Origin of the sequence: Acinetobacter sp. CWB-G5 (genome assembly GCF_019209785.1) — a bacterium.
In the GTDB taxonomy this organism is placed as follows: Bacteria; Pseudomonadota; Gammaproteobacteria; order Pseudomonadales; family Moraxellaceae; genus Acinetobacter; species Acinetobacter johnsonii.
Map to the genome: position 1 here is coordinate 115344 of NZ_JAHUTF010000003.1, position 57671 is coordinate 173014.

The window sequence follows — 57671 nt, forward strand, 5'->3', positions numbered from 1 at the left end:
AACATATTTCGTTGCCCGACTTTATCCGATAAATGACCACATAATGGCGTCATCACCATAATTAAGCCTGCACCGCAAATCGTTGCAAATAAAATATCCTGACGCGGAATCCCTAATTTGGTGGTGGTATACGCCAAGGCAAATGTAGAGGCAATATAAAACCAAGCATTTTCCGCTGCGCGGGCAAAAATAATCGTCAGCAACTCACGTGGGTGATTTTTAAAGACTTGCATAGCAGGAACTTTAATTTCCTGCGCCTGCTCTTTCACTTTTTCGAAGTCAGGTGATTCAGGCACTTTTACGCGAATATACCAACCTACTCCTAATAGCAAAATGCTGGCAAGGAATGGTAAACGCCATCCCCAACTAAACAAGCTAGCTTCAGGCAGTAAAGAAACAGCGCCTAAAGCAAGAGAAGCCAATAATAAGCCTCCCCCTGCACTGGCCTGAGGTAAACTTCCCCAGAACCCCTTACCACCTTCGGGTGCATGCTCAACTGCCATCAAAACAGCACCGCCCCACTCGCCCCCCATCGCCATACCTTGAATAAATCGAAGAATGACCAAACAGAAGGTTGCCCAATAACCAATACTTTCATAAGTCGGTAACAGTCCAATCAAAACCGTCGGGATCCCCATCATAATCAAGGTGGTTAACAACATGGTTTTACGACCAATCTTGTCGCCAAAGTGTCCAAAAACAATCCCACCTAGCGGTCGTCCGATAAATCCCACCGCATAGGTGGCGAAAGCTGCCAATACCCCAGTTAAAGGGTCTAAATTTGGGAAAAACAATTTATTAAAAATCAGCGCCGCAGCGGCACCATAAATAAAAAAATCGTACCATTCTATGGTCGTTCCCACCATGCTGGAGATTCCAGCCAAACGGTGAGAAGACTTTTTATGTGGAAGACCCGATCCTTGTATCTGCTCCATACCCACCTCTTGCAATTCTTAGTATTGTCTGCTTTCTGTCACGTTTAAAATCTGTCCTGATTTTTAAACCACGTGACTATAACGATATTGGTTATGATTTCATGAGTTTTAAAGCTATGACCACTCATAACTTTAAGAAAAATATTATAAAAGTGAACTAAAATTCACTAATTTATTAATGTGGATTAATCTTGAAACAGAGTCAATCTACTTAATTACTTAAGTAGTTTTTATAAAATGTTTTTTATTTAAATTACATAAACTTAAAAACAAACCCCTGCTTTCTAAGCGCTGAGGATGCACTTAGTTACCCCAATATCTTGATCAAAAATACATCATTAAAAACAAAAGAAAAGATAAAAAGGTAATTTTTTACAATTGCTAATTCAGCACAATTTACTATATTGCTTCATATACTAAGTATGGATACTTATTATGATTCACTATAATAAATTGGCTTTTGATTTTAGCCCTGCACCTATCGTGGTGCTCAGTAATCGGCATATGGTCGAAATGAATCACGCCTTTTCTCAGATGTTTGGTTATGAGCGTGAAGAGCTTCTTCATCACTCCATTATTAAAATTTTCCCCAGTATTGAAGACTATGAGAAAGTCGGAAATGATGCTTTGCAAAGCCTATTGCAGAAAAATAGCCTGCATTATTCGGATCAACGCTTTATGCAGCATAAAAGTGGAGAGATTTTCTGGACACATACCCATGGACGTACACTCACCCCTGAAGATCCTTTTCAATTGATGGTGTGGCATTTTGAACGTAAAGAACAGCATCCGCTGACCAGTAAACAGAAGTTAACCAAACGCGAGTCTGAGATTACGCAACTCCTTGTAAATGGATTAACCTGCAAAGAAATTGCACGAAAACTTGCCTTGTCACATCGTACAGTCGAGGTTCATAAAGCCAATTTAATGAAGAAGCTAGGTGCTCATTCTAAAAGTGAGCTCAGCTCTAAAATTATTATTCAGAATCGACTGACGCATTTTTAAGACGTCATCTTTGTTTGAATGGTTCAACATACTAATGATAAAAAGGCGTAAACCGACTACGCCACTTTTATCACCAGCAAAACAAGCATCTATTTCAATCAAGAACACTTCGCTGTTTGGAAGTTCTTGGTATTTTTACCGCGCGCACATTGGTAAGAGGTTTTCGTCGCAGTTTTTTCCCAGTCGCCATCGACCAACTTAAAGTTATACACGGTACGCACCGACTTTACCGAATCATCTAACAACCCTGTTTCAGTCACTTTAACTTCTGCCGCAGTCGGTGACTCAACCGTATTAAAGTACTGACGGATTTCAACCGTAGCCAACTCATTACGCAAATCTGGACGCTCTTTAAGTACCTGAGCCAACGGCGTATCTGACGAACCGACTTTATTTACTAATTCTTTGGTCGTCGCACAACCAGACAATAATCCCACACATACGGCTGAAGCTAAAATAAGACGCAACATAAATCCCACCCAAAATTCATTATTTATCAGTCCATCATGCCTTTTTTAGGCCTATTACACTATTTAGTAAATGTAATTCAGTTCCTTCAGTCATAAAAAAGCGCATCACCATGGATGCGCTTTTAAAACTCAATTCGAACTTAAAGGTCGAATAATTTACCTGGGTTCATAATTCCGTTTGGATCGAAAACTTGCTTCAATGCCTTCATATATTCAATTTCTTCTGCTGAACGCGTGTAGTCAAGGTATGGTTTTTTGGTCATACCAACACCGTGCTCCGCAGAAATTGAACCGTCGTATTTTTTCACAGTTTCGAAGACATATTTATTCACCACCTGACATTTGGCAAAGAACTCATCCTTGCTTAAATCAGCCGGTTTTAAAATATTTAAGTGTAAATTACCGTCACCAATATGGCCGAACCAGCAGATCTCAAAATCTGGATAGTTACTTGCCACAATCGCATCAATTTCTTTAATAAATGCAGGTACATGCGTAATCAAAACTGAAATGTCGTTTTTGTATGGTGTAAATGGAGCAATCGACTCAGAAATGTCTTCACGTAAACGCCATAAACTTTCCACTTGATCGAGGCTTTGGCTCAACACGCCATCCAGTACCCAGCCTTGTTCCATGCAGTGCTCAAAAATTTCCATCGCCTTGTCCATAATTGGCTCAAATGGCGCTTCAAATTCTAACAATACATAGAATGGACATTCGGTTTCAAATGGACGTTGTACATGACCATGTGCCAACACTTTTTGCATTGCAAGTTCACCAAAGAACTCAAATGCAGTCAGGTCAATTTTTGCTTGAAACGCATGTAGTACAGGCATCACCGCATCAAAGTCAGGCACGCCCAACACCATTACTTGAAGGTCTTGCGGTTGGCGTTCCAATTTGATTTCAGCTTCAGTCACTAAGCCCAGTGTCCCTTCACCACCAATGAATAAATGTTGCAGTGCATAACCCGTCGCGTTTTTGATCATGCCTTTGTTTAGACGCAGCACATCACCCTTACCTGTGACTACAGTTAAACCGAGTACCCAGTTACGCGTCATGCCATATTTAATGACTTTAATACCGCCTGCATTGGTGCCAATGTTTCCACCAATTTGACTCGAACCCGCAGAAGCAAAATCGACTGGGTAATACATGCCTTGCTCTTCAGCATAGTTTTGCAGCTGTTCAGTCACCACGCCTGCTTGGACTCGAACCATACGGTCTGCTGGGAAGAATTCCAAGATTTGGTTCATCTTGTCCATGCTCACCACAATTTCACCGTTGGCAGCGACTGCACCGGCAGATAAGCCAGTACGACCACCTGATGGTGTAATGGCAACATTGAACTCATTTGCAAGTTTCACAACCGCTTGCACTTGTTCCGTGCTCGATGGGAAAACGATGACTGACGGGTTTGGATCAAAATGTTTGGTATGATCGCGTCCCCAATTTTCAAGGCTATCCACATCGGTTTTAATGCGGTTTTCACCTACAATTGCTGTCAATTGGGTCAATAACTCTGGGGTTAAAGCGACTGGAGCATTCATCGTTTTCAGACCTTGCAAGAAGTAAACAAGTTGTTTGTGGCGCTAGGGTTCTCTGCATGAAAAGCGCTTCATTTCAGTCTTTCCATGCCCTAAGGCTCAGGCAGTTCGTGAGGATTTAAGCAGCAGTGTGCAACTGGCTTATTTTCACGGAGTCATATTATAAGGCATTTTTTCTGTTTCCCGCAGAAAAAGCTGTTTTATTCAGGATACCTTTGAAATGATTAGTTTAATTAGACCAAAAAGACTTTTTTACGCACCATAGAGGCTAAAAATACCCAGCAGAGTCCGCATAAAGGAAATGTATATCGGGCGCGGTACGTGCTATTATATCGCCACTAAATTTGGCCTTTGTAGCGGAGCCGTAATGAGCCAACATCTTTCACTTCCTAAAGATAAAATTCGTTTCTTGTTGTTAGAAGGCGTTCACCAAAACGCAATCGACACACTAAATGCTGCCGGATACACCAACATCGATTATCGTAAAACTGCGCTTGAAGGTGAAGCGTTGAAAGAAGCGATTAAAGATGCACATTTCATTGGTATTCGTTCCCGTACACAACTCACTGAAGAAGTGTTTGAAGCAGCGAATAAATTAATCGCTGTTGGTTGTTTCTGTATTGGTACCAACCAAGTGAACTTAAATGCTGCGATGGTTCGTGGTATTCCAGTATTTAACGCACCATACTCAAATACACGTTCAGTGGCTGAACTTGTACTTGCTGAAGCTATCCTTCTTCTTCGCCGTGTACCTGAAAAATCGACAGATACACATGCAGGTGGTTGGAACAAGTCAGCTGTTGGTTCGTTCGAAACTCGTGGCAAAACTTTAGGGATTGTCGGTTACGGTTCAATCGGTTCACAACTTTCTGTCCTTGCTGAAAGCTTAGGTATGAAAGTGATCTACTTCGACACAGTAACGAAACTACCATTAGGTAATGCACGTCAAGTCGGTAGCTTAAACGAACTTTTAGCCAATGCTGATGTTGTTTCTTTGCATGTACCTGATGTTCCGTCTACACGTAACTTCATGACCAAAGAAAAATTTGCACAAATGAAAGAAGGTGCAATCTTCATCAATGCGGCACGTGGTACATGTGTCGTGATTGAAGACTTAGCAGATGCCTTGAAATCAGGTCATGTTGCTGGTGCTGCGGTTGACGTGTTCCCGAAAGAACCAAAAGCCAATGGTGAAGAGTTCATTTCTCCACTACGTAACATTCCAAACGTGATCTTAACCCCTCACGTGGGTGGTTCGACTATGGAAGCGCAAGCGAACATTGGTTTAGAAGTGGCTGAGAAATTCGTTTCTTATTCAGATAAAGGCATGACTTTATCTGCGGTGAACTTCCCAGAAATCGCGTTACCGTTGACCGAAGGAAAACACCGTTTACTTCACATCCACAAAAACGTGCCAGGCGTGTTGTCAAAAATCAACAACTTGTTTGCTGAACACGGCATCAACATTTCTGGTCAGTCTTTAATGACCAAAGGTGATGTTGGTTACTTGGTGATGGATGTAGACGCAACAGCATCTCAAGAAGCTTTAGATACTCTACAAGACGTTGAAGGCACAATCCGCGTTCGCGTATTGTTCTAATTCGACTCTATTTAAAAACCACAGCTGCCAAGCTGTGGTTTTTTTATTTTTGAATACTTGTTAAAATTTTATGTGCGACCCAAACACATTCTCCGCTACGTTTTGCAAGTATTCACTTCCCTATCTAGTATTCTAATAATGCCAAATCTAAAAAGTACTCCCCACCTCCAAGCGACCTTTTTATTGCTGATTGCAATGCTCAGCTTGCAAAGTAGTGGTTCACTGGCCAAAGTGCTGTTCGATCAATTTCCCATTTTAACCGTTTCCGCCATGCGCTTGCTGTTGGGATCAATCATTTTGGCCGTATTGTTTAAAATTTGGCAGGTTGATTTTAAGCAAGTTAAATATAAAGCCATTCTCAGCTATGGTTTTGCTTTGGCAGGCATGAACCTATTGTTTTATTTATCCATTGCTCGCCTGCCGCTCGGCATTGCAGTGTCGTTTGAGTTTATTGGCCCGCTCAGTGTTGCTCTGTTTTATGCCAAACAACGCTTTGACTTTGTTTGGGTCGGGCTGGCTATTTTAGGCTTGGTTTTACTGTTTCCTTTCGACCAAGCAGCTCAACCTTTAGATCCTCTTGGGATCGCATTTGCACTAGGTGCAGGTGCATGTTGGGCCTTGTATATCGTGGCGGGACAGCGCCCATCGGGTGTTTCGGGAAATCATACCGTGTGCTTAGGTATGTTTGTCGGCATGCTGATATTAATGCCGCTCGCCCTATTTAGTGGTTTACCCACAAATGTGTTTGAACCCTCAAACCTGATCTATTTCGTGGCGTTGGCAGTTTTGGCCAGCGCTTTGCCTTTTAGCTTGGAAATGATTGCGCTACGTAATTTAACCGCTTTAAGTTTTGGAACGCTCATGAGTCTTGAACCTGCTATCGCAGCACTGTCTGGTTTTGTATTTCTAGGCGAACAACTATTGTGGTCACAGTGGCTTGCGCTCAGTGTGATTATCATGGCGTCTATTGGTTGTACTTATACAGCCCAGAAAAACCGCCAAGCCGCAGTTTAAACGATGTGATTCAATGTTTGAATTTAGCTTTTAAATCCAAAGGCTGTATCGATTACTTTTAAATTCATGTCGTTGCATTTAAAAAATCAGCTTATTCAGCATCCAACTTGGGTGCTGAATCGTTATACTAATCCACCTTCTAAAAAAAACAGGTCGCTATGACCTAATGTGTGCATGATGCCTAATTCTCAACTGATGGCAGTGATGTTCATGGTCTTGTCCATGCTGTCCTATCAAATCAGTGCTTCTTTTGCCAAGCAGTTGATTGCCGTGCTAGATCCTCTCACCGTGGTGACCCTTAGACTGTGCTTTGCCGCAATTTTAATTGTGCTGATGTTCCGCTCATGGAGCATCATTAAACGCCTACCGCATTTAAAGTGGAAAGATTTACTCAGTTATACAGCAGCCTTATGCCTCATGAATATTTTATTCTACGCTTCGCTGGGTAAACTGCCGCAAGGTATTGCCGTAGGTTTAGAGTTTTTAGGCCCTTTAACTTTAGCGCTACTCTCGATCAAACAACGTCGTGATTATATTTGGGTCGGATTAGCGATTTTAGGCATTGCACTGATGGTGCCGTGGCATCAAGCCAATGCAACCAACTTCTCCTTCTTAGGAGCCGCATTTGCGGTTTCAGCGGGTGCTTGCTGGGCGCTCTATATTTATTTTGGGCAAAAAGTCGTCCGTCAAAATATCGGCATGCATGCTCTCAGTATTGCTATTGTGATCTCAGCCTTGGTGCTTCTGCCCATTAGTGCCACGCATAACCCAACAGCGCTGATGCAAACGGAATACTGGCCCAAAGCCTTATTGATTGCACTACTCGCCACAACCATTCCTTATGCTCTAGACCTCATGGCTTTGAAACGTTTAAGTAAGCTCAGCTATGGGACGCTTTCAAGTTTGTCGCCGGCTTTAGCAGCCTTGGCAGGTTGGTTACTACTGAAAGAACAAATTAGCATGTGGCAAACGTTAGCGCTAGTTTGCATTATGATTGCCTCCGTTGGTGTTACCTTTAGAGCCAAACCGCAAAGTGATGACGCTCTTTAAATCACAAAAGATGGCACTCGCCATCTTTTGTTTAAAATGGACTTAAACCAAACTGTCTTTTTCAATTTTTTTGTACTTTTTGTATTCCTGCTGATACTGCTTGGCGAGTGCAGTCTTTTGAGCATCGCGTAAAATTTTTCCTGCTTGCTGAAAGAAACCATGTTCCTCTTCTTGTAAGTGATGATGTACCGTTTCCGATAATTTTTTTGCAATTGCCAACCAGCCCGGATTTGAGAATTCAGTCTCGGTCAATTGTTCCAATAACTCATCCATTTTATGGTGTTCTGCCAAAGCATGGCGGGTAATGTTGAGGCCCGAATCAGTCATCATTAACGGGATATAAAAATAACGGTCTTCTGCCACAGCATGAGCAAATAATTCATTTTTAAGGCGTTCAAATAGCTCACGGCGCTCAGGCGTATCCCCTGAAGTTTGGAGTAGTCGTTCAGCCAAATTTCGTTGTATAACGTGACTTTCTCTTAAGGCTTCAAATATATTCATTCTATGCTCCAGTTCCGTTCAACTTAAAACATCATTTTTTATTGAATTGGCACAGCGTTGAGTGCACTGTATTGATCTTAAATGCAATAAACGAGAAATGAGGTCACAGACTGCGCGTTTTTTGTAATGAAGTTTTAAAGGTATCGCACCATTACATCCAAAACATTTGATAGCTCAATCTTACAATCAGAATCGTCACCAAAATAAGAAATAAAATGCGGATAAAACCACTGCCATATTTCAGCGCCATTTTTACCCCACAAATAGACCCGATCATATTTGCAACGGCCATCGTGCCTCCCACAGCAAAAAGCACATGCCCCGAGGGAATGAAAAAGCTTAGCGCTGCAAGATTGGTCATCACATTGCCAATTTTAGCCAATGCCGCCGCATGCAAAAAATCAACGCGTAAATAGCGAATAAAATAGAAAATAAAGAAACTGCCCGTACCTGGGCCAAACAAACCATCATAAAAGCCAATGGCTAAACTTCCGATTCCCGCCAACAGCAAAATTTTAGGCGTCACACGCTGCGCCATATGCACTTGCCCAAATTGCTTCTTCATGAAGGTATATACCGCCATCACAATTAACATGACCAAGACAAAGGGTTGGAGGACTTCTTTTGGAATCATGGCGACACTGGCCGCGCCCCCAAATGAACTGATGGTGGCACACACTGCGACCACAGCCAAAAGTTTCCATTCAAAGCGCACTTTACGGGCAAAGGAAACGGCTGAAGTGGCTGTACCCACCACTGCCGCTAATTTGTTGGTGCCAAATAAAGTGGCAGGTGCCATCGACGGAAATGCATTCATCAAAGCGGGAATTTGGATCAGCCCACCACCACCGACGGCAGCGTCAATTGCGCCTGCACAAAAGGCAAAAAAGATCAGACTGATAATAATGTCGATGTCCACGCCTTGTCCTTTTTACCGAGTGATATATTTCGATTATAGATTTAAAACCCGCTTTGGAACCAATCTTTTCTTATCAGTAATTTCAGCTAAGCCTAAGCATTTTTCCCCATCGAAAACCAAGACCTGTGCTTCGGCTGTATGCTCAATATTACTTTCCATACCGCGACTAAAGTATTCACTGCGTCCTTCTGGAACTTGTACTTTAGGAAAATGATCTACAGGTGCATATACAGGTAACAACAGTGCTTCGCGCTCTTGTTCAGACAAACTTTCCAAATACTCAATGGTATAACTTGGAATCAGATCAAAATGACCTGTTTTAATGCGGTGTAAATAAGTTAAATGACCATAAGTACCCAATGCCTTCGCAATATCTTCGCCTAAAACACGAATATATGTGCCTTTCGAGCAGGTAATATCAAGGGTGACACTGTCTGCTGTGAATGAAAGCAGCTCAATCGCAGAGATGGCAACTGGACGTGCTTCACGCTCAATCTCAATCCCTTTACGGGCTAACTCATATAAAGGACGACCATCTTTCTTCAAAGCGGAATACATTGGTGGCACTTGCTGAATATCACCCATAAACTGAACCAAAACGGCTTCAATCAACTCTTTGGTTAACTCAGGTACAGCCTGCTCTAACAACCGTTCGCCTTCCACATCACCTGTGGTAGTACTGTGCCCCAGCTGAATGGTGGTTTGATAGCGCTTCACCGAATCCAACAAAAAGTGCGAAAACTTGGTCGCTTCGCCCAAACAAATCGGCAGCAGTCCTGATGCCAATGGATCAAGCGCTCCTGTATGCCCCGCCTTTTGCGCACGGTATAACCAACGCACTTTTTGCAATGCCGCATTTGAACTGATCCCCAATGGCTTATTCAATAAAAATACACCATTCACGGCACGGCGCTGAATTTTTGAAGCAGATGATTTCATAACATAGACACGTCTTAAAGCTGCCGCAATACTATCAACCGCTTGTCTAGTTTTACAACTTTTCTGTTGTTTATTTGCCCTTTTGTTTCAGAATAAATCGAGTTCAGTCATATGAACCAAATAAAAAATACAATAGGGATGTTAGGCATAGGATATGCAAAAAAAGAAATTATGGCTCATTTTCGCCGTGATCATCGTTGTCATTCTTGGTTTTCTCATTTGGCTCGCACCCAATGCAACTGTTGGCTCAAACCAAGGGCCGATTAGCTCTAGTGCTCAAAATACGACAGGCTTACCACCCTCAGCGTCAGACTTGCCACATGCTTCAGGGCTGCCTTTTGTCAGTAACAGCCAACAGGACACCGAAATCAACTGCCAACTGGTGCTCGACCAAGGTAATCGCTTAGTTGTTAATGAACAAACACGTAACTGTTTTGAATATTTTATCACCCAATATGGTGAAAAAAATATTGACCAGATCAAGCAAGATTTTAAAGCCTATATCCAGCAAGGTTATCAAGAACCTGCGCTTAAGCAAATTTTAGATCTTTGGACTCGTTATTTAGATTATCGTGTGCAATTGGGTAGTCTGAAGGAGCCAAGCCTAGATAAAGAAGACCCCGAGTACTATCGTAAAATTTTTACTTTGATGAAAAACCTACGTAGCCAGTTCTTTTCCGACTATGAAATCGAAGGCCTCTTTGGCGCTGAAAATACCTACCATGAATATACCTTAGACCGTATGAGCATCATGGCAGATCAATCCTTAACTGAAGTACAGAAAGCGCAGAAACTGAAAGAACTGTTTGCTCAACTGCCCGAAGATTGGAAAGAAAACCTAGAACAACTCTCCAAACTCGAAGATCTGCGTAAACTGACCTCAGATATTAAAGCGCGCGGCGGCTCTGCTGAAGAAATTCGCCAAATGCGCCAGAATCTTGTCGGTGCCGAAGCGACCGTACGCTTAGAAAAACTTGACCAAGATCGAAGCAATTGGAAATCTCGGGTCAATACTTACTTAGAACAACGCGACAACATTCTTAAAAGCAATATGAATCAAGATGCGCAGCAGCAAGCCATTCAAAAACTACGTGATCAACAGTTTAATAATTCACAAGAACAACTTCGACTAGGAGCCTTTGAAACCACGCATGACACAGGAGGAAAACTTCCGTTCGCAGATTAAAGCTATACCGTGTTTGACTTTTTCAGGATGAAAAAAATGTTTATAACGAAAAGAATGATACAAACAATGTCACTCGTAGGTCTGGTTACCAGCCTTGGACTCAGCGCAACCACAGCCACAGCTAGATTACAGACGGTGACTGCAAGCGTAAAAAGTAATTATGCTCAAACTAAATATCCATTGCTATTTACCCATGGCATGTTTGGGTTCAGCCGAGTGGGCGTTGCCGAACTTGGACTGGACTACTGGTATCAAATTTTACCCGACTTGGCTCGAAATGGTGCAACCACCTTTGCAGCACAAATTTCCCCACTTGAATCAACTGAAGTACGTGGTGAACAGTTACTACAACAAGTTGAAGAAGTCATCGCCCTGACTGGCAAGCCCAAAGTTAATTTGATTGGGCATAGCCATGGTGGACCAACCATTCGCTATGTAGAAGCAGTTAAACCGCAATATGTGGCCTCACTGACAGGCGTGGGAGCAACGTTTAGAGGTTCAAAAGTAGCTGATCAGCTTCTTGCCAATAAAGGCGGAACACAACTCCTCAGCCTAGCGGCAGATTATATTATTGGTCCTATGCTTGCCTATGGACACAGCAACCCTGCATTAAAAAGCAATTTAACGGCATCGCTCACCTCAATTAGTGAGCAAGGTTCCCTTGTTTTTAATCAGAAATATCCAACATCAGCACTGGCTTCAGACTGTAACAAGAGCGGTGCAACATCCAGCAATGGCGTATATTACTATTCGTGGACAGGCACATCTCAAGTCACGAACATTCTCGATGTTGCAGATAGTGCGATCTCACTGTTAGGGCCTTTAGCCTATGGCCATTTAGACAATGATGGTTTGGTGGCACGCTGTAGTACACACTTCGGTAAAGTCATCCGTGATAACTATGACTGGAACCATTTAGATGAGGTCAACCAAGTTATGGGGCTACGTGGACTATTTAGCGCAGACCCTGTTGATGTCTATCGCCAACATGCCAATCGCTTAAAACTTCAAGGACTCTAGTTCTATTTTTCCCTTCGAATCTTTACCGTTTCGGAGGGATGCCTCCTAGAATTATCCAGTTACAAACTGTATTTAATTTAATCGGATTTCTCTACGCTCTTCCTCCCTCACCTTTATACTCATTTTTGACAACTTAAATTGTCGTCATAAAAAATAAAAAATGAGGATGATCAATGAAATATGGATTATTGATAGCTGGACTGCTGTCGACCTGCGCACTTGCTGCTACACAAACGCAAGCAGCCGCTTCACAAATTAAATCAAACTACGTTGCCTCTAATTATGCAAAGACCAAATACCCTTTGGTTTTTGCACATGGTATGGGGGGCTGGATTCGAGCAGGAACCGATGAACTTGGTGTGGATTACTGGTATCAAATCTTGCCAGATTTAGCCCGTAACGGTGCAAACGCATGGGCAACACGCGTTTCGCCATTCAACACATCTGAAGTTCGTGGTGAACAACTGCTGCAACAAGTTGATGAAATCTTAGCGATTACAGGAGCACCCAAAGTCAATTTGCTTGGTCATAGTCACGGCGGACATAGTATTGCCTATGTCTCAAATGTTATGCCCAATAAAACCGCGTCTGCAACAGCCATTTCTAGTCCTTTAAAAGGCTCTCCTGTGGCGGATTTGATTATTTCCGCGCAAGGTACGCCGCTAGAACAACCGCTGGTAGGCTTAATCAACTTTGGGTCCAAGGCTATTGTTTGGGCACAACAGCAAAATCCAAACTCACTTCCACATGATGCACTTGGTGCTGGTAAAAGTTTGAGTCAAGCTGGGTCTAAAGCTTTTGCACAGAAATATCCATTGGGTATGCCAAAAACAAGCTGTGGTGAAGGTTTAGCGAAAGAGAATGGGGTTTATTTTTACTCTTTCTCTGGCAACTCAACATTAACCAATATTCTTGATCCAGACTCATTATTGGGTGCGACAGGCTTACTCATGCAAGCGCCCAATGATAATGATGGCTTAGTCTCACGTTGTAGTGCCAAGTATGGCAAGACCGTGCGCGATAACTATAATTGGAACCATTTAGATGTGATTAACCAGTTCTTTGGTCTACGTTCTATTTTTGCTCCAGACCCTGTGGATGTTTATCGTCAACACGCCAACCGTTTGAAGCTTCAAGGACTCTAAAATTTAGGCATAAAAAATGCGCCATTGGGCGCATTTTTTTACTCGTATAAAACTTAAAATTAAGCTTTAACTTTACGAGCTGGCAACTTTTCACGAATACGTGCAGCTTTACCAGACAATTCACGTAGGTAGTAAAGTTTAGCACGACGAACGTCACCACGACGTTTCACTTCGATTTTAGCAACGATTGGAGAGTGAGTTTGGAAAACACGCTCAACACCAACACCGCTAGAAATTTTACGTACTGTGAACGCAGAGTTCAAACCACGGTTTTTCTTCGCGATTACAACACCTTCAAATGCCTGAAGACGCTCACGGTCACCCTCTTTTACTTTAACCTGAACGATAACTGTATCGCCTGGTGCAAAAGCTGGGATGTCTTGTTTAAGCTGTGCATTTTCAACAGCTTGTACTAAAGGATGCTTACCGCTCATGGGGTATCTCCAATATGTGCGGGTCAGAAGAGGTCTGATATCCGCTGGGTATAGAGGCTAAATCGCATAGACCCGATTATCTTTCTCTTTATGCTTGACCACTTCAATGCACAAAGAGCCTGTTAAAAGAATACTCTCAATTAAGTATTCAAATCTGTTAGCCATTTCTTTTGCTGCTTCGTCAACTCCACATTTTCCACCAACTCAGGTCGGCGTTGTTGTGTTCGTTGATAACGCTGCAAAAACCGCCATTTCTCAATATTGGCATGATGTCCCGACTTTAAGACTTCAGGGACATCCAAACCTTCAAAATGGTCTGGCTTGGTATATTGTGGGCAGTCCAAAAGACCATCCACAAATGAGTCTTGCACATGAGACTGTTCATCAGACATTGCACCCGGAAGTCTCCGAATAATACTGTCTAATAAAACCATCGCAGGAAGCTCACCACCCGATAAAACGTAATCCCCTATGGACCATTCCTGATCAACATATTTTTGGATCAAACGTTCATCGACCCCTTCATAACGACCACACAATACAATCAATCCATCATAGTCGACAAACTGTTGTACTGCAGGCTCATTTAAGGTTTTTCCTTGCGGTGACATATACACCACAGGAACATGAACTACACCTGCTTGCATGGCAAGCTCTTTGGCATGTTGAATTGCTTTTGCCAGAGGCTCAGCCATCATCACCATACCAGGACCACCGCCAAATGGACGTTCATCCACTCGTTTGTAGTTGCCCTCAGCATAATCACGAGGATTAATACAAGTTACTTGTACTAAATCACTTTTTGCTGCACGCCCGCTAATACCGTAGGCTGTAATCGCTTCAAACATTTCAGGAAAAAGCGTAATGACTGCAAAAAACATCGCAGACCCCCGTATTTCCAAAAATAATTAGTAATCTACGCCCCAATTAACGTAGATACGACCAGCTTCGAGATCAACGCGTTGCACCACATCTTTATGCCATGGAATCATACGCTCTTCAGCATCAACGCTGTCTGGTGTTGCGTGAACCACCATCACATCATTGGCACCTGTCTCAAACATTTCATGGATTTTTCCAAGATTTACTTCTTGTTCTTCATCATCCAAACCTAACACTGTTAAGCCTTTCAAATCTGACCAGTAAAACTCATCCATTCCTGCTTTAGGAAGTTGCGCTTTTGAAATCCAAACATTTGCGCCAACTAGGTTATCTGCTGCAGTGCGATCAATGACGCCTTTGAGCGAAACAACTAAGCCTTTGCCATGCGGTTTCCAACGTTTTACATCTATTGTTTGCCAACCTGCTTTGGTTTCAATGTACCAAGGCAGATAGTCAAAGATGTTGCTCATCGGTTCTGTATTGGAATAGATCCAGAGCCACCCATTTAATCCATATGCTGAACGTAACTGTCCAATCTGAATACGATCTTCGGGAACATTCTGTGTTGGTGTCATGGGCTACCTACTACTTAATTAGCAAAAATTATGCAGTAGCTGCAGCTTTCTTAGCTTGAGCAGCTAAAGAAGCAACACGTTCAGATGGTTGAGCACCTTGAGCAACCCAGTGTGCAAAACGATCAGCATCTAAACGAAGTTTTTCTGCTTTACCTTGAGCTGTTGGGTTGAAGAAACCAATACGTTCGATGAAACGACCGTCACGTGCATTACGGCTATCAGTTACAATAACTTGATAGAACGGACGTTTTTTAGCACCACCGCGTGCAAGACGAATAACTACCATGATACAACCTTATAGTTTTTACGGATTATCCCTGCCCCGACCACCGGAACATTTCAAACCCCTTTCATAGAGGGCAATATTTTACGTTATCTTTGCTGCGAAAGAAAGATTAAAATTTGTTTATCCACAGTTTTGAATTTGGATTTTATCTATCATCCCACTTTGAAGTCGCAGACAAACTATTACAATTCGTCACACCCTTAGCCCAAGCTCGTTGCCCTTGATCATTTAAGCATAGCCACCCATTCCCTTGTTGTTGTTTTCCTGAAATAGGTTTAGCAATAAGAGTCCATGATGTTGCTGTTGGTGCAGATGCAAACTCTACCGCATACAGCGCTGTTCCACTTTTAGGAATTACAGCCCCACCATATAAAAGCGCTATCGTTGCCTCTTTAAACGTACCATTTGCCACTTTATATGCTTCCATTCTTTGAGCAATGAAGAGCATTTCGCTTTGAGCATCAACACGTTGTGTACGAATTTTATATTCAGAGTATGATGGATAAGCGATAGCAGCTAAAACACCAATAATCGCAACCACAATCATGAGCTCAATCAGCGTAAAACCATTACCAATCTTCACTATCTGCTCCACAAGGTTTAGCTGTTTTCATATTCGCAGCTGTTAAGGTATCACTTACAGCTAACTTACCTTTAGTTTTACAGCGCAGGCCTTTGCTAGTCAGAAGAAAACTATAATTCTGTTCTTGCACGCTATTACAACCAGTACAGCCAGAGCCCATATTCACTTTTGAATTCGCTTCAGCCAATATCACCCACTGTTGCCCTAAAGCACTAGAGCTTGATAACAGTTTGGTCGGATCAGAACCATCTCGAATGTAAACACGATATTGAATACCACTCCCATTTGTATCAATGGGAACATTCAACATAGCCATTTTACTACTATAGCCAATCACTTTGTCACTAACATCTGTATACATATAGCTAGGATCAAACTGTAAATAACTAAAGTTTTTTCCTTTATGTCGTTCTAGTTGCTCTGCTAAAAGCTGGATTTCTTGTTGTGCTTTTGCTGCGATCGCTTTTCGTATGTATGCTTGGTAACTCGGGATAGCAATTGCAGCAAAAATTGCCACAATTACTACCACGATCATCAGCTCAATCAACGTAAAACCTCGCCGAAGTTTTATCATTAGGCACTCCTCCTTACTGTGAATACTTTTCATACCAACGGTTTGGAATAAAGTGCAATGGACCGCCTGCGGTTAAAAATTTTGGCTTTCCATTTGGTACACAGGTTTGTCCAGCAGGACAGGTATCATTCGGGTCTGGAACCACAAGACTACGTGCATTTGGATCACCATCAGCACTACTCACATTCAACGTCACAATCCCCGATCCCAAGTTATAAATATACTTGGCTCCACCTTGACAAACACCACTTGGTAAACAAAAGCGTTGGGAGAAACTATGGCCTTTCACCCCAGCACCACAACTCGAAGTCGTTCCATTATCAGATGCATCAAATTGTGTCACATATAAGCTACCATCCATCGCAATTGGTGTAGTTAACCCTTTGATTACACTTGCCCCCTTTTTGGTTGAACCATCAATTTTAGTGTCAAATTGATAGTACCACCCACCCCAACCAGTATCTTTATTAATCGCTGTAGCTGTTGTGGCACCATTGATATAACGCAACTTAGTTTTATCCATTGCTGTATCATTGACTGGAACACTACCTAAACTGCGTGCTGCGATAGCACTTGTTGGGTACCTTCCTTCTTTTGTACTCGGATAGACGTCATAGTCAAAAATTGCAAACACACCATCAAACTGAAGATCAGTCGGGTCTTTTTTCTGTGGAGAATCTGATGTAGCGAGTAAAGGTGAACTTTGGTTTCCAGAAACAAAAGTTACAACCACCGTATTTCCACCAAACATAGTCGTACTACCTGCGCTGCGATGTGCAGTAAAAACAGGTAAGGTATAAAAACGAGGGCTCGTGCCAATTTTGTCTTTATTTGTACTTACACTTGATTGGTGTAAATCTAAAATTTTCGTGGTTTGCGAGATGAAACTATCTTTATCACCATCGTTTTTGAAATCCACACGGAAAGCTTGACCAGCTAAATCACCAAAATAAAGATGATCAATAAACCCATCATTGTTACGGTCTATAGTTCGGATTTGGCTTACAACACTATATTTTAAACTCGCATTACTTGTTGAGTTAGTATTCCACAACAAGTCACCAGTATCTGCATCGAACATATAGACACCAGCACCGATACCATTCTTTTGATCATAGTTATATATTTCATATCCACCATAACCTGTGCGAATACCATTGGCTTTTAAACCATCGCCATCATCACCGCCAGCGTCATAACCACCACCAACAATCATGACTAACTTACGCTGACCTTTCCAGTTTACATAACCAATACTCGGTTTTGACCAGCTCTGCCCCATTTTTTCAAGGGCAGCATATTTCGTACCATTCGGTTTATCTTGTGAATAAACTGTGCCTGTTGACGGATCAATATGAAATTTCACTTTTGGTTTATCTATATCCGTCAGGTCAAGCGCGTAATAACTACGCCCTCCCATACGCATTCCGCCATAAACCCATTGTTTGCCTGTCAAAGTTTCAGTTTCATTATTTACACTGCCTAAAATTCCTCGGTCAGCACTTCCCACAGTCAAGGAACCATCAGACTTACTCACATAAGCCGTATGTGCAGCCCATTCTCCATCTATTCCATAATAAAGAGCATCTTTACCCGCAGCTAAATTACCACCGCCTTGTTTAAAGGTTTCAGCTTGGTTTTCAATGATTTCTTTCGGTACAAAAGCAAATTTTTCCACCCCTGTATCCGCATCAACGACTTGTAACAACCCTTGCGTCGAACCAAACAACACATAATCATCACGATTACTGGTATTAATGACCACTTTACCCTCAACCTTAGTCGCTTCGGCTTTCCCAGATTGAGTCAGTAGTAGTGGAGTTGAATGATAAACACTACCCATTTGGCGTAGACTTGCAGTTTGGTTAGATAAGTCCAAATCTTCTGTATCGGTATCATTCGAAATTACATAACCTAACAGCCCCATTAAAGCACGAGCGTAGGTTGTATCCGATTTAGTTTCCTTATCAACAGTATAAGTATGCTTAATTTGCACCAAGTTAAGGTCTTTTTTAACCTGTGTATCTTTATAAGCATAATCTGTCAGTAACTTACGTCCTGTTTCAGTCTTACCATCCGTAGTTATTGTTCCTAATGATAAATGACTTAACGCACCGCCTTTTTTAAAAATGGCAGCCCCTTCAGGATAGCTAATGTTTGGATTATTCCAAATATCATTTAAATCTTGCAACTTACTCTGTTTGACCACCACAGTACTATCATCTGCTACAGTCTTACTCGAATATACCCCATTATTAAGTACATAGTATTTTTTAAGATTACCAAACCAAATTTGCTGTTTATCTTCAGGTTTTACTTTTGGTTCAAATTGCGGGAAATAAGCATAAGGTTGAACAACTGCTGGGTTCAGAGCATCCTGCGGGATAGTTGATGAACCCGTACTCATACTTGGAATATCTTTATTAAGCTGAGTAATGAAAGCATTAATACTGTCTACAACATCTTGAGAGTTGGAACCTGCAACCCAACCACCCTCCCCGAGTGTCCCCCAGTCTTTAGCATCTTCAACATCATTACTGCCTGTTGCACCTGCGCCAAAATCATTACCAAAGCCAACCACCGCTGTCTGAATTTTTAACCCAGTTGGGTTCTTCGTTGAATCTAGGAGGGCCTGAGTATATCGCCCGATACATGTCCACGCATTTTGTGAGTTGGCATATGGGCTACGACGACCTAACGGACTATTTGCACAACTAAATAAACTTGCTTTATTCCCTAAGGTATTAGACATGAGGTTATACGCTGTGCCACTTTGACCATCTGCACCTGGTGCAGTCCCCCCTGGTTCAGGCCGTCCATCAGTTAGAAAGTAAATACCCTGACCACTACATTCTTTTTTAGTGGGATTGTTGATTTGATCGGTAATGGAAGCAGGTGCAATATATGTATTACCTTTTTTTGATTCTGATACAGAACTAAAAAAACCTGTGTAATTTTCTATATTAGGATCTCGACCAATGTAGTAGTATCCACTTAAAGAGAAATCACTTCCTGAATAGCTTCCTTGACTCAAATTAGTCAAATTAAGATAATTTGTATACCAAGAATGTCCTGATGGCGTCCACTTTAAACAGTTAGTTCCTGACCATTGTTCGCATATTTTATAATACCCCCTATAACCACTGGCATTTGAAACAAAATAGACTTGTCGGTCGTTACGAGATGTTGGTTGACCCATGAGATAAGCAGCAGCCTCAGCATAGGCATAAGGTGTAGGCGTCCCCCCATCAGCCCTTAAACTGTTAACCTTCGAGATCATTTCATCACGATGAGTAGCCTCTCGTGTCACACTAGTTGTTTGATAATACAATCGACAACTACTACCAAAACTACAAGAATAATAACCATCCCTGCTACCAAGAATATTCTGTGAAGTTTCTGCTCCCCACTGTTTACAACTTAGATCATCATACCAAGTGTTACATGCAGCATATTTTCGACCATCAGATGATTCTATTCGATACCAAAGCTGTTTATCTAATTTTTGAGTTATTGTTGCACCTGTTTTTTCCCCCAAAGGTTTAGCGGGTAATAAAACGCGTCCTGTATTTCCACTAAAATCCGCCAACCCCATTACAATTTTATCCTCTACACGAGGAATAGTTGCTGTACCTTGTAAAACATCAGTAAGACCTCTTTGCAGACGTTCCATGCGTGACGTACTACCACCATCCTTTCCTGTCATACTACCTGACGTATCCAACATCATCATCAGTGTAGTACTACCCACACTATCCTCAGGAACTTTATAAATTTCTATATCACTGGCGTAGGTATTAGGTATGCTGGCACAAATCAAACTGGTGACTGCTGCTGAAATAGTTGCTACTTTAAATTTAGACATCACAGAGTTTAGCTGACGTGAAGTCATGTCATTTTTCATTTTTACATTTTTCATCTTTGACCCTCCTCTATAATGCCTATTTCACAGGCCTTAAGGTATATTCCATTTCTTGGTTACTAAAAGGGACATTCTGCCCTGTTAAACATTGCGATACAGTCATTGTATTGCTTGCCATAGGGTCATAAAAGCTTGTGAAATTTTTAAGACAACCCTCTATATCACTTGCTGGGCTTTCACTTAGGTTTGGAATAATTGAAATTACATTTACAATGACTTTTTCAACTTGTGGTCTTTTGGATTTTTCTGGATCATCCCCTTCCAGCAAATGTTCCCAATCCTGTCCAATTGCCGCAGGTCGTATCCCTACACGGGTCATAACAGCTGAGCGACCACTAATAAAGTCTGACTTCCTGCTTAATTTACAAAAACCCGTTGTACCTAATGAAGTATTATTAATACTGGCGCCATTCCAATACACCACACTCGCATTACGACTCCCTTCAAGGGTGTTTGCATCTCCACCACGTATGCAAAACACCAGTTCTTTACCTTTGTTTTCTGGTCGCATAACATAGGCAAGCATCCCGTCACCAATTTGCATTTTTGCCAACATTAAGTCATCTGAAGTTTGATTTTCCAAACTAAAAAATATTGCATCTGACGATTGTTGCAATAACGCTTGAGCTTGAGCATTGGTCGCAATATTTAGTGAAGTCAAACTTCCCCGAATAGCCCATGTCCCTACCAACGTCAGTAGAATAAGCATCACCAACACAACAATTAACGTTGCACCACGCTGACTCGCAAATGTTCTCATTGTGGGTTCTCCTGAAGACCAAAACCATTACGCAAAGCAACTGTTTGAGTCACCACTAGGCGGTTATAAAGATCATTTTTACTATCTGACTTAAGCTTTTTATTAACATCCAATACTTGATAGGTTTTTTTACTTACATCAACCAAATCATTTTTGCCCACGGTATCTGGCGAGCGAGCCAATAATCCGATCTGAATTGAAACAATCTGCGGTTTATCTGTAAGGTTTTTATAGTTTTCAATACTGATGTAACCAAAGCGATCTAACACACCATCGGTACCTGCAACAACAGGAGACTGTGTGGCATCAAGCGTATCTGAGGCCACGCCTAGCAAAATACGCATATGATCCACTCGTGGGATAATGATTTCACCATTTCCTTGTAAACCATCAAGCTGGGAAGGGCTATCACCTAAATAACTCGTCGCTTTACATGCTAAAGCCAAAGGCTGATTAGGATCATTTCTATTGGTATCAGCGCGCAGAAAATAGCGTTCAATCACATAGGCATCAGGTGAAAGCGCATTACCTTCACAATCAAACGCACTCACAATTGTGCCTGTCACATCTGCATTATGATACTGAATAACCAATTGATCGCTGCTTTCACCGTCTAGATTCGATGGCCCTACCCCTCCTTGCGTCATTAAAGTATTCGTTGACTGTCCTTTAATCGTAAAAGAGGATGCGGTACTTAGATTTTTATGGCTAAGTACAATCCCACCATGCAAAATATCTGGCGTAATACTCGGTTTACTCGCCCCCAGATTTGCCAATCGAATATCCCTCAACATATACTCCATTCCAAAGCTGGCGCTATTTTGCAAGTTAGCGGCCCCTTGTTGGGTCACCATTCCTCGTTGAGCCGTCAAGTACAAATGTGTCGCGGCAGCAACAATCAACAACCCCAAACTCAGTGCAACCATCAGCTCAATTAAAGTAAAACCAGAAACCCGACTTATTCTTATGCTTTGGTGGTGTGAATTGAATTGGACTTTGTTATTTGAAGCATTGTGTATATTCATTTTAGAATGCCTCCATAACAAGACATTGAGCACCAGCTTTATACACCCCAGCACTCATACAATCAGACACCTTATCTTTCGTGATAGAGGTTTTACCCCAAGCAATATAAACACAGGTACGCGTACTGCCATCGCATTGCCTCATAATCACCGTCTGCCCCAAACTCTCCGCTTTATCCAAGATCTGCTTTGCATCATAATTCGCCATTTTAGTCCGATCACAAGCAGGCTTATAGCTATTCGCACTCCCAACACAGTCAGTCTCAGTGGCCTTGTCGTTAATCGCAGCTGTATAACTTGCCAATGCTAATCGATTGATACGCATACGATCCGTTAAATCTCGTGCAACAGTCATTGCCATTGTGCGGTCTGTCGCCTCAGTAGTTGCTTGTAATGCGCGAAGCTGCAATGCAGAAAAACCTAACACCCCTATAGCCAAAATAAACAGCGCAACCAGAACCTCAACCAAGCCGACACCTTTTTGATGCTGCATCATGAGCATGCTCCTGTTTTATCTTCTATTTTTTCTACTATGCCTGTTTTTGAAATATTGATAGATTTAGATGCTTTCAATCTAGAGCTACACACTGTAAATATCAAAGGCACAGGTCTTTTTATTGTTTTAGGGTTAGTGACAGGCTCTTCTGGTTGGGTGTTATCATAAGCAGGATTCGGAATGTCTTCCTGCGTACGACCAGTCATTGTCACCAAACCAGTTGGGAGAAATACGATATCATCTTTAATACTAGTAATCGCAATATCGCCATACTTTGGTAGCCAATAATATGTCACTGCATTGCTGTAAATATTAGTTAGATCAGGGTTAGCCTCAAACTTAACTGTAACATTTTGCCTCAACGTCGCTGCCTGACCGCGTGCTTGACTAAAAATAAAAGCCAAATCTCTAGCGCTAGTATTGAGCTGTTGTCTAGCAATCATATTCTGCATAGAAGGAGCAGCCATCATCGCGATAATTGCCATAACAGCAATCGTCACCATCAGCTCAATTAAGGTGAACCCTTTATGTTTATTTTGCATACTCCCTCCCCAAGGCAACAAACTTTACCCTATTTAAAATCATATTCTAATTCTTTACACAATCAGCACAATACAGGATAAAAGGCATAAAAAAACAGATGATTGCCAATTTACAATCATCTGTCAATTTTTCAATAAAATTAGAATGTTAACCAATCCACCTTTTAGGCTTGAGTTACCGCAATACGTAACTCTTTTGGCAAACTAAAGGTAATATTTTCTTCCGTTCCAGCAAGCTCTTGTGGTGGTGTTGCACCCCAGTCTTGTAATCGTTGAATTACTTGCTTAATTAAAATTTCAGGTGCAGATGCACCCGCCGTGACGCCAACCTTGGCGATATTTTCAAACCACGCTTGTTGAAGCTCATCTGCATTATCGACCAAATAAGCCGCTTTACCCATTCGCTCAGCCAATTCTCGTAAACGATTCGAATTCGATGAGTTTGGTGAACCGACCACCAACACCACATCACATTGGGTTGCTAAATCACGCACCGCATCTTGACGGTTTTGAGTCGCATAACAAATATCATCCTTACGCGGCCCTTGAATCTCAGGGAATTTCGCCCGTAACGCATCAATCACTTTTGCAGTATCGTCGATCGATAAAGTGGTTTGAGTCACAAAAGCCACGCGCTCAGGATGATGTACTTGAAGCTCAGCCACGTCTTGCTCATCCTCAACCAAATAAATCGCACCACCATTTTTCAGGTCATATTGCCCCATGGTACCTTCAACTTCAGGGTGGCCTTCATGACCAATTAAGATGGCCTCAACCCCCTCACGGGCATATTTAGTAACTTCAATATGAACCTTGGTCACCAATGGACAGGTTGCATCAAAAACTTTTAAACCGCGATGTTCGGCTTCGATCTGTACCGCTTTAGAGACTCCATGCGCACTAAAAATTACAATATTGTCATCGGGTACTTCATCCAATTCATCGACAAAAATTGCACCTCGTTGACGTAAATCGTCTACGACAAATTTATTGTGCACCACTTCATGTCGTACATAAATGGGCGGATTAAAGCACTCAAGCGCACGATTTACGATGGCAATCGCACGGTCAACACCTGCACAAAAACCACGTGGATTGGCCAATACAATTTCCATATGTTCCTCAATACCACTTTTCAATCAGCGGAAACTAATAAAATAAATGCAAACAAAGTGACGCCTTGCTATTTCGTTTAAACCTTGTCTGCTCTAAAATAGAGAAGATATTTTATCATATCAGGAAAAATATCATGTCGGGTCTCTTGTTTGTCGTTTCTGCAGCTTCAGGAACAGGCAAAACATCCCTCGTAAAAGCCCTCCTCGATCGTGTAACGAATCTTCACGTTTCTGTTTCTCATACTACACGTGGGCAACGTCCCGGCGAACTTGATGGTGTACATTACCATTTTACCGAAAAAGACTCATTTTTAGCCTTAGTTGAACAAGGTGGTTTTATTGAATACGCCGAAGTATTTGGTAATTACTACGGTACAGCTCAAGCTACTGTGAAAGAACAACTGGCGAAAGGTCATGATGTCCTACTAGAAATTGACTGGCAAGGCGCACAGCAAGTGCGTAAGCTTTTTCCTGACTCTAAACAAATTTTCATTTTACCACCAAGCCAGTTTGATCTGCGTCAACGTCTGTCTAACCGTGGCACAGACTCGGTTGAAGTGATTGAGCGTCGTTTAGGCTGTGCAGTTGAAGACATGCAACAATATGTTAACTTCGACTATGTAATTATTAATGATGATTTTAATAAGGCATTGCACGATCTTGAGTCTGTGATTATTGCCAATCGTTTAGTCATTACACAGCAAGCGAGTCGTCATCAGAAAATGATTTCTGAGCTGATCACCCCTGTTGAAAAGTGATTAAAACTTGAGTCTACAGACAAAGCACCTTATACTGCACAGTCTGTTTAATTTTAGCCTTTGTAACGAGAACTCTTATGGCACGCGTAACCGTTGAAGATTGTTTAGACCATGTAGACAACCGCTTTGAGCTTGTACTAGTGGCAAGCAAACGCGCGCGTCAATTGGCACGTCAAGGCATTGAACCTACTGTTGAGTGGGACAATGACAAACCGACTGTTGTTGCATTACGTGAAATCGCAATCGGTCATGTTTCTAAAGATATTTTGAAACAACGTGAGCAAGACTACCAAACTTCGAGTCTTGATCTTGCACTTTCTGCAAACAATTTGAATTTAGATGGTTTTTCTTTCCAATAAGAAAAATTTATCGCTTAAAAGCCTAGTTTTTAACTAGGCTTTTTTATTGGATAACTTTTATATTTATCCAATACACGTTATAACTAGAAGATAAGATTCATCGTGGTTTAGGTGTATCTTTTTTGCTTTTCTCTCAATGAATAAATTGACAACTCATGCAATATGTTTTTCATTAGAGGATCAGTAAAATTTTCTTGTAATTGCTACGTCTTAAAGGTGTTTTATGCCAGGCCCAATGGTCAGCCAAGCTAAACAACAGCTCAAAACTATTATCGATGCTTACTTAACTGAAAGCGACGTCGAGCGAGTGCTTGCGGCCTGTGATTATGCGGATATTGCCCATGACGGTATTACTCGCAAAAGTGGCGAACCTTATATTTTGCACCCGATTGCGGTAAGCTGTATTTTAGCGCATATGCGTTTAGATGCCGAAACTTTGATGGCGGCACTTTTACATGATGTGATTGAAGACACGGACTTTAGCAAAGAAGATATTGCAGAAAAATTTGGAAAAACCGTTTCCGAACTGGTCGATGGCGTCACCAAACTTAGCCAATCCAGCGATAAAGAATATAACAAAGCCGCTTCTTTCCGAAAAATTCTGCAAGCCACACTACAAGACCCACGTGTCATTATTATTAAACTGGCTGACCGCTATCACAACATGACTACCTTGGATGCACTACGTCCCGACAAACGTGCGCGTATTGCCCAAGAAACCTTTGATATTTTTGTCCCAATGGCACGTATTGTTGGCATGAATGAAATGGGCGATAACCTCGAACATCTGTGTTATCAAAACCTTGATCTCGACATGTATAACAATGTCCAAGAAGCCCTCCTACAAACCAAACCCAAACGCTGTGAATATCAAAGCAAATGGGAAAATAATCTGACCGAGCTATTAAAAACCCATCAAATCTCAGGTCGAATTAAAAAGAAAAATAATAATATCGAACTGTTACGGCACTTTGTAAAAAATGACATTGATCTACATGAACTCACGCATAGTCATGCCTTTGAAATTATTCTAAATAGCATTGCTGACTGTGACCGCTTAGCCGATGTGTTGCGAGAGAGTTTTCAAGTTTTACACTTTGCAGACCATATTCGCAAACCCCTCCCAGGTGGTAACCAATCGCTACTATTGCGTTTAAAAGGTGAAAACACAACCTTATCAGTCACCATTCAAACCGAGCTGATGCGTAAAGCTGCGCGTTTTGGTGTGGTACTGGGCGACAGTGCTCCGCAAGCTTGCCGCTCTGCGATTCAAGCCTCGATGCAGAACTTGAATGTCTTGATTGATGGTGCCTGTGCCAAAACCACTTTTAGTGAATTACTCGATTATTTACACCAAGAGAAAATTTGGGTATATACCCCACAAGGTCATCTACACGAGTTGCCACAAGGTGCAACGGTAGTCGATTTTGCCTACTCTGCTAGCTTATTTTTAGGGAACCATGCGGTAGGTGCGAAAATCAATGGGGAAACTAAACCACTTTCTACGCCATTGCACAGTGGTCAGGTGATTGAAATTATTACCGATGTCTTGGCCACCCCAAATCCAGATTGGCTCAGCTTCATCAATACGCAAAAAGCCCGCCGTGCCCTACAAAATATACTGCGTGAGCAAGACATCGAAGAACAACGCCTCGTTGGACAACAAGCTTTAAATCGCGCTTTAAAACTATTCAATGTATCCATTAAAGATTTAACCGAATCAGACTGGTTAGAGCTTTTACAATGGCGACATATCGAAAGTAAAGACCAACTCTTTGAGCAAATTGCCGTGGGTGATTTACTGCCACAATTGGTTGCGAATCATTTGTTTGCGCATGACCAAAGTGCACAAGAATCTGACCGACTCATTCAAGGTACTGAAGGTGTCGATGTCAAATACGCACATTGCTGTAACCCTGTATTGGGTGATCCAATTCAAGGACATTTATCACGCCGCGGTCTTATTGTGCATCGTGCGCGTTGTCATAATCTCCTGCATGAACAACATCTACACCCTGAAAACATCATGCCGTTGCAGTGGACCAATGAGAATGAAGAAGAAATTAGTTTCACTGCATATTTATTGATTAACATGGCCATGGATGACGAACAAATTTCCGACCTAATTTATCAATGTCGTAAAGAAAAAATTGGGGTCGAAATGGTACGTAATCAAGATGACAAGACTTATGTCAATGTTGTGGTACACAACCGCAAGCAAATTGCAAAAATAATTCGCGATCTACGCATGCATTTTGGCTTTCCGCGTATCAGTCGACTGGCTCAACCAGTGAGCATTGCGGAAACATCGATTGCGAGTTAATTGTTTAAATCCGCACATTTTAATGCCAATCTAGGCTATGATTGATGGTGAATATAATAGGAGAACACGATGTCCCGCCAAGTAATTCATACTGAAAATGCCCCTGCTGCGATCGGCACTTATTCGCAAGCAATCTTAGTTGGCAATACACTTTACCTTTCTGGTCAGATCGGTTTAGACCCATACAGTATGGAGTTGGTTGAAGGCATCGAAGCACAAATTCGCCGTGTTTTTGATAATTTAAAAGCTGTCTGCGAAGCTGCTGGTGGAACGCTGGCAGATATCGCGAAGTTGAATATTTTCTTAACCGATCTTTCAAACTTCCAGTTGGTCAACCAAATTATGGGTGAATATTTTGCACAACCTTACCCAGCACGCGCAGCGCTCGGTGTGGCAAGCCTACCCAAAAATGCGCTGGTGGAGATGGATGGCATTGTGATTATTAATCAATAAGTTATATTTTTTAAGAAAAAGCCACCGATTGAGTGGCTTTTTTTTATCCAAAACTCCAATAAAGACAAATGAAATTTCAAATGATTTCTATTGACAAACGATAACAATTATCAATAATATCACTTATCTTATTTCTTTCATGTGGCTTGCTGAAATGTACGTGTGCTTATGCCGTGGTATTACAGATCAAGATATTAAAGACGCTGTTGAAAATGGTGCGGGTAGTTATCGTGAAGTTCGAGAGATGCTGGATCTCGGCACATGCTGTGGTCGCTGTGCACCAGAAGCACGCTCAATCATCAGTGCTGAAGTCTCTGCGATTGCCTCACGCTTAGCCATTGCTGCCTAGATATTTGATTCGTTTTTTAGAATAACCATAATTATAAACTTACTCTTTATGAGTAGCTCCTCCCCCGCTTATGACTCTAAGCGGGTTTTCTTTTCTTAAATGTCTCAAAATAAAATTTGCATCCCGCATGCTTTTGATTGCGATTTTCATTTGCTGTTCTATAAATTACTCGCCAAAAACCACTTTGTTGTTTAAGATATTTCTCATAAGTTATTGATATTATTTTTAAGCCGCAGTTTGAATGGAGCTTTCTCATGAAAGGCAATCGTGATGTAATTAATCAGTTAAATCAGGTGCTTTATCATCATTTAACTGCCATCAACCAAAATTTCCTACATTCTCGTATGTTTAATGACTGGGGCATTGAGCAACTCGGTTCTTCCGAGTATAAAGAATCGATTCGTCAAATGAAGCATGCTGACAAAATCATTGAGCGCATTCTTTTTTTAGAAGGTCTACCAAACTTACAACACTTGGGTAAACTCTACATCGGCCAACATACAATTGAAGTTCTTAACTGTGATATCCGTAAAGTTAAAGAGAACATTGAATCCATTCAAGCTGCTGTTAAGCTTGCCGAAGAACAACTGGACTATGTTACTCGAGATCTGGTGCAAGAGATTTTGGAAAAAGAAGAAGAGTGGTTAGATTGGACAACTACACAACTCGATTTGGTTGAAACCGTCGGTGTAGAAAATTATATTCAGAGTCAAATTTAGGACTTTTCTATCATTTAAAAAAACCTGCATATGCAGGTTTTTTATTATAGTTTTAGGTTTACTTCCAAGGTCGAAGATCGACGATTTTTACTACTTCACCTTTGTCTTTATTGATTAAAACTGTCATATCAACAGCATTGGCTTTTAGAGGAACAAAACCAGTTGCTGCTGGGTATTTATCTAAAGTCACTTGTACAATTTTTTGATCATTATATTGTGAAAGCTCTTTTAAATTTCTTGCTCGCTCTTTAATCTTCGGTTTTGCTTCAGCTAAATCAATATAACGTTCAGGTTTCTGTGCAATCGAGATACCCCCTAATGCTTCGGCAAATAAATCATCACTCCGCACATTTGCATCTTTAGCAAACTCTACACCCACCCATTGTGGCTTAAACCAAGATGGATACTGAAATTGGGGAAGTGCTTGTTCTATATGATCTGTAATCATTTCATTTTTTCGTACCAATTCAAATCTATCGACGTTATAAGCAACCCAAACAGGTCGACCTTGCTCAGCACTGTAAACACCATAACCAAGAGCTAAAATTTGTAGTGCAATAATTATGCTTAAATCTGCTTTTAATGTTTTTTTACCTTCTTTATAGACAATTAAGCCTAATAATGGAGCGATAATCACATTTATAACAATCATCATCAAAAAAATGGGGATAACACCGACTGCTGTAGTAAGTGGTAAGGGATACCAAATAAACACGATTAATCCCACAACTATGAAAGCGGTAAAAAAAGATACTAATATATGTAACAGAAAAAATTTCAGGCATTTAAACATGTAAATCTACTTCTAATTTTATATAGTTTAAATTATACATTAAAGTTCAAAACATTAATCAAACCTCAACACGTACAATTAATGTGCATTCACCTCACAAAATAAACACTTTAAACGGGTATATTTAGATGTATTTATCTAGTAAAAATCAATTTAGAATAATCTAAAAATTTATATTTTTAATCATCTATATAAAAATATAAATTTAAAACAGAATTCTAAAATAAAATTTATTTTTTTACTCTCTCCTTAAAAAGCAAATTCTTACGCACATCTTCATTCTCCCCCTTCCATATAACACTATCAATAAAATAATGATGAATATTTATAAAGAAAATAAGAGAAATCAAGAATATGTGCTGAGTAATTATAGATTTTTGAGAAAAAGTTTGATCTAAATATGTTGGTAGAATCTCGAAAGTTAATGCACCTAAAATAAAAGCAGCCCCCCACCACTTGATCCATCCTTTTAATCCACTTTGTTCATTTTTTATTTCATTATGAGTGTAAACCCCAGAAAATAAAAAATATTGTAAGGAATGAAAAAATGGTATCATGTAAAAATAGATATCATTCAAGAAGATTGGAGATAACCAAATATAGCCTATAAGAATTGGAGTTAGAGCAATTAAATTGGGTAGTTGTTTTTTTTGGAAATAATGATTGATCATCACATACAGAAAAACAAGTATTCCAGATATTGAAAATATATTTATGAACAAAGTATGTTCATTTAGAATCCATGAAAAATTATATTCTAAACCCCAATAATTATTAAACTTACCATTAGCAAAAATATTTAAAAAAGACCCAATCCATAAAGGATATAAGGAATATTTGATTAAATTTTGCTCTATTTTGTTGTAGTAAATTTTATTCCCAGCAGAGTAGACAATAAAGCAACCATAAGATTGTTTAATATAATGCCAACCCACTAAAAAAAACATGGATAATAAAAGGAGCGTAAATATTTTTTTACTATCATAAAAAATACCAATTAATATTAATAAAAATAGTAAAATAGGTATAATCAATCCAACAATTGAGTATTTATTGAAACCGATTTTCTTTGAAAATGATTTATAAAAAATTTCATAACTAATCATAAAGTGGGGAGAATTAACAAAAAAAGCAAGGAAAAACATCCAAAAGACAACATCAAACTGAATAGTAAATCCAATAATTAAAATAAAGATATATGTCAGTAATGCCCCCCCACCAAGCAACATAAAATCGATAAAAGGTGATATTAAATAATTATTTAATTTAAGGTTCATTTAAACTATACCAAAAAAGGAATAAAACGATACTTTACTTTTTTCATGTAGTGGACATAATCTTCATTTTGCTTTAATGTCTTTTCTTCATAGTACATTCTACCAAACTGAAGGGAATATAATAGAGCATATAATAGAGCATTATAAACCGAAAAATTACTAAGAAGAAAACCAATATGCATTAAAAAGTACCCAAAATAAATAGGATGCCTTACCACTCTATATGGTCCCGTTGTAACAACCCCCCTACATGCAGGAAGTAGTCCAAAATTTCGCCCTAAATAAATTTTAGAAAAAATCTGCCAAAGAATAGCAAGAAACATTATAATTTCAGCCAAAATTGGATTGATAAGAGGTATACCACTATTCAAATCCACAAAGAAAAAGTAAAAAGTGGCTGATAAAGTCAATACAATTGATATTAAAGAGAAATCCCTGTTATTTGTTGATTTCGAAAACAAAACTAATGTCATTGTTATAATTTCACCAAACAATAATAATAATAATACTTTTCCATTATTATATTCTATTGATAAAAAAATATTATATGTGAAGAAGCTTAATGCAATTAATGTAAAAAATTTTAAAATAAAATCATTTTTTAGTATTTTCATATATATAGCCATAAAAATAGCCCTATATTCATATAGGGCTATTTTTAATTGAATATTATGGGCTAGGAGGCGTTGCAGCAGCAACACGGCAATTAGCAGGTAAGAACTTGTGATCAACAGTAGTACCTGTACCACCACACTGCCAATTCACTTGTGCACCTGCATTAGCAGCAGCACTTAAATCCAAAGCAGTTGTACCATCAGCTGCAACAGGATTTAATGTTAATGTATTTGAACCAGAAGGTAAAACAGCAGGTTTATATGCAATTGAAATAATACCAGATGCTACAGATGTTACAGATGTTACATTTGCATTACCAGCTAAAGCCGTTGAATCTAATGGATTAGTGCCAATCGCTTTACATGTAGCCGCATCACTACAAGCCATTGATGAAGGCCCTTTACTTTGAAAGCTTTCGTTAATTGCAGTTTTTAAAGCAGAAGATAAAGACAAACCATCAGAAATTTTTGCACGGATAGTATAGTTTTGATACGCAGGAATCGCAATTGCAGCCAAAATACCGATGATAGCTACAACGATCATTAATTCGATAAGGGTGAAACCCTTTTGAACTGATTTCATAACATTCTCCACAAATGTTTTGTTAATTTTTTATAAGCTTTTAAAGCTACTTTGTAATTAGCATGTATTATGCCAACTTTTATTATATTTATTTTCAAATAAAAAACAGCACTTTATTTCACTATTTAAAAAATTATTTCTACTCATTGTATTTTTATGTAAAAAACTGACAAATATTGTCAGTTTACCTCTTTCTAGTTCAACATAATTGGCGAATTGCTCAATTCATCAGCTTTGTCTTGTATTTTATTGGCATAGAATTGATCCAAAATACTCCCAATTTGTGTAACACCATCGACTAAAGCCTGCCGATACTGCTGCTGTGCCATTTTTTTAATAATACTCTGACAGACCTCATCCCAAACCTGCTGTGTTGTAGCTAGCTGTATTCCACGGTCAATCACAATTTCAACTTTACGTTCACATAAGTTTAAGTACAGCAAAATCCCGCTATTCAGCTCGGTATCCCAGACACCCAGTTCAGCAAAAAGCTGTTTCGCACGTCCGCGAGTATCTAAGTAATAGGCTTCTCGTGCAGACATGTGTCCTTCGATCACTACCTGAATTTCCCCAATGTGCCCATGTTCAGCAGCAGCTACCGCTTTCGCAATCGCATGCTGATCTTGCTGATTAAAAAAGCGTTTACTCGCTGGCATATGCAATAAATGCTTTAACCAACGCTTAATACTCGGTTGTACAACTTCATCTAGCTTTGGTTTAGTAACGATTTCCGTCGTTTCAGTTGTTGTTACCATGACCCTGATGCTCCTCCACCGCCGAAGCCGCCGCCCCCGCCACTATATCCACCTCCACCAAAACCGCCGCCGCCACGACCTCCGCGCCCACCTCCACCGCCAGAAGAGAGAAAGAGCTGAAATATCGTTTGGGCTAAGGTCGTGATGAGTAAAAAGAAAATCCCACCACCAATTAGCAAACTGGTGACTAAACCAGCTCCATTGACCAAGCCAGCCACGGTTCCTGCAACTGCAGCCGTCGAAGCACTTAAACGTTTACCCACCACAAATGAGCCAATTGCACCAGCAATTAAAATAAATAAAGCAGTACTCAACGTTTTACTTTTGGCTTCCTGCTCTCGAATAGCTTGGTCTTGGCGTTCTTGTAGTTGTTGCGCCGCTTGGGCTGCAACTTCAGGATCAAGATTTAAAATCCGTTCAATTTCAGAAAGCCCCGCATTGATCCCTTGGGCATACTGAGCTTGCTTAAAATACGGTGTGATTTGTTGGTTAATAATACGGTTCGCAATAATGTCAGGGATGACGCCTTCCAAACCATAACCCGTAAGAATCTGCATACGCCGGTCATTAACGGAAATTGCGATCAGCAAACCGTTGTCCTGCTTTGCTGAACCGAGCTGCCATTGGTCTGCAATACGCATGGCAAAACCAAAAATATCCTCTTGACCTGTAGTCGGGACAATCACTACGCCTATTTGGGCTTTTCCTGTGTCATGTAAGGCACGAATTTTTTGGCCAATGGCTTGCTTATCTTCAGCACTTAAAATATGTGCTTGATCGACCACTGGTTCATTTAAGGTCGGTAACGCCCGTATCAATTCACCTTCTGCCATATCATTGGCAATGGGTGGTTGTGGCACGGCATCAGTATTGGTAGAGCTTACCTTATTAGAACTCGCTGCTTGCTGACCTTGAATCATCTTTCCAGCAACGATTGTTTCCGCAGCACCATCTGTTGCTGTAGCAACTTCCGCCCATGTTAATGAACTTAGACACAACAGTCCTGATAAAATGAATGCAAGCACCCATTTATATAAAAAGCGTACGAACTGCTGCTGTCCTATCATTCATTCACCCTATGGTTACGATTACTTTAAGTCACAGCTAGTTAAATGACACTGTTGGTGCCTTTTGCGCACTCTGCTCCGCACTAAAGTTCGGTTTAGTATCCATCCCAATCACCTTGGCAGTCATGACTTGTGGGAACTGACGTGCATAGGAGTTAAAGTCTTGTACTGTACTAATATAGCGATTACGCGCCACCGCAATACGGTTTTCGGTGCCTTCGAGTTGAACCTGCAAATCACGGAATTGCTCATTGGCTTTTAAGTCTGGATAGTTTTCTGAGACCGCAATTAAACGCGACAATGCACCTGTCATTTGCGCCTGAGCTTCTTGATATTTTTGGAATAATGCAGGGTCTTCTAATACTTCTTTATCGACTTTTAAACCTGCCACATTGGCACGAGCCTGTGTGACCTCAGTTAGGACTTGCTCTTCATGCTTAGCATAGCCCTTCACTACATTAACCAAGTTCGGCACCAAATCTGCACGGCGTTGATATTGGTTTTGTACTTCCGACCACGCAGCTGTAACCGCCTCATCTTTGACCTGTAAGGTATTATAACCACAGCCCGATAACGTTAACGTGCTCGCAAGGGCAACAACGACAGCAGTTTTTTTCATAAAATTCATTCAGCTATCCTCTTTCTTTTGTATTTATAGCAATAACCTGATTGTAAACACATTTGATTATCCTTTTGTTGCTTTTAGTTAAAGTAGCTAAAAATGAAAAAACCGAGTGAACTTCACTCGGTTTTTATTACTCATTTCTTATACTTAACATTAAACAACCGCGTGCCACTCCTGCTGAAAACCTTCTAATTGATAGTCTTCTGCTAAACGAGTTTTCCAATATTTCAACAGTTGGCTGTAATCAATGTCAGAGGGATGAAAATTGGTTTTATAATAGGACAGATATTCAGGCAGCAATTGCACAAACATCTTCGCCAGTAAATACAATCCAAAAAGATTCCCGCCCAATTTCGGTATACTCTTTTTACGGTCTTGTAAAAATAAACGGCTGGCCGAGTAAAAAGTTAAACTGGCAAAGCCTGTTGTTACACTACGCATGATTAAACGACGGATCTTGTCATCGCCATAAACATTTTGATAAACATCGAACGCAACCGCGCGATGCTCAATTTCTTCAATGGCATGCCACACCCAGAGTTTAACTGCATCATCATCCAAGGTACTCAATACCTCAGGATGTCTTAAGATATAGCCGCCTAGAAGTGCCGTAAAATGCTCAAAAGCACAAGTCATGGCCAGTTGAATTTTAGGATGTAAGTTTTTCACATAATCATCTTTACGCGCCAACCATGCCTGAAAACGGTCGAGATTATAATCATCACGGCGCCATGCAGCATTAAATGCCGTGTGTGCTTGAGAATGCATCGCCTCTTGACCAATAAATGCCGCAATCTGCACTTGCAGATTTTCATCCTTCACTTGGTCACGTACATTACGCACGCTATGCACAAAGAACTGCTCACCTATGGGAAAAGTCGAAGACAATGCCGTCAGCAAATGTGACATGACCGGTGAATTGGCAAAATAATGCCTGCGAATGGCTTTGGGGTTGAATTGCAAACGTCGAATCGTAATACCCTGAGCTTTTGGACGATGTTGATATAGTTTTTCTGTCGTCACTTGAGTCATGTCCATTTCCTAACATTTAACCGAGCGATCTTCAGTATCTGAATTTAGAGGCGATTCACATATGGCAAAAATGCTTAGTGCGTTTGCAAATTCATCCATTTTTACAGAACTTACCACCAGATCTCTTTCGATCTACCCCGAACCACCTCTTTCATATCATCTCAGGCAAATAGTGATCAAAAAAAAACCCGCCGAAGCGGGTTTTTGTGTTGAACGATTTAGATTAAATGTCTAAATAATCCAAAATACCTTCAGCTGCTTGACGGCCTTCCCAAATCGCTGTGACAACAAGGTCTGAACCACGAACCATATCACCACCCGCAAAGATTTTCGGGTTTGAGGTTTGGAATTTATAGGTTTGCTGTTCAGCCGCAACTACACGACCTGAACCATCAAGGTTAATATTCACATTTGTAAACCAATCCGCAGGGCTGGTACGGAAACCAAATGCCAATAAAACTGCATCTGCAGGTAAAATTTCTTCTGAACCCGGAATTGGTTCTGGACTGCGACGACCACGGCTATCAGGCTCGCCAAGTTGGGTCGTAACCACTTTCACGCCTGTGACTTTACCATTTTCACCTACAATTTCAATTGGTTGGCGGTTAAACAAGAAGTTCACACCTTCTTCTTTGGCATTTTGCACTTCACGACGTGAACCTGGCATGTTTTCTTCGTCACGACGGTATGCACAGCTTACAACTTCTGCACCCTGACGAATAGAGGTACGGTTACAGTCCATTGCTGTGTCACCACCGCCAAGAACAATCACTTTTTTACCTTCAACACTGATGTACTCACTTGGGTCTTTTTCCCAACCTTGAGTACGGTTGACATTGGCAATCAAGAAATCCAATGCATCATAGACACCATTTAGATCTTCACCTGCGAAGCCACCTTTCATGTAGGTATAAGTACCCATACCCATGAACACCGCATCGTATTCAGTAAGCAATTGATCGATGGTGACATCTGTACCAATTTCAGTATTTAAACGGAATTCCACGCCCATGCCAGTGAAGATTTCACGGCGACGCTTCATCACATCTTTTTCCATTTTAAATTCTGGAATACCAAAAGTCAGTAGACCACCAATTTCAGGGCGTTTGTCGAATACTACAGGTTTAACCCCGCTACGCACCAAAATATCAGCACAGCCTAGACCCGCAGGGCCTGCACCAATGATCGCGACTTTTTTATCTGTCCACTTTACTGAAGACATATCTGGACGCCAGCCCAGTGCAAACGCAGTGTCATTGATATATTTTTCAGCGTTACCAATCGTCACTGCACCAAAACCATCGTTTAAGGTACAAGCCCCTTCACATAAACGGTCTTGCGGACAAACACGACCACACACTTCTGGCAACGTGTTGGTTTGGTGACACAGCTCTGCTGCTTGGAAAATACGGCCTTCAGCGATCAATTTTAACCAGTTTGGAATGTAGTTATGTACTGGACATTTCCATTCACAGTATGGGTTACCACACCCTAAACAACGGTGGGTCTGATTTGCTGCCACTTCCGCTGTAAAAGGTTTATAAATTTCCACAAACTCTGCTTTGCGGACCTGAATCTCTTTTTTCTCTGGATCTTGGCGTGCTACATCCAGAAATTGAAAGTCATTGTTTAGGCGCTCTGCCATGTCTCTCTCCGTGGGTAGGTGCAGCCCGTTTATCTATCGTCTGCACCTGCCTATGTATCAGCAGTAGTGGAATTATTGTGGATCAGCTTGAGTGGTTTTCAACAAAGTCTGTAAGTTGGCAGCTTTCGGTTTCACCAACCAGAATTTACGACTGTAGAAATCAAACTCGTTACGGATCTTGTACGCCCAAGCACTACCAGTCTCAGCAATGTGTTCATCTAAGATACGGCTTAAGAACTCTTTATGTTCTTCCATCGATTCAGTCGAAATACGATTCAGCTCAATCAGCTCGTGGTTGTAATGATCAACGAAGTCATTATCAAGGTCAAGAACGTAAGCAAAACCGCCTGTCATACCCGCACCGAAGTTGTGCCCCACTTTACCGAGTACAGTCACGATACCACCTGTCATATATTCACAACAGTGATCGCCTGCACCTTCAATTACAGCGAAAGCACCCGAGTTACGTACTGCAAAACGCTCACCTGCTGTACCTGCCGCGAACAATTTACCGCCCGTTGCACCGTATAAACAAGTGTTACCAATGATTGCCGTTTCTTGAGTTTGGAAAGGCGAACCTTTTGGCGGGAAGATCGACACACGACCACCTGCCATGCCTTTACCCACGTAGTCGTTCGCATCACCCTCTAAACGAATATGCAAACCACCTGCGTTCCAAACACCGAGGGATTGACCCGCAGTACCCACCAAGTTCATCTTCACTGGGTGCGCTTCCATGCTGAGGTTGCCATAACGACGCGCAATTTCACCTGAAATACGTGCACCAATTGAACGGTCACAGTTACCGATGCTGAAGTGATATTCACCTGTGGTTCCAGCTTCAATTGCTGGTAGCATTTCAGCAACCATTTTCTCAGCAAGCAAGCCTTTATCAAACGGTGCGTTACCTTCAACTTCACAGTACTGTGCCTTACCTTGCGCAGAAGGATGAGACTCCAGTAATGCGCTCAAATCAAGGTGCGCATGTTTCTCCGTTTCACCTGGAAGCATTTCAAGCAAATCTGTACGACCAATCAAGTCTTTGAGGCTTGAAACACCCAACGCTGCCAGCCACTCACGTGTTTCTTCAGCAATGAAGGTGAAGAAGTTGATGAGCATTTGTGGTTCGCCAATATAATGTTCTTGACGTAGATGATCTTGTTGCGTTGCAACACCTGTCGCACAGTTATTCAGGTGACAAATACGTAAGTATTTACAACCCAAAGCAATCATTGGTGTAGAACCAAAGCCAAAACTTTCAGCACCTAAAATAGCTGCTTTCACCACATCCAGACCTGTTTTCAAACCACCATCAGTTTGAACACGGACTTTACCACGTAAGTCATTGACACGAAGTGCTTGATGCGCTTCAGAAAGACCCAACTCCCAAGGCGAACCTGCATGGTGAATTGAAGACAATGGCGATGCTGCTGTACCACCGTCATAACCTGAAATGGTAATGAAGTCGGCATAGGCTTTTGCCACACCTGCGGCAATGGTGCCAACACCTGGTTCAGACACCAGTTTCACTGAAACCATCGCCTGAGGATTGACTTGTTTTAAGTCAAAGATCAATTGTGATAAATCTTCAATTGAATAAATATCATGGTGCGGTGGAGGAGAAATTAAGGTCACACCCGGCACCGAATAACGTAAACGTGCAATTAAGCCATTCACTTTACCACCTGGTAATTGACCACCTTCACCCGGTTTAGCCCCTTGCGCTACTTTAATCTGCAAGACTTCAGCAGAGGTTAAATACGCAGGCGTTACACCAAAACGACCTGATGCAATCTGTTTGATTTTCGAGTTACGAATGGTGCCATAACGCGCTGGATCTTCACCGCCCTCACCCGAGTTTGAACGGCCACCAATGGTATTCATCGCAATCGCAATCGCCTCATGCGCTTCAGGAGACAATGCACCTAATGACATGCCTGCAGAGTCGAAGCGCGGTAAAATCGCTTCTACAGACTCCACTTGATCTAGAGCAATCGAGTTGTCTGTTTTTAACTTTAATAGGTCGCGAATTGTTGCCACTGGACGGTTATTCACCAGCTCAGCATATTCTTTAAAGTCTGTATATTGACCAGAACGCACTGATTTATGCAAAGCATTGATCACGTCTGGGTTGAATGCATGGTATTCCTTGTCGAAGACAAATTTTAGCAAACCACCTTGATCGATTGGTTTACGTGTTTTCCATGCGGTATCGGCCAATTTCTTTTGGTCATTTTCAAGGTCAACAAAGGTTGCACCTTTGATACGGCTTGGCACACCCGTGAAGCATTTTGAAACCACTTCTTCAGACAGACCCACCGCTTCAAACAACTGACCACCACGGTAAGAGGCCACCGTTGAAATCCCCATTTTTGAAAGGACTTTTAACAAGCCTTTTTCAATGCCTTTACGGAAATTCACTTGCGCTTGGATTGGGTCACCCAATAGCTCGCCTTTTGCAACCAAGTCATTGATCACGTCATAAGCCAAGTATGGATAAATCGCAGTTGCACCAAAGCCTAAAATAACCGCAAATTGATGCGGATCACGCGCCAAGGCTGTTTCAACAATAATATTGGCATCCGTACGCAAACCGACATTGATTAAATAGTGATGCACTGCACCAGTTGCCATCAGTGCATTGGCAGGCAAGAAACCTTGACGAATTTTCTTATCAGACAACACCAATAAGGTTTTGCCGTCGCGAATCGCTTGCGCTGCTTCTTCACAGATACGTGCAATTGCAGCTTCTAGACCTTCATCTTCCGCATAATTTAAATCGATATCTGCAATTTCATAACCCTTACGACCCAACGTACGGATTTGATGCATTTTCGAATTTGACAACACTGGGCTTGAAATGATCAAACGATCCGCATGCTCAGGGCTTTGTTCAAAAACGTTTTGCTCACGACCTAAACACGTTTCCAATGACATCACAATCGATTCACGTAATGGGTCGATTGGTGGGTTTGTGACCTGAGCAAACTGTTGACGGAAGTAATCCGATACATGACGCACTTGGCGAGACAAAACCGCCATTGGCGTATCATCACCCATTGAACCCACTGCTTCCTGACCACTTTCAGCGATTGGACGAAGTAATTGGTCACGCTCTTCAAAGGTCACCATAAACATTTTTTGTGATGCTTTCAGGTCATCGCCTTTTAAGCCTTGATCACATAAATACTCTTCAAGCTCTGGACTACCTTGTACACGAACTGAGTTTTCACGTAACCATTCACGATAAGGACGCATTTTTTTCAAATGCGTGCTGACATCTTTAGTGTCAAGCATTTTACCTGTGAAAGTATCGATCACTAGAATTTGACCTGGTCCGACACGACCTTTAGAAATCACGTCTTCAGGCTCGTAGCCCCATACACCAATTTCAGATGCCAATGTGATGTAACCATTTTTGGTAATCACCCAACGAGCTGGACGCAAACCATTACGGTCCAACATACAAATCGCATGACGACCATCTTGAATCACGAGACCAGCAGGACCATCCCACGCTTCCATATGCTTCGAGTTAAACTCATAGAATGCACGTAAATCAGCATCTAACGTTTCCACGTTCTGCCATGCTGGCGGAACCAACATACGCAATGCACGGAACAAGTCCATACCGCCGCCCACAAGAATTTCAAGCATGTTATCTAAGCTTGAAGAATCCGAGCCAGTACGGTTCACGATTGGGTTAAGCTCAGTTAAACCAGGCAATAATGGGTTTTCAAACTTTGGCGTACGCGCCATCGCCCAGTTACGGTTCGCAGTAATGGTATTAATTTCACCATTGTGTGCAAGATAACGGAATGGCTGAGCCAAAGGCCAACGCGGCAAAGTATTGGTCGAGAAACGTTGGTGGAACACCACAATATGTGACTCAAGACGTGGGTCTGCCAAGTCTGTGTAAAAATCAGCAATCGCTTCAGGCATCATCAAGCCTTTATAGCTAATCACTGTTGAACATAATGTAGTTACATAAAATGAAGCGTCATTAGTAAGCTGCTGTTCTGCACGGCGGCGTGCCAAGAAGAGTTTACGGTTAAACTCAACTTCAGACACACCCATTGGGCAGTTCACAATAATTTGCTCAAATGCAGGAAGTGACTGCATTGCAATCGAACCCAAAGCATCGTTATTGGTCGGGACCACACGCCACGCCAATACTCGGCAACCTTCAGATTCAATTTCTTTGCTTAGAATTTGTTTTGCATGTGCTGCAATTGCTGGATCGAGGCTTAAGAACACCGTACCGACAGCAAAAACCTCACTGAGCGTAATATCACTGAGTTTTTTCGCTTCTTCACGGAAAAACTGTTTTGGCATTGCTAAGAGTAAACCGCAACCATCCCCTGTCTTACCATCTGCAGCAATACCACCGCGGTGGGTCATACAGCTCAGACTGTGCATAGCAGTCTTGACAAGATCATGGCTTGCATCACCCTGCATATGGGCGATTAAACCAAAACCACAGTTATCTTTAAACTCATCCGGTTGGTATAAACCTTGAGCGGGAGCTACAGTATTAGGCGATGGCATGTGCATAGCGTACCCTTCTTTCTACAGGCCCTGTCGGGCGTCTAACAATCTAATTACTTCTTGCCGATTCGTTCAATTGACTCATATTCAGATTCTGATTGAAGTACAGCATTTTTTCTTCACACCCAAGATAGACTGATTTTCGTCTTTATGCATGTCTTAATTGAAAAAATGTATGCAGCAGTCACGCACCTATTTAAGGCATTTGGCCGCTACTATTTCGCACATAAATCGAATCTTTTTTGCGCCAAAACAGTGACATCAACTCAATTCATGCACCATTAAAGCAAGTTTTGTGCCAATTATTTATTTTGTGTGTTAAGCGCTTTAGTTTTATTAGGTTTGTGTTTTTTAAGTAAAAACAAAGTTCGAAGACAATCAATTTATTGCACTATATTTGTGCGTATATGAAATTTACATTTTTTGATGCGCCATAATGAACCAATTTTAATTAAATGGGTCGGTCACTTCAGGTTCATTTGTTTTATTTTGTGGCGCATTCTCTACGGTTGTTTGTGACTTTTGCACATCAACCACATTTCCATCCGCATCACGACGAGTAACCGTCGTCGATGTTGTCGATTGTTTATTTTGTGCAACTGCTGCACGTGCCGCTTGTTGACGCGCAGCAAGCACGGCTTCATCAATCACGGGCACAGCAGCTGGTTTCAACTGCACAGCATAGAGCTTATTGCTAAGTCCAAGTTCATCAGAACCGAGATCATTGACATATTCAGCATAACTTTCAATTTTTTCAACTTTGGGTTTCACCGACTTCGGCAACGTCAGTTTTAAGTCCGCCAATCCCTTTTGCGCCTCATTGGCATTTTTATATACACCATAGATCAGCACATATTGCTCAATTTGGTTTTCACCTGTCAGCCTTAAGTAACTAAACGCTTGACGATCAGATTGCCTCTGCAAAAAGCGCTTAATAATCGCCTCTTCTGAGACTCTAAACAGTTCAATTGTACTGTTCTTTTTATTTTCCTGAATAAATTTGGTCCCACGGAATTCAGCTTCATGCTGCGCGATTGCTACAACACGTGTCGTCATATCCAAAGGTTTTACTTCATCGAGGAATGAGCCTAAATGTGCAGTGGTTGCGACTTTTTCTGGCTGAATTTGTAACTCAACTTCGGATTCAGCTTTTTTTTCAACTTCAACCACAGTCTCTTGATCTGTAATAGCCCAAAAGACTAAAGCGCCAAACAAGCATACCCCTCCGAATGCAAGCCAAATATAATTTTGCTTTGTCTGCCACTGGGTTCGAAGGGTTATTGCCATAATAAAGTTATGCCTGCTCTTGGTTGGCTAAAATCGCCTGTTTCATCAATTCTACATCAAATGTTTTGGTAATGATGGCCTGTCCTACCGCTTGCATCAAAACCAAACGCAGTTGCCCGTTCAAGACTTTTTTATCATGAGCCATATACGCCAAAAAGTCATCGAGGGGAATCTGCGGACATACTATCGGTAAATTCGCGCGTTGAATGATATTTTTTGTACGCGCCAAATCTTCTGCACTGATCCATCCCATACGCTGCGATAAATCTGCTGCCATCACCATACCTGTTGCCACAGCTTCTCCATGGAGCCATTCACCATAGCCTAGATAAGATTCAATCGCATGTCCAAAGGTATGCCCAAGATTCAATAAGGCGCGCTCACCTTGTTCTTTTTCATCATTGGCAACAATACGCGCTTTATGGGCACAAGAACGATACACAGCTTCAGCCAGTGCAGCTTCATCACCCTGCACCAAATCATCTATATGTTGCTCCAACCAAGCGAGAAAGTCAGTATCACCCAAGAGTGCGTACTTAATGACTTCTGCCAAACCTGCAGATAACTCACGTGGTGGCAGCGTTTTAAGTTGAGACATATCCGCCAAGACCACTTGCGGTTGCTGAAATGCCCCGATCATATTTTTACCCAGCGGATGGTTAATCCCTGTTTTACCACCGACACTCGAATCAACCTGTGAAAGAAGTGTGGTTGGCACCTGAATAAAATAGACCCCACGCTGGAAGCATGCCGAAGCAAAGCCTGCCATATCACCAATCACACCACCACCTAAAGCTAAAACTGTACAATCACGGTTGAAGCCTGACGCTAACAATGCATCAAAAATCAGGTTGAGGTGCTCAATATTCTTATATTTTTCACCATCGGGCAAAATACAGATTGCAACTGATTTACCCAACGCTTCAATTGCTGTGACATAACGACCTAAATACAAAGGCGCGACCGTTTCATTACTCACAATCATCACTTGGCGACCATGAATATACGGCTCGAGTAAAACTTTTGGATCTAAATCACTACCAATAAAGATCGGGTAACGGCGTTCGCCAAGTTCAACATATAAGGTTTGCATGGATCAAATCACTTCAAAACTGAATCAAAACTACTTTACAAGAATCAAGCTTAAGATACGCTGCGCAAGATCACGTGCAGCCCCTTGATTGGTCTCGATAATATAATGGGCAACTTCACGATATAAAGGATCTCGAACGCTGAGTAAGTCAGTTAACTTTTGTTCAGGATTCTCCACTTGAAGCAGTGGGCGATTTTTATCACGATAAGTTCGCTGTAGTTGAATCTCTACAGGAGTATAAAGATAAACAACGATACCCCGTTGTTTGAGAAATGCGCGATTTGGAGCCTGAGTCACCGCCCCACCACCTGTGGCCAAGACCAAGTTGGGTCGAGAGGTTAACTCATCAATTACAACCGTTTCACGACTACGAAACCCAAGCTCACCCTCTTTTTCAAAGATCCATGGAATCGTTGCCCCTGTTTTACGCTCAATCTCATGATCACTATCAAGAAACTCGCGCCCTAACAGTTCAGCTAAATGTCGTCCTACCGTTGTTTTTCCAGCCCCCATAGGCCCTACCAAATAAATATTTGGTAGGGTTTCAAACTCTTTGCTTGGCAAGGAGTCACCTTTTAGATTTGTTCAAATTGAAAATATATTAATGATTTCTTGAAACACTGTCATTAACAATTCGTGGTGTCACAAAAATCAATAACTCCGTTTGTATCGTCGTTTTGACATTATTCTTAAATAAGTTACCCACCACAGGTAAATCACCCAAGAATGGTACTTTTTGATAGTCATTACGTTTCGTATCATCAAAAATACCACCCAATACGACAGTCTCACCATCATCAACTAAGACATTAGTTTGTAATTCACTGGTATCAATTGCAATACCATCATTGGTGATATCACCAATCGAGTCTTTCTCAACCATGAGCGCCATTTGAACTTTACCATCTGGGGTAATGCTTGGCGTCACTTCTAACTTTAAATTTGCCGCACGGAATTCGGTTTTTAAGCCTTCTGTCGCACTCCATGTTTGATAAGGAATCTCTGTACCACGCAAGATATAGGCTTTCTGTTTATCGCCAGTAAGTACTTTAGGCGCTGATAGCACTTCACCATGACCATCCGCTTGAAGTGCGCTTAACTCAAGGTTCAACATATAGTCTGAAATTTTCAATAAACCAAAGTTAAACGTACCAGCAGTGTTTGTTGCTAAATCCACACCCAAATCAAAACTTGGCTGGAAATCTCCGCCCCACACTGGGCTATTGCCCAGCTTCTTCGCACTCCACTTAATCCCCAATTCGCGAGAAAAGTCTGTTGATGCTGTGACAATACGGGCTTCGACCATCACCTGTTTCACTGCGACATCCAACAAGTCAATCATGCGACGGATCTTGTCAATATTTTGCTGCGTATCATTAATAATTAGCGTATTGGTACGCGAATCAGAAACCGCACTACCACGAGCGCTTAATAAGCTTTCTAAAGCCAATGACTCTGAACCCGCTGTACGGTTCGATACACTTCCCTTACTATCACGAGAGTCTTCTAACAATTTCAACACATCCGCTGATTTTGCATAACTCAATTGAATGTAATCAGTTTGAATCGGAGCAAGTTTAATGCTTTGTGCGATGGCTTTGGCTTCATCTTCCTCAGATTTAATCAGTTCAGCAACAGGGGCAATCCAAATCACATTACCATTGCGGCGCTTATCCAAATTCTTGGTTTTCATAATAATATCAAGTGCCTGATCCCACGGGACATCTTTAAGGCGTAAAGTGATATTGCCTTGTACGGTGTCCGAAGCCACCATGTTAATGCCTGTAAAATCAGCTAAGAGCTGTAATACACGTCGCACTTCAATATCTTGAAAATCTAAAGAAATCTTTTTGCCCGTATAAGCACTTGGTGCTTTAGGCTTCATTGGATTCTTATCTTCAGGACGCTTTAAACTAATGGTGAGCTTATCTTCTGCCTGATAAGCCATATATTCAAAACTGCCATTCGATTGAATCGTAATCAGGCCGTTACTACCATCGTTTTGTGCATCAATGGTCGAGACTGGTGTTGCGAAATCATTCACATTGAGACGACGTGATAAATGGGCAGGAATTTTATTTCCCAAAACACGAACCACAATTTTACTGCCTTGCTGTTTCACATCGACAGGGGTATTGCTACCTTTTAAATCAATGACAACTTGGCCTTCACCGTCTGAACCACGCTGGAAGCCAATATTCGAAATACCTTGCTCTGAACGCGCCGCAGCAACAGGTGTTGCTAGCGCTGGGTTCGCTGAATTAATTTTCAGAATAAAGGTATTACCTTCAACACGTGTAGTAAATGCACCGGCATCAGCCAAATTTACAGTTAAACGTGAACGCTGCGCATCTGAAGTTACATCTACTGTACTTGCTTCAGCCGTTGCCACCGCAATACTGCCTTGTTTTAAGCTCTGCTGTGCTTTATCAAAATCCAAAACCAAACGTGATGGCTGTTCCAACTGATAGGCTTGCGGCTGTGGTGGCAAACCGTTGAACATGACACGAATTTCCGTTCCCTGTCCTGGAATTTGCATCGGCACAATATTCGTAATACTGACTTGCGCACTTGCAGCCTGCATCACCGCCATTGCAATTGCACCCATTGAAAACTGACGGAACGTATGGTTCATCGTATTGCCATCCCCAAATATAAAATCTTTAGCACTATTTTTCATTTTTATTCCTTTTCCTTTTTTAAGGCGCCGGCCCAATTAATACTAGGCTTCTCGGGCGCTCGACATAGCCCTCACGCCCATCCGGAATAATTTCAATCAAATCAATTTGTGTGGCGGTGATATTAATCACACGACCATGATTCATCCCCAAATAACTACCACGCTGCACGCGTTCAATTTCACCATCAGGTGTTTGAATCAACGCCAAAATTTGTCCATTTTGCCCGCGCATACTGCCTTTCATGTTAAGCGATTCAATCGCATAACTTTCCAAAGGTTGTAATTGGCGAGATAAGTTTGGATAAACACGCTTCCCGGCCATAATTTTCAGTTCAGCTGCTAATGAGCTTGGCATAAACGGACTCTTTAATTGATGCGCGGCATAATTAAAAGTCGGTACAGGTGGGAAATCTGGCGCAGGTTCAATCGGTAACGGTGGCTGATTACGAATTTCAGCCATTTGCATATTGACCGCATCAATACGTGAATCACAACCGACAAGGAATAGTCCTACGCAGAGACTAAGCATGAGATTTTGATATTTCATTACTTGGCACCTCCCGCATTGGCTTTCTTATCTTTTTTTGTATCATTTACATCAACATCCGTTGTAGCCGTCGCCCCGACATAACGGTAGGTTTTCGCTTTTACACTGTATGAAATTTGCGGAATATCCGTCTTTTTATCATTGTTACTTGATGCTGAGATATCGAAGTCATGCAAGGTCACAATACGCGGTAAAGCTGCAATTCCACTGACAAATGAACCAAAAGAATGATAATCACCCGTCGCTTCAATGGAAATCGGCTGTTCGATAAAGAACTCTTGGCGAATTTCTGGTTCTAAACGAATATTTTTAAACTTTAATCCAGAATTTACGCCGCTCACGTTGATATCTTCAACCAAGCCAGGAATTTCAGTTTCTTTCGGCAGCTGTTCTAACTGCTGATTAAAATTAGCTTCCATTTCTTGCAATTGCGCTTGATATTGCTGCAAATTACGTAATTTTGAATCTTTTTCACGAAACTCATTCAGTAAATTTTGCTCTTGTGCATGTGCATTTGAAATCGCATCAAGCTTCGGCTTAATCACGACAAAATAACCCAAAGCTCCAATCACTAAAATGATAAAGATCCAACAAGTCAATTTGACTGAAAAGGGCCAACTGCCGTAATTGTTTGGATCTAAGGTATTAAACTGTTGAAAAAATTTATCAACCGTCATTTTTTTCTTGGTTACAGCATGGTTTTCTGATGTTAATTCTTCAAATTCATCGCGACTCATTGTGCTGCCCCCGCTGTTGAATTATTAACTGTACTTGCGGCTTCAGGTGTCGTCGCATTAGGCGCTACTGGCTGTGCAATCTCATCTAAATCTGCCGTGACCACAAAGGTGCCATAGGTTTCTTCAACACGTGGCACGATGGAACTTGGTGCTTTATCTTTTTTCTCTTCAGCAACCAAGAATGAATTCATAAAGGCATTGCGATACCACGCCGATGCTTCTAGGTTACGTAAGAATTCCGCAACTGTATTCGGGCTTTCCGCTTTCCCTTCAATGGTAAATTTATCACCCGTACGCACAAACTTAGTAATATACATATTACTCGGTGTAACACGCACCATTTCATCGACTAAACGCACAGCCACAGGACGTTGACCTTGCAAACCTTGGATCAACTTCATCCGTTCTACAATCGCATTGCGCTGCTCTTGCAGACCTTCCAATGACTTTAATTGAACATCTAAGTTTTGATTGGTACTCACCACCAACTGATTGGCCTGTTCTTGATCTTCAAGTTTTTGACTGTAAAAGAACCAAGCCAAAGCAACAGCTAAAACCCCAACTAATGCAGCCCCAACACAATAGGCAATAAATTCTTTTTTTCGTTTCTCTCTTAACGCATCACGCCAAGGGAGTAGGTTTATTTTTGCCATTAATCAAAACTCCTCAATGCCAATCCACATGCCACCATGAGTGATGAAGCATCATTTTCAATTTTTTTAATGTCGATTTGTGGAGAAAAGCCCATCTGTAAAAATGGGTTGGCAATAGTGACCCGATAACCTAATTTTTGTTGTAATAACTTCGCCAGTCCTGGAATATTGGCATTCCCCCCTGCCAATAAAATATGGTCGATCTCATTAAATTGAGAGGACGAAAAGAAGAACTGCAAAGAACGTGCTGCTTGTTGCACCACAGCTTCAAGAAAAGGTTCAAGGACTTCAATATCATAGTCGTCAGGCAAGGTACGGCTTTTTTTGGCACGTCCAGCTTCTTCAAAAGACAAACCATAACGGTTTTGAATTTCTTGAGTCAGTTGTTTACCCCCGAACACCTGTTCACGGGTATAAATGACTTTATTATTCTGCATGACGGATAAGGTGGTCATGGTGTGACCAATATCCAGAATCCCAACGGTGTTTACACCCATTGGAAGCGTATCTGAAAAGACTTTGAATGCATTTTCAATGGCGAAACTTTCAACATCGGCAATCTTAGGCGTTAAACCACCCAACTCCAATGCTTCGGCACGCGCCTCTACATTTTCAATGCGGGTTGCAACGAGGAGTACATTGACACGATTGGGATTGGCTAAGCGGTCTGGAAGGACTTCAAAGTCCAAACTCGCTTCGTCTAATGGGAATGGAATATATTGTTCAGCATCATCACGAATCTGAATTTCACGTTCGTCATCGTTCATATCGGCATCCATTTCGATGATTTTAGTAATCACCATGGACGTCGGAACTGCCAGTGCTACGTCTGTCGATTGAACATTGGCCAAATTTACCGCACGCTCAAGGGCATCACCAACTGCTTCTGGATTCAATATATTTTTTTCGACCACACTTCCTTCTGGTAATGGGACTAGTGCATAGCTCTCCACCCAATACCGATTGTTTTTAACAGAAAGTTCCAATACTTTAACAGAAGTCGAACTAATATCTACTCCTATTAACCCCTTACTTGGCTTACGATATAACCTGAGCACAGTATCATTCCTATTATTTTTTTATCCCCAAAAAAAGTAACCCACTAATTAGTCTGCGTCTATAATTTTATACGGATACAATAACTCATCTAACATTCCGTATGTGTACAGGATATACTGACCGCTAATTAGTTTGCCATTAGCTCTTATTAAAACTTACTTGTTATGAAAAAGCTATCTTGTTCGGGCCGTGTTCATCCATTTTTTTTGATCATTATTATAATGTTGGTCTCAATTCCAATGGGTTTTTATGGCATGTATCTCTATATTGCCCCATCTTTGCCGCAAATGACAACTCTAAAAAAGGCGCCATTACTAAAACCTTTACAAGTTTATAGTGCGGATAACCAACTCATTTCGGAATACGGTGGCAAGCTATCTGTACCCGTAGATTACGATCAGATCCCACGAAGTTTTATTCATGCCTTCTTAGCGGCGGAAGATTCTTCTTTTTTTGAGCATAGTGGCATCAGTTTTAAAGGTTTAGGACGTGCAGTCAGTGAAAGTATTACTGGGTCAAACGTCCAAACGGGTGGCTCGACCATCACCATGCAAGTGGCAAAAAACTATTATCTCAGTCCCGAGCGTACCTTAAAACGTAAGTTGACTGAGGTTTTTCTGGCACGAAAAATTGAACAAAATTTGACGAAAGAGGAAATCTTAACCCTCTATGTCAACAAGATTTTCTTAGGTAAAAATGCCTACGGTATCGCAGCGGCAGCTAAAATTTACTATAACAAAAGCTTAGACGAACTCAGCATTGCGCAAATGGCGATGATTGCAGGTCTGCCTAAAGCGCCGTCTAAATACAATCCAGTGGTCAACCCCGAACGTGCTTTAGAACGTCGTAACTGGATTTTGGGTCGTATGCTGCAGCTAGGCTACATCAACCAAAGCCAATATGAAAAAGGCATTGCAGAACCAATTAACCTCGATATGCCTGACCGCGGGGTAAGCAACCGATTTCCCTATATCGGTGAAATGGTCCGTAGCGAACTGATTGAAAAGTTCGGCGAGCATGCGATTGACTCTGGTTATAAGGTCTACACCACCATCAACAGCGAACGCCAAGCCTATGCCGAACAAGCGGTACAAGATGGTTTAGAAGCCTATGACCGTCGTCATGGTTGGCGTGGTGCGGAAGCCCATGACAAACCCTTAAGTAGCTTTATTGCTTTTGCCAATACCTTCCCTGCCGAAGTTACCCGTGTGAATCAAAATAGCTTTGATGCCTTAATGCAAGATGGCTCGACAGTAACCGTGCCATGGTCTGGCATGTCTTGGACACGTCCTTATCGCAATGCAAATGCGGTAGGCGGTGCACCATCAAGAGCATCTCAGATTGTTAAAGTAAAAGACATTGTACGTCTGCGCCCCAATGACAACAAAACCTCATGGGCTTTGGTGCAACTGCCTAAAGTTCAGGGCCAGCTGATTGCACTGAACCCAAACAATGGCGCTGTAGAAGCACTGGTCGGTGGTTATAACTTTTATCAATCTAAATTTAATAGAACCACACAAGGCTGGCGCCAACCAGGTTCGATTATTAAACCCTTTGTCTATGCACTCGCTTTAGAGCGCGGTATGACACCGTATAGCATGGTCAATGACAGTCCGATCACGATAGGGAAATGGTCACCACGTAATGCCGATGGTCGCTATTTAGGTATGATTCCCCTGCGTCGTGCACTCTATTTATCGCGTAACACCGTGTCAGTTCGACTCCTGCAAACCGTGGGCATTGAACGTACACGCCAATTGTTCATGGACTTCGGCTTAACCGATGAACAGATTCCGCGCAACTACACCATTGCACTCGGAACACCTCAGGTTTTACCGATTCAAATGGCCACAGGTTACTCAGCCTTTGCCAATGGCGGTTATCGTATTCAACCACACTTCATCAATCGGATTGAAGATGCCTATGGCAAGGTCATTTATCAGAACAACCCTGAATATGCATGTATCAGTTGTATCTCTCAACAAGAATCAAATCCTCAGTCTGCTGACACCATCACGCCTGATGATGAAGTCATTGAAGTCACCAACCAAGAGCTGAACCCTGCTGAAAAATCGACAAATCCTGTTGAGATCAACAGTGACTATCGTCAAGCGCAACGTATTTTAAAATCCAGTTCTGCTTATGATATGGCGAATATTTTAAAAGACGTGATTCAACATGGTACAGGCCGTGCTGCGCTACGTATTGGACGAGATGACTTGGGCGGAAAAACAGGAACCACCAATGATGCAAAAGATGCTTGGTTTGCAGGCTTTAATGGCAAATTGGTGACCGTAGCGTGGGTCGGTTTCGACCAACCAACGACTTTAGGACGCCGCGAATACGGCGGTGTGGCTGCGCTCCCGATATGGACAGACTTCATGGCCAAAGCCTTACAAGGCACGCCTTCGGCTTGGGTTCAACTCGATGCCAAAGCCAAAGCGCCAATTCAACGCCATCAGAAAGAAACACCTCAGAGTAACTTAGGCCCAACCCCACCTTTGGCGCAGCCGTTGTATCGCCCTGCACCGGTGGTGGTTCCACGTGCTCCTGAGCGTGACTTTGATGATTTGCCGAGTGAAGAGGAAACGCTGGTTCCAAAGAACAGCGCCCCACCCACCATGCATGCACCCAAAGAACAACCAAAACCTAAAACAGATGCGCTCGATCATTTGATTGATCAAGTCCAATAATAAAAGCCCGCATCTGCGGGCTTTTTTATACTTATGCTTTTTTCTGAAACAGTAAAATTTGATACTGGGCGTGTAGTTCAAAAGCTGTTTGAGCCTCTAAAGCTTCACGGCGCTCTTGTTTCGCCTTATAGGCATAAGGCGTCATCGCAATCAGGTTTTTTAAGTCCTGCTGATTAAGCTTAAATTCAGCATCGACAACATCATCACTCACCAAATCAAACGCATCATTCAACTGCTCTACAAATTTGCTCGGTTCATGCGGCTTCACCTCTTCGAACAAAGCCTCACGCATTGCATATAAATGCTGAGGCGCCGGCGTCACCACCAACAAATATCCTTGCGGTTTGAGCACCCTTAAAATCTCTTGTTTTGGAATCGGGCTAAACAAACTACTACATAGATCAATCGATTGATCCAACACGGGTAAAGTTGCCCCTGTACCCACCACCCACGTGATATTTTTATTGATTTTCGCAGCCACTTGCACTGCATTTTTTGCAATATCAACACCGACACATTGCAGCACTTCAGCCTGCATCGTATCGGTGTAATAGCCTTCACCACAGCCAATATCGAGTAAATTTTCAATACGTAACTCACGCACCTTATTGATCACTGCTTGCTGTAGCGGCGCGTAATGACCTGCACTTAAGAATGCACGGCGGGCTTGTACCGACTCAGGCGTATCCCCCGGATTTTTGCTGTGCTTATGTTGAACGACATGCAAATTGACGTAGCCTTGTTTCGCCACATCATAACTATGTGAATTCGCACAGCGCCATGTTCTTTCGTTTAAAGTTAAAGCCTCACGACACACAGGACACATGAGCAGATTCATTATTTTCTCCAAGACATTACCTCAAGCATAAAAAAAGCCGGCAAATGCCGACTCTTTTCATACTTTTGCTTAGCGCAATTTTAAGGTCATTAGCCCTAAAACTACCAGCATAATTGTGATAATCCAGAAACGAATCACCACTTGGGTTTCACGCCAGCCTTTTTTCTCATAATGGTGGTGTAATGGCGCCATCAGGAATACCCGTTTATTGCGCATTCTGAGCGAACCAATTTGCAAGAAGACTGAAATCGCTTCAACCAAGAACACACCAGCCATAATAGCAAAGACAATTTCCTGACGAACCATGACCGCAATTGTACCGAGCATTGCACCCAATGATAATGCACCCACATCACCCATGAAAACCTGAGCAGGGTGTGCATTAAACCAAAGGAAGGCCAAACCTGCGCCAATCATGGCTGCACAAATCACCACCAATTCAGAGGCAAAGCGCACATAAGGAATATGTAAATAATTGGCAAACCGGACATCACCAGCCAGATATGCAAATACACCTAGACCTGCAGCAACCAGCACCACAGGCATAATCGCTAAACCATCCAAACCATCAGTGAGGTTCACGGCATTTGATGCACCATTAATCACCAAATAGGTGAAAATGATAAAACCAATACCCAACGGAATCACCGACAAAGGAATACTTAAATCTTTAAAAAATGGAATTAGCAGATCTAGCATATTTGCGGTATGTACAGGATTAGTCTGTTGCTGCGCAATTACATATAGTGCAATACCAGCACCCAGTGACGCAAGCGACGTCCAAAAGAACTTTTTACGGGCAGGTAAGCCTGCATTGTCTTTATAGCGAATCTTGATCCAGTCATCGGCCCAACCCACTGCACCAAAAATCACCATCACTGCCAAGACAATCCATACATAAGGGTTGGATAAATCTGCCCACAACAGTGTGGAGATACCAATTGAGAGTAAGATCAACACCCCGCCCATGGTTGGTGTACCCATTTTTTTGGCATGATTTTCAGGAGCATATGAACTCACGGCTTGACCATATTTGAGTGCTTGCAACTTGCGAATCATCACAGGACCGAGCACTAGACCAATGGTCAGTGCGGTTAAAACACTGAGCAAAGAACGCAATGTTAAATAACGAACCACCTGAAACGAACTATGGTAGCCCGCCAGTTGTTCAAATAACCATAACAACATTTAGAGTTTCTCCATCAAATCAGCCATCAACGTTTCCATATGGGTATAACGAGAACCTTTAAACAGGAAACTCATAGACTGGGGTTGATGTGTTTCAATTAAACTGAGTAAGAACGGCAAAGCCTGCTCTTGATTCAAAAAAGCCTGCATTTTTTTGCCATATTGGGTGCTGCGTGCACCTTCTTGTGCCGCAGGTGCAAATTCACCGACAGCCACTACGAAGTTTAGCCCTTTCACTGAGACTAAATCACGCCCCAGCATATAGTGCTGCTGTGCAGCAGAGCTACCTAGCTCACCGATATCACCCATCACCATCACCCGAACCCCCTCTTGCTGTGCAAGCACTTCAGCAGCGGCACGCATAGAAGTTGGGTTGGCATTATAGGTATCATCAATCAACAAATGACGGCCTTGTTGAATAAAGTTCAAACGCCCTTTTGCACCGACCGCTTGCTCAAGGCCAAGCACGATATCATCCAAGCTAATACCAATCGCTAAAGCAAAAGCTGCCGCAGCGGTTGCATTTTGAACATTATGCTCCCCAGCAAATGGTAAATTCACCTGACTCACGCCTTGCGGGGTATTCAACTTAAACGTTGCCGATTGTGCCTGTAACTCAATCTCAGTGGCAAAGATTTCACCACCCGCACCAAAGCTGAGCACCTGTTCAGTTTGCACTGCTTGGCGAATGCTATCGGCAAAATCATCGGCTGCAGGAACAATAGATGTTCCATTTGGGGCAATATGCGCATAAATCTCAGACTTGGCACGGCAGATACCATCGCGTCCACCAAACTCACCCAAGTGTGCTGTACCAATATTGATAATGCCTGCAACCAAGGGCTGGACCAAATTCGAGGTATAATCAATTTCACCTTGATGGCTTGCACCCAATTCCATCACTGCATATTGATGCTCAGGACGTAATTCCAATAACATGACTGGCACACCCAAGTCATTATTCAGATTGCCACGGGTCACCAACGTTGGTGCTATACGTGACAAAATACTGCCTAACATTTCTTTGGTGGTGGTTTTACCACTACTACCCGTCAGTGCAATCACTTTTAACTGTGGATTTTGTGCACGACGATAAGCCCCCAGCTGTCCCAATGCCAAACGTGTATCAGGCACCACCAACTGACAAATCTCCGCATCTATAGGCTGGCTCACAATGGCCACTTGGCAGCCTTGTTCAGCAACTTGCGTAATAAAAGCATGCGCATCAAAACGTTCGCCTTTGAGTGCCAAGAAAGCATCTCCTGCTTCTGCATCACGCGAATCCGTCAAAATACGCTTAATTTCAGTATTTGGCGCTTGATCATTTAGCCAATAACCTTGGGTGGCTTCGAGTAACTGTGCGGCGGTCCATGACACTAAAGGCACTGTGCTGGTTGTTGAGGTATGCATACGACTTCCTTAGTGTGCAGGATAAGCAGAATCAGTAGTGTGGTGCTGTGCATCAATCGCGGATTGCACTTCGACGACATCGTCAAACCAATGTCGAACACCCTCTATTTCTTGATAGTTTTCATGACCTTTGCCTGCAATCACGACAATATCACCCGCTTGGGCCTGTTGAACGGCAAATTTAATCGCTTCACGACGATCATGGATTTCATGAAACACACGAGTTGAGAAATCAACACCCGCTTTCATATCGGCAAAAATTTGCTCAGGATTTTCTGTACGTGGGTTATCTGAAGTCAATAACACCACATCTGCTCCGTTTAATGCTGCTTGGGTCATGAGTGGGCGTTTGCCACGGTCGCGGTCTCCACCACAACCAAATACTGCCCAGAGTTGCTGTTCTACATGGCGCTTCAACGTGCTTAAGACTTGCACCAGAGCATCAGGCGTATGCGCATAATCAACCACAAATAAACGCGCATCATCACGAATCACTTGCATACGACCTGGTGCACCTTTGAGCTGTGCTGTCGTAGTAACCACATCGGCTAAATCAAAACCCGCTTGTTCAACCATAATTAAACTTGCGACCAAATTTTCAATATTAAAATGACCCAATAATGGGTTCTGTACCTGATATTCGGCCTGTGCCGTAGACAAGCTAAAGTTCGCACCCGTCAGGCTATATTGAATATTCTTCACCAGATAGTCTGCAGGCTGCAAGGTTGAATAGGTTAAAATTTTCGGTTGGGCTGGATTATTTTGTGCCGCTTGAATCATGACTCCAGCATGCTCATCATCCAGATTGATGACTGCAACTTTCAATGATGGAAATTGAAACAAGCGAGATTTAGCTTCGGCATAGGCCTCAAGCGTGCCATGGTAGTCCAAATGGTCACGACTTAAGTTACTATATGCAGCAATTTCAATTTCACTGCCCGCTAAACGACCTTGTTCCAAACCATGCGAAGAGGCTTCAATCGATGCAAATTCAGCCCCTTGCTTGGCATAGCTATGTAGTGCATTTTGTAAGTGCAGCGCATCCAAGGTGGTATGCGACG

General features: G+C 41.9%; 54 protein-coding genes (2 of these 54 cut by a window edge). 14 read left to right on the plus strand and 40 right to left on the minus strand.

The window, feature by feature from the left end; all coding sequences use genetic code 11:
- On the minus strand, nucleotides 1-935 hold the 5' portion of the coding sequence (locus KVY11_RS07415) for an MFS transporter (protein WP_218288562.1). 403 nt of this gene lie to the left of the window's left edge; only the first 935 of its 1338 coding nucleotides appear in the window; its start codon is at nucleotides 933-935; its stop codon lies beyond the left edge, outside the window.
- Nucleotides 936-1370: 435 nt separating this feature from the next.
- On the opposite strand from KVY11_RS07415, the gene KVY11_RS07420 reads away from it, so the two are divergent.
- A complete protein-coding gene (locus KVY11_RS07420; RefSeq protein ID WP_256350713.1) occupies nucleotides 1371-1940 on the plus strand; it encodes a LuxR C-terminal-related transcriptional regulator in 570 nt (189 codons plus the stop codon).
- A gap of 98 nt (nucleotides 1941-2038) precedes the next feature.
- Here KVY11_RS07420 and KVY11_RS07425 read toward each other — a convergent pair whose 3' ends face one another.
- Nucleotides 2039-2410 (minus strand): hypothetical protein, encoded by a 372-nt coding sequence (locus KVY11_RS07425; RefSeq protein ID WP_004978014.1) that lies wholly within the window; start codon nucleotides 2408-2410, stop codon nucleotides 2039-2041.
- Between the two features lie 140 nt (nucleotides 2411-2550).
- Entirely contained in the window at nucleotides 2551-3960 is a 1410-nt protein-coding gene (locus tag KVY11_RS07430; protein WP_218288563.1) for an FAD-binding oxidoreductase, read from the minus strand.
- 364 nt (nucleotides 3961-4324) lie between these two features.
- Here KVY11_RS07430 and serA point away from each other — a divergent pair, with 364 nt between their 5' ends.
- From serA to KVY11_RS07445, 3 genes are all read left to right on the plus strand, one after another.
- The gene (gene serA, locus KVY11_RS07435) at nucleotides 4325-5557 is read left to right on the plus strand and encodes a phosphoglycerate dehydrogenase (protein ID WP_004691438.1); all 1233 of its coding nucleotides are present in this window, start codon (nucleotides 4325-4327) and stop codon (nucleotides 5555-5557) included.
- A 138-nt stretch (nucleotides 5558-5695) separates the two neighbouring features.
- Nucleotides 5696-6571, plus strand: coding sequence for an EamA family transporter (locus KVY11_RS07440; protein ID WP_078425491.1), 876 nt, complete (start codon nucleotides 5696-5698; stop codon nucleotides 6569-6571).
- A 177-nt stretch (nucleotides 6572-6748) separates the two neighbouring features.
- Entirely contained in the window at nucleotides 6749-7621 is an 873-nt protein-coding gene (locus KVY11_RS07445) for a DMT family transporter (RefSeq protein WP_087011720.1), read from the plus strand.
- 42 nt (nucleotides 7622-7663) lie between these two features.
- On the opposite strand, the gene KVY11_RS07450 is transcribed toward KVY11_RS07445, so the two are convergent.
- The 3 genes from KVY11_RS07450 to truB all read right to left on the minus strand — a co-directional run bounded on the left by KVY11_RS07450 (nucleotide 7664) and on the right by truB (nucleotide 9980).
- Nucleotides 7664-8122: a hemerythrin domain-containing protein gene (locus KVY11_RS07450; protein ID WP_218288564.1), complete on the minus strand. Its 459-nt coding sequence runs from the start codon at nucleotides 8120-8122 to the stop codon at nucleotides 7664-7666.
- A gap of 151 nt (nucleotides 8123-8273) precedes the next feature.
- A complete protein-coding gene (locus KVY11_RS07455; RefSeq protein ID WP_168158645.1) occupies nucleotides 8274-9041 on the minus strand; it encodes a TSUP family transporter in 768 nt (255 codons plus the stop codon).
- Nucleotides 9042-9074: 33 nt separating this feature from the next.
- Nucleotides 9075-9980 (minus strand): tRNA pseudouridine(55) synthase TruB, encoded by a 906-nt coding sequence (gene truB / locus KVY11_RS07460; RefSeq protein ID WP_218288565.1) that lies wholly within the window; start codon nucleotides 9978-9980, stop codon nucleotides 9075-9077.
- 154 nt (nucleotides 9981-10134) lie between these two features.
- Here truB and KVY11_RS07465 point away from each other — a divergent pair, with 154 nt between their 5' ends.
- The 3 genes from KVY11_RS07465 to KVY11_RS07475 all read left to right on the plus strand — a co-directional run bounded on the left by KVY11_RS07465 (nucleotide 10135) and on the right by KVY11_RS07475 (nucleotide 13331).
- Nucleotides 10135-11166 (plus strand): lipase secretion chaperone, encoded by a 1032-nt coding sequence (locus tag KVY11_RS07465; protein WP_218288566.1) that lies wholly within the window; start codon nucleotides 10135-10137, stop codon nucleotides 11164-11166.
- A 66-nt stretch (nucleotides 11167-11232) separates the two neighbouring features.
- Nucleotides 11233-12186 (plus strand): esterase/lipase family protein, encoded by a 954-nt coding sequence (locus tag KVY11_RS07470; RefSeq protein ID WP_371315983.1) that lies wholly within the window; start codon nucleotides 11233-11235, stop codon nucleotides 12184-12186.
- Nucleotides 12187-12359: 173 nt separating this feature from the next.
- Complete coding sequence (locus KVY11_RS07475) at nucleotides 12360-13331, plus strand: triacylglycerol lipase (RefSeq protein WP_218288568.1); 972 nt, start codon at nucleotides 12360-12362, stop codon at nucleotides 13329-13331.
- A 59-nt stretch (nucleotides 13332-13390) separates the two neighbouring features.
- On the opposite strand, the gene rplS is transcribed toward KVY11_RS07475, so the two are convergent.
- The 12 genes from rplS to ispH form a co-directional block, all read right to left on the minus strand.
- On the minus strand, nucleotides 13391-13765 hold the full coding sequence (gene rplS / locus KVY11_RS07480; RefSeq protein WP_004691454.1) for a 50S ribosomal protein L19: 375 nt from the start codon (nucleotides 13763-13765) through the stop codon (nucleotides 13391-13393).
- 140 nt (nucleotides 13766-13905) lie between these two features.
- A complete protein-coding gene (gene trmD / locus KVY11_RS07485; protein ID WP_178895943.1) occupies nucleotides 13906-14646 on the minus strand; it encodes a tRNA (guanosine(37)-N1)-methyltransferase TrmD in 741 nt (246 codons plus the stop codon).
- Nucleotides 14647-14673: 27 nt separating this feature from the next.
- A complete protein-coding gene (gene rimM, locus KVY11_RS07490) occupies nucleotides 14674-15222 on the minus strand; it encodes a ribosome maturation factor RimM (RefSeq protein ID WP_004978035.1) in 549 nt (182 codons plus the stop codon).
- Nucleotides 15223-15250: 28 nt separating this feature from the next.
- Nucleotides 15251-15508 (minus strand): 30S ribosomal protein S16, encoded by a 258-nt coding sequence (gene rpsP, locus KVY11_RS07495; RefSeq protein WP_004718284.1) that lies wholly within the window; start codon nucleotides 15506-15508, stop codon nucleotides 15251-15253.
- Nucleotides 15509-15653: 145 nt separating this feature from the next.
- A complete protein-coding gene (locus KVY11_RS07500; protein ID WP_213072397.1) occupies nucleotides 15654-16091 on the minus strand; it encodes a type IV pilin protein in 438 nt (145 codons plus the stop codon).
- Nucleotides 16078-16665 (minus strand): type IV pilin protein, encoded by a 588-nt coding sequence (locus KVY11_RS07505; RefSeq protein WP_256350714.1) that lies wholly within the window; start codon nucleotides 16663-16665, stop codon nucleotides 16078-16080. Before KVY11_RS07505 ends, KVY11_RS07500 begins: the two co-directional genes overlap by 14 nt.
- Before the next feature lie 13 nt (nucleotides 16666-16678).
- A complete protein-coding gene (locus tag KVY11_RS07510) occupies nucleotides 16679-20584 on the minus strand; it encodes a hypothetical protein (protein WP_218288569.1) in 3906 nt (1301 codons plus the stop codon).
- A 22-nt stretch (nucleotides 20585-20606) separates the two neighbouring features.
- Complete coding sequence (locus tag KVY11_RS07515) at nucleotides 20607-21347, minus strand: PilX N-terminal domain-containing pilus assembly protein (protein WP_160362131.1); 741 nt, start codon at nucleotides 21345-21347, stop codon at nucleotides 20607-20609.
- Complete coding sequence (locus tag KVY11_RS07520; protein ID WP_218288570.1) at nucleotides 21344-22372, minus strand: PilW family protein; 1029 nt, start codon at nucleotides 22370-22372, stop codon at nucleotides 21344-21346. Before KVY11_RS07520 ends, KVY11_RS07515 begins: the two co-directional genes overlap by 4 nt.
- A gap of 1 nt (nucleotide 22373) precedes the next feature.
- Nucleotides 22374-22868 (minus strand): type IV pilus modification protein PilV, encoded by a 495-nt coding sequence (gene pilV, locus KVY11_RS07525; RefSeq protein WP_218288571.1) that lies wholly within the window; start codon nucleotides 22866-22868, stop codon nucleotides 22374-22376.
- Nucleotides 22865-23410, minus strand: a complete 546-nt coding sequence (locus tag KVY11_RS07530; RefSeq protein WP_256350715.1) for a Tfp pilus assembly protein FimT/FimU — start codon at nucleotides 23408-23410, stop codon at nucleotides 22865-22867. The genes pilV and KVY11_RS07530 overlap by 4 nt, the downstream gene beginning before the upstream one ends.
- A gap of 164 nt (nucleotides 23411-23574) precedes the next feature.
- A complete protein-coding gene (gene ispH / locus KVY11_RS07535; protein ID WP_218288572.1) occupies nucleotides 23575-24525 on the minus strand; it encodes a 4-hydroxy-3-methylbut-2-enyl diphosphate reductase in 951 nt (316 codons plus the stop codon).
- Between the two features lie 134 nt (nucleotides 24526-24659).
- Between ispH and gmk the strand changes: the two genes are divergently transcribed.
- The 6 genes from gmk (at nucleotide 24660) to bfr (ending at nucleotide 29486) form a co-directional block, all read left to right on the plus strand.
- Complete coding sequence (gene gmk / locus KVY11_RS07540; protein ID WP_005401338.1) at nucleotides 24660-25283, plus strand: guanylate kinase; 624 nt, start codon at nucleotides 24660-24662, stop codon at nucleotides 25281-25283.
- A 77-nt stretch (nucleotides 25284-25360) separates the two neighbouring features.
- Nucleotides 25361-25642 carry a DNA-directed RNA polymerase subunit omega gene (rpoZ, locus tag KVY11_RS07545; protein ID WP_004978050.1) on the plus strand — a complete coding sequence of 94 codons (282 nt, stop codon included), beginning with the start codon at nucleotides 25361-25363 and terminating at the stop codon, nucleotides 25640-25642.
- 223 nt (nucleotides 25643-25865) lie between these two features.
- Nucleotides 25866-27965, plus strand: coding sequence for a bifunctional (p)ppGpp synthetase/guanosine-3',5'-bis(diphosphate) 3'-pyrophosphohydrolase (locus KVY11_RS07550; protein WP_218288573.1), 2100 nt, complete (start codon nucleotides 25866-25868; stop codon nucleotides 27963-27965).
- A gap of 69 nt (nucleotides 27966-28034) precedes the next feature.
- A complete protein-coding gene (locus KVY11_RS07555) occupies nucleotides 28035-28418 on the plus strand; it encodes a RidA family protein (RefSeq protein ID WP_004691470.1) in 384 nt (127 codons plus the stop codon).
- Nucleotides 28419-28572: 154 nt separating this feature from the next.
- On the plus strand, nucleotides 28573-28767 hold the full coding sequence (locus KVY11_RS07560; protein WP_010327639.1) for a bacterioferritin-associated ferredoxin: 195 nt from the start codon (nucleotides 28573-28575) through the stop codon (nucleotides 28765-28767).
- A gap of 254 nt (nucleotides 28768-29021) precedes the next feature.
- Nucleotides 29022-29486, plus strand: coding sequence for a bacterioferritin (gene bfr / locus KVY11_RS07565; RefSeq protein WP_218288574.1), 465 nt, complete (start codon nucleotides 29022-29024; stop codon nucleotides 29484-29486).
- A 58-nt stretch (nucleotides 29487-29544) separates the two neighbouring features.
- On the opposite strand, the gene tfpZ is transcribed toward bfr, so the two are convergent.
- The 18 genes from tfpZ to KVY11_RS07650 all read right to left on the minus strand — a co-directional run bounded on the left by tfpZ (nucleotide 29545) and on the right by KVY11_RS07650 (nucleotide 50480).
- On the minus strand, nucleotides 29545-30279 hold the full coding sequence (gene tfpZ / locus KVY11_RS07570; protein WP_218288575.1) for a TfpX/TfpZ family type IV pilin accessory protein: 735 nt from the start codon (nucleotides 30277-30279) through the stop codon (nucleotides 29545-29547).
- Nucleotides 30280-30509: 230 nt separating this feature from the next.
- Nucleotides 30510-31556, minus strand: a complete 1047-nt coding sequence (locus KVY11_RS07575; RefSeq protein ID WP_218288576.1) for a hypothetical protein — start codon at nucleotides 31554-31556, stop codon at nucleotides 30510-30512.
- A gap of 5 nt (nucleotides 31557-31561) precedes the next feature.
- Nucleotides 31562-32182 (minus strand): isoprenylcysteine carboxylmethyltransferase family protein, encoded by a 621-nt coding sequence (locus tag KVY11_RS07580; protein WP_218288577.1) that lies wholly within the window; start codon nucleotides 32180-32182, stop codon nucleotides 31562-31564.
- 43 nt (nucleotides 32183-32225) lie between these two features.
- A complete protein-coding gene (locus KVY11_RS07585) occupies nucleotides 32226-32753 on the minus strand; it encodes a pilin (RefSeq protein WP_218288578.1) in 528 nt (175 codons plus the stop codon).
- A gap of 194 nt (nucleotides 32754-32947) precedes the next feature.
- A complete protein-coding gene (locus KVY11_RS07590; RefSeq protein WP_218288579.1) occupies nucleotides 32948-33508 on the minus strand; it encodes a TPM domain-containing protein in 561 nt (186 codons plus the stop codon).
- A complete protein-coding gene (locus KVY11_RS07595) occupies nucleotides 33502-34575 on the minus strand; it encodes a YgcG family protein (protein ID WP_218288580.1) in 1074 nt (357 codons plus the stop codon). The genes KVY11_RS07590 and KVY11_RS07595 overlap by 7 nt, the downstream gene beginning before the upstream one ends.
- 37 nt (nucleotides 34576-34612) lie before the next feature.
- Nucleotides 34613-35203: a LemA family protein gene (locus tag KVY11_RS07600; protein ID WP_094148562.1), complete on the minus strand. Its 591-nt coding sequence runs from the start codon at nucleotides 35201-35203 to the stop codon at nucleotides 34613-34615.
- A 150-nt stretch (nucleotides 35204-35353) separates the two neighbouring features.
- Nucleotides 35354-36232 (minus strand): metal-dependent hydrolase, encoded by an 879-nt coding sequence (locus KVY11_RS07605; protein ID WP_218288581.1) that lies wholly within the window; start codon nucleotides 36230-36232, stop codon nucleotides 35354-35356.
- Nucleotides 36233-36455: 223 nt separating this feature from the next.
- Nucleotides 36456-37877: an FAD-dependent oxidoreductase gene (locus tag KVY11_RS07610; protein ID WP_005401346.1), complete on the minus strand. Its 1422-nt coding sequence runs from the start codon at nucleotides 37875-37877 to the stop codon at nucleotides 36456-36458.
- Nucleotides 37878-37949: 72 nt separating this feature from the next.
- Nucleotides 37950-42425 carry a glutamate synthase large subunit gene (gene gltB / locus KVY11_RS07615; protein ID WP_218288582.1) on the minus strand — a complete coding sequence of 1492 codons (4476 nt, stop codon included), beginning with the start codon at nucleotides 42423-42425 and terminating at the stop codon, nucleotides 37950-37952.
- 447 nt (nucleotides 42426-42872) lie between these two features.
- The gene (locus KVY11_RS07620) at nucleotides 42873-43712 is read right to left on the minus strand and encodes a hypothetical protein (protein ID WP_218288583.1); all 840 of its coding nucleotides are present in this window, start codon (nucleotides 43710-43712) and stop codon (nucleotides 42873-42875) included.
- A 7-nt stretch (nucleotides 43713-43719) separates the two neighbouring features.
- Nucleotides 43720-44805 carry a 3-dehydroquinate synthase gene (gene aroB / locus KVY11_RS07625; protein ID WP_256350716.1) on the minus strand — a complete coding sequence of 362 codons (1086 nt, stop codon included), beginning with the start codon at nucleotides 44803-44805 and terminating at the stop codon, nucleotides 43720-43722.
- A gap of 30 nt (nucleotides 44806-44835) precedes the next feature.
- Nucleotides 44836-45369: a shikimate kinase AroK gene (aroK, locus tag KVY11_RS16595; protein ID WP_168158665.1), complete on the minus strand. Its 534-nt coding sequence runs from the start codon at nucleotides 45367-45369 to the stop codon at nucleotides 44836-44838.
- 37 nt (nucleotides 45370-45406) lie between these two features.
- Nucleotides 45407-47485 (minus strand): type IV pilus secretin PilQ family protein, encoded by a 2079-nt coding sequence (pilQ, locus tag KVY11_RS07630; RefSeq protein WP_218288584.1) that lies wholly within the window; start codon nucleotides 47483-47485, stop codon nucleotides 45407-45409.
- A gap of 19 nt (nucleotides 47486-47504) precedes the next feature.
- The gene (locus tag KVY11_RS07635) at nucleotides 47505-48032 is read right to left on the minus strand and encodes a pilus assembly protein PilP (protein WP_094148569.1); all 528 of its coding nucleotides are present in this window, start codon (nucleotides 48030-48032) and stop codon (nucleotides 47505-47507) included.
- Nucleotides 48032-48769 (minus strand): type 4a pilus biogenesis protein PilO, encoded by a 738-nt coding sequence (locus KVY11_RS07640; RefSeq protein WP_218288585.1) that lies wholly within the window; start codon nucleotides 48767-48769, stop codon nucleotides 48032-48034. The genes KVY11_RS07635 and KVY11_RS07640 overlap by 1 nt, the downstream gene beginning before the upstream one ends.
- Nucleotides 48766-49422 (minus strand): PilN domain-containing protein, encoded by a 657-nt coding sequence (locus KVY11_RS07645; protein ID WP_004691498.1) that lies wholly within the window; start codon nucleotides 49420-49422, stop codon nucleotides 48766-48768. The genes KVY11_RS07640 and KVY11_RS07645 overlap by 4 nt, the downstream gene beginning before the upstream one ends.
- Complete coding sequence (locus KVY11_RS07650) at nucleotides 49422-50480, minus strand: pilus assembly protein PilM (protein ID WP_004978085.1); 1059 nt, start codon at nucleotides 50478-50480, stop codon at nucleotides 49422-49424. The genes KVY11_RS07645 and KVY11_RS07650 overlap by 1 nt, the downstream gene beginning before the upstream one ends.
- Nucleotides 50481-50645: 165 nt before the next feature.
- Between KVY11_RS07650 and ponA the strand changes: the two genes are divergently transcribed.
- Nucleotides 50646-53174, plus strand: coding sequence for a penicillin-binding protein PBP1a (gene ponA / locus KVY11_RS07655; RefSeq protein WP_218288586.1), 2529 nt, complete (start codon nucleotides 50646-50648; stop codon nucleotides 53172-53174).
- 31 nt (nucleotides 53175-53205) lie between these two features.
- Here ponA and KVY11_RS07660 read toward each other — a convergent pair whose 3' ends face one another.
- The 4 genes from KVY11_RS07660 to KVY11_RS07675 all read right to left on the minus strand — a co-directional run.
- Nucleotides 53206-54012, minus strand: coding sequence for a putative RNA methyltransferase (locus KVY11_RS07660; protein ID WP_218288587.1), 807 nt, complete (start codon nucleotides 54010-54012; stop codon nucleotides 53206-53208).
- A gap of 69 nt (nucleotides 54013-54081) precedes the next feature.
- Entirely contained in the window at nucleotides 54082-55200 is a 1119-nt protein-coding gene (gene mraY / locus KVY11_RS07665) for a phospho-N-acetylmuramoyl-pentapeptide-transferase (RefSeq protein ID WP_058951625.1), read from the minus strand.
- Entirely contained in the window at nucleotides 55201-56610 is a 1410-nt protein-coding gene (gene murF / locus KVY11_RS07670; RefSeq protein ID WP_168158672.1) for a UDP-N-acetylmuramoyl-tripeptide--D-alanyl-D-alanine ligase, read from the minus strand.
- A 9-nt stretch (nucleotides 56611-56619) separates the two neighbouring features.
- Nucleotides 56620-57671, minus strand: the 3' portion of a protein-coding gene (locus KVY11_RS07675) for a UDP-N-acetylmuramoyl-L-alanyl-D-glutamate--2,6-diaminopimelate ligase (protein WP_218288588.1). 445 nt of this gene lie beyond the right edge of the window; only the last 1052 of its 1497 coding nucleotides appear in the window; the start codon falls outside the window, past its right edge — the gene reads right to left on this strand; it ends in the stop codon at nucleotides 56620-56622.

Coding starts and splice junctions, on each gene's coding strand:
- KVY11_RS07420 (WP_256350713.1), top strand. CDS start 1,371: ATGATTCACTATAATAAATTGGCTTTTGATTTTAGCCCTGCACCTATC.
- KVY11_RS07425 (WP_004978014.1), bottom strand. CDS start 2,410: ATGTTGCGTCTTATTTTAGCTTCAGCCGTATGTGTGGGATTATTGTCT.
- KVY11_RS07660 (WP_218288587.1), bottom strand. CDS start 54,012: ATGAATCTGCTCATGTGTCCTGTGTGTCGTGAGGCTTTAACTTTAAAC.
- mraY (WP_058951625.1), bottom strand. CDS start 55,200: ATGTTGTTATGGTTATTTGAACAACTGGCGGGCTACCATAGTTCGTTT.
- KVY11_RS07560 (WP_010327639.1), top strand. CDS start 28,573: ATGTACGTGTGCTTATGCCGTGGTATTACAGATCAAGATATTAAAGAC.
- truB (WP_218288565.1), bottom strand. CDS start 9,980: ATGAAATCATCTGCTTCAAAAATTCAGCGCCGTGCCGTGAATGGTGTA.
- KVY11_RS07635 (WP_094148569.1), bottom strand. CDS start 48,032: ATGAAATATCAAAATCTCATGCTTAGTCTCTGCGTAGGACTATTCCTT.
- ponA (WP_218288586.1), top strand. CDS start 50,646: ATGAAAAAGCTATCTTGTTCGGGCCGTGTTCATCCATTTTTTTTGATC.
- KVY11_RS07510 (WP_218288569.1), bottom strand. CDS start 20,584: ATGAAAAATGTAAAAATGAAAAATGACATGACTTCACGTCAGCTAAAC.
- KVY11_RS07575 (WP_218288576.1), bottom strand. CDS start 31,556: ATGAACCTTAAATTAAATAATTATTTAATATCACCTTTTATCGATTTT.
- KVY11_RS07450 (WP_218288564.1), bottom strand. CDS start 8,122: ATGAATATATTTGAAGCCTTAAGAGAAAGTCACGTTATACAACGAAAT.
- KVY11_RS07645 (WP_004691498.1), bottom strand. CDS start 49,422: ATGGCAAAAATAAACCTACTCCCTTGGCGTGATGCGTTAAGAGAGAAA.
- KVY11_RS07620 (WP_218288583.1), bottom strand. CDS start 43,712: ATGGCAATAACCCTTCGAACCCAGTGGCAGACAAAGCAAAATTATATT.
- gltB (WP_218288582.1), bottom strand. CDS start 42,425: ATGCCATCGCCTAATACTGTAGCTCCCGCTCAAGGTTTATACCAACCG.
- gmk (WP_005401338.1), top strand. CDS start 24,660: ATGTCGGGTCTCTTGTTTGTCGTTTCTGCAGCTTCAGGAACAGGCAAA.
- trmD (WP_178895943.1), bottom strand. CDS start 14,646: ATGTTTTTTGCAGTCATTACGCTTTTTCCTGAAATGTTTGAAGCGATT.
- KVY11_RS07605 (WP_218288581.1), bottom strand. CDS start 36,232: ATGACTCAAGTGACGACAGAAAAACTATATCAACATCGTCCAAAAGCT.
- rpsP (WP_004718284.1), bottom strand. CDS start 15,508: ATGGTAGTTATTCGTCTTGCACGCGGTGGTGCTAAAAAACGTCCGTTC.
- bfr (WP_218288574.1), top strand. CDS start 29,022: ATGAAAGGCAATCGTGATGTAATTAATCAGTTAAATCAGGTGCTTTAT.
- ispH (WP_218288572.1), bottom strand. CDS start 24,525: ATGGAAATTGTATTGGCCAATCCACGTGGTTTTTGTGCAGGTGTTGAC.
- KVY11_RS07610 (WP_005401346.1), bottom strand. CDS start 37,877: ATGGCAGAGCGCCTAAACAATGACTTTCAATTTCTGGATGTAGCACGC.
- KVY11_RS07530 (WP_256350715.1), bottom strand. CDS start 23,410: ATGCAAAATAAACATAAAGGGTTCACCTTAATTGAGCTGATGGTGACG.
- rimM (WP_004978035.1), bottom strand. CDS start 15,222: ATGACACCAACACAGAATGTTCCCGAAGATCGTATTCAGATTGGACAG.
- KVY11_RS07430 (WP_218288563.1), bottom strand. CDS start 3,960: ATGAATGCTCCAGTCGCTTTAACCCCAGAGTTATTGACCCAATTGACA.
- KVY11_RS07595 (WP_218288580.1), bottom strand. CDS start 34,575: ATGATAGGACAGCAGCAGTTCGTACGCTTTTTATATAAATGGGTGCTT.
- KVY11_RS07465 (WP_218288566.1), top strand. CDS start 10,135: ATGCAAAAAAAGAAATTATGGCTCATTTTCGCCGTGATCATCGTTGTC.
- pilQ (WP_218288584.1), bottom strand. CDS start 47,485: ATGAAAAATAGTGCTAAAGATTTTATATTTGGGGATGGCAATACGATG.
- KVY11_RS07445 (WP_087011720.1), top strand. CDS start 6,749: ATGCCTAATTCTCAACTGATGGCAGTGATGTTCATGGTCTTGTCCATG.
- aroB (WP_256350716.1), bottom strand. CDS start 44,805: ATGCAAACCTTATATGTTGAACTTGGCGAACGCCGTTACCCGATCTTT.
- KVY11_RS07440 (WP_078425491.1), top strand. CDS start 5,696: ATGCCAAATCTAAAAAGTACTCCCCACCTCCAAGCGACCTTTTTATTG.
- KVY11_RS07590 (WP_218288579.1), bottom strand. CDS start 33,508: ATGGTAACAACAACTGAAACGACGGAAATCGTTACTAAACCAAAGCTA.
- KVY11_RS07580 (WP_218288577.1), bottom strand. CDS start 32,182: ATGGCTATATATATGAAAATACTAAAAAATGATTTTATTTTAAAATTT.
- KVY11_RS07550 (WP_218288573.1), top strand. CDS start 25,866: ATGCCAGGCCCAATGGTCAGCCAAGCTAAACAACAGCTCAAAACTATT.
- tfpZ (WP_218288575.1), bottom strand. CDS start 30,279: ATGTTTAAATGCCTGAAATTTTTTCTGTTACATATATTAGTATCTTTT.
- rplS (WP_004691454.1), bottom strand. CDS start 13,765: ATGAGCGGTAAGCATCCTTTAGTACAAGCTGTTGAAAATGCACAGCTT.
- KVY11_RS07640 (WP_218288585.1), bottom strand. CDS start 48,769: ATGAGTCGCGATGAATTTGAAGAATTAACATCAGAAAACCATGCTGTA.
- murF (WP_168158672.1), bottom strand. CDS start 56,610: ATGCATACCTCAACAACCAGCACAGTGCCTTTAGTGTCATGGACCGCC.
- rpoZ (WP_004978050.1), top strand. CDS start 25,361: ATGGCACGCGTAACCGTTGAAGATTGTTTAGACCATGTAGACAACCGC.
- KVY11_RS07515 (WP_160362131.1), bottom strand. CDS start 21,347: ATGAGAACATTTGCGAGTCAGCGTGGTGCAACGTTAATTGTTGTGTTG.
- KVY11_RS07470 (WP_371315983.1), top strand. CDS start 11,233: ATGTCACTCGTAGGTCTGGTTACCAGCCTTGGACTCAGCGCAACCACA.
- KVY11_RS07520 (WP_218288570.1), bottom strand. CDS start 22,372: ATGAATATACACAATGCTTCAAATAACAAAGTCCAATTCAATTCACAC.
- serA (WP_004691438.1), top strand. CDS start 4,325: ATGAGCCAACATCTTTCACTTCCTAAAGATAAAATTCGTTTCTTGTTG.
- KVY11_RS07475 (WP_218288568.1), top strand. CDS start 12,360: ATGAAATATGGATTATTGATAGCTGGACTGCTGTCGACCTGCGCACTT.
- KVY11_RS07600 (WP_094148562.1), bottom strand. CDS start 35,203: ATGAATTTTATGAAAAAAACTGCTGTCGTTGTTGCCCTTGCGAGCACG.
- pilV (WP_218288571.1), bottom strand. CDS start 22,868: ATGATGCAGCATCAAAAAGGTGTCGGCTTGGTTGAGGTTCTGGTTGCG.
- KVY11_RS07505 (WP_256350714.1), bottom strand. CDS start 16,665: ATGATAAAACTTCGGCGAGGTTTTACGTTGATTGAGCTGATGATCGTG.
- KVY11_RS07585 (WP_218288578.1), bottom strand. CDS start 32,753: ATGAAATCAGTTCAAAAGGGTTTCACCCTTATCGAATTAATGATCGTT.
- KVY11_RS07555 (WP_004691470.1), top strand. CDS start 28,035: ATGTCCCGCCAAGTAATTCATACTGAAAATGCCCCTGCTGCGATCGGC.